General features: G+C 59.6%; 41 protein-coding genes and 1 tRNA gene. 25 read left to right on the forward strand and 17 right to left on the reverse strand.

The window, feature by feature from the left end; genetic code table 11:
- The coding region (locus tag FJ948_RS28550; RefSeq protein WP_210242294.1) for a VCBS domain-containing protein at positions 1 to 1,933 on the reverse strand (1,933 nt) is incomplete at its 3' end.
- Between the two features lie 323 nt (positions 1,934 to 2,256).
- Between FJ948_RS28550 and FJ948_RS28555 the strand changes: the two genes are divergently transcribed.
- Entirely contained in the window at positions 2,257 to 3,210 is a 954-nt protein-coding gene (locus tag FJ948_RS28555) for a transglutaminase-like cysteine peptidase (RefSeq protein ID WP_140710400.1), read from the forward strand.
- Between the two features lie 32 nt (positions 3,211 to 3,242).
- Here the strand turns inward: FJ948_RS28555 and FJ948_RS28560 are convergent, their stop codons facing one another.
- The 6 genes from FJ948_RS28560 to FJ948_RS28585 form a co-directional block, all read right to left on the reverse strand.
- Entirely contained in the window at positions 3,243 to 3,878 is a 636-nt protein-coding gene (locus tag FJ948_RS28560; protein WP_140710402.1) for a ribbon-helix-helix domain-containing protein, read from the reverse strand.
- The gene (locus tag FJ948_RS28565; protein WP_140710404.1) at positions 3,868 to 5,157 is read right to left on the reverse strand and encodes an HlyD family type I secretion periplasmic adaptor subunit; all 1,290 of its coding nucleotides are present in this window, start codon (positions 5,155 to 5,157) and stop codon (positions 3,868 to 3,870) included. Before FJ948_RS28565 ends, FJ948_RS28560 begins: the two co-directional genes overlap by 11 nt.
- 49 nt (positions 5,158 to 5,206) lie before the next feature.
- Entirely contained in the window at positions 5,207 to 7,339 is a 2,133-nt protein-coding gene (locus FJ948_RS28570; protein ID WP_140710406.1) for a type I secretion system permease/ATPase, read from the reverse strand.
- A 39-nt stretch (positions 7,340 to 7,378) separates the two neighbouring features.
- Entirely contained in the window at positions 7,379 to 8,827 is a 1,449-nt protein-coding gene (locus FJ948_RS28575; protein WP_140710408.1) for a TolC family protein, read from the reverse strand.
- 539 nt (positions 8,828 to 9,366) lie between these two features.
- A tRNA-Gln gene (locus FJ948_RS28580) sits at positions 9,367 to 9,441 on the reverse strand.
- Between the two features lie 117 nt (positions 9,442 to 9,558).
- Positions 9,559 to 9,903 (reverse strand): VOC family protein, encoded by a 345-nt coding sequence (locus FJ948_RS28585; protein ID WP_140710410.1) that lies wholly within the window; start codon positions 9,901 to 9,903, stop codon positions 9,559 to 9,561.
- 227 nt (positions 9,904 to 10,130) lie between these two features.
- Between FJ948_RS28585 and ppdK the strand changes: the two genes are divergently transcribed.
- From ppdK to FJ948_RS28600, 3 genes are all read left to right on the forward strand, one after another.
- Positions 10,131 to 12,809 carry a pyruvate, phosphate dikinase gene (gene ppdK, locus FJ948_RS28590; RefSeq protein ID WP_140710412.1) on the forward strand — a complete coding sequence of 893 codons (2,679 nt, stop codon included), beginning with the start codon at positions 10,131 to 10,133 and terminating at the stop codon, positions 12,807 to 12,809.
- A 222-nt stretch (positions 12,810 to 13,031) separates the two neighbouring features.
- Positions 13,032 to 14,135, forward strand: coding sequence for a glycosyltransferase family 9 protein (locus FJ948_RS28595; protein WP_140710414.1), 1,104 nt, complete (start codon positions 13,032 to 13,034; stop codon positions 14,133 to 14,135).
- A gap of 159 nt (positions 14,136 to 14,294) precedes the next feature.
- Positions 14,295 to 15,050 (forward strand): polysaccharide deacetylase family protein, encoded by a 756-nt coding sequence (locus FJ948_RS28600; protein WP_140710416.1) that lies wholly within the window; start codon positions 14,295 to 14,297, stop codon positions 15,048 to 15,050.
- Positions 15,051 to 15,074: 24 nt separating this feature from the next.
- On the opposite strand, the gene FJ948_RS28605 is transcribed toward FJ948_RS28600, so the two are convergent.
- From FJ948_RS28605 to FJ948_RS28615, 3 genes are all read right to left on the reverse strand, one after another.
- A complete protein-coding gene (locus FJ948_RS28605; RefSeq protein ID WP_140710418.1) occupies positions 15,075 to 15,464 on the reverse strand; it encodes a DUF427 domain-containing protein in 390 nt (129 codons plus the stop codon).
- A gap of 143 nt (positions 15,465 to 15,607) precedes the next feature.
- Entirely contained in the window at positions 15,608 to 15,961 is a 354-nt protein-coding gene (locus tag FJ948_RS28610; protein ID WP_140710420.1) for a hypothetical protein, read from the reverse strand.
- Between the two features lie 162 nt (positions 15,962 to 16,123).
- Positions 16,124 to 16,714, reverse strand: coding sequence for a biotin transporter BioY (locus tag FJ948_RS28615; protein WP_140710421.1), 591 nt, complete (start codon positions 16,712 to 16,714; stop codon positions 16,124 to 16,126).
- 115 nt (positions 16,715 to 16,829) lie between these two features.
- Between FJ948_RS28615 and FJ948_RS28620 the strand changes: the two genes are divergently transcribed.
- Positions 16,830 to 17,738 carry an MBL fold metallo-hydrolase gene (locus FJ948_RS28620; RefSeq protein ID WP_140710423.1) on the forward strand — a complete coding sequence of 303 codons (909 nt, stop codon included), beginning with the start codon at positions 16,830 to 16,832 and terminating at the stop codon, positions 17,736 to 17,738.
- 59 nt (positions 17,739 to 17,797) lie between these two features.
- Here FJ948_RS28620 and FJ948_RS28625 read toward each other — a convergent pair whose 3' ends face one another.
- Together FJ948_RS28625 and FJ948_RS28630 are read right to left on the reverse strand one after the other, a co-directional pair.
- Positions 17,798 to 18,583 (reverse strand): DUF1499 domain-containing protein, encoded by a 786-nt coding sequence (locus FJ948_RS28625; protein ID WP_140710425.1) that lies wholly within the window; start codon positions 18,581 to 18,583, stop codon positions 17,798 to 17,800.
- A gap of 78 nt (positions 18,584 to 18,661) precedes the next feature.
- The gene (locus tag FJ948_RS28630; protein WP_140710427.1) at positions 18,662 to 20,290 is read right to left on the reverse strand and encodes a fatty-acid--CoA ligase; all 1,629 of its coding nucleotides are present in this window, start codon (positions 20,288 to 20,290) and stop codon (positions 18,662 to 18,664) included.
- Between the two features lie 372 nt (positions 20,291 to 20,662).
- Here FJ948_RS28630 and FJ948_RS28635 point away from each other — a divergent pair, with 372 nt between their 5' ends.
- Together FJ948_RS28635 and FJ948_RS28640 are read left to right on the forward strand one after the other, a co-directional pair.
- Positions 20,663 to 21,688 (forward strand): NAD-dependent epimerase, encoded by a 1,026-nt coding sequence (locus FJ948_RS28635; RefSeq protein WP_140710429.1) that lies wholly within the window; start codon positions 20,663 to 20,665, stop codon positions 21,686 to 21,688.
- 105 nt (positions 21,689 to 21,793) lie between these two features.
- Positions 21,794 to 22,606: a class I SAM-dependent methyltransferase gene (locus FJ948_RS28640; RefSeq protein WP_140710431.1), complete on the forward strand. Its 813-nt coding sequence runs from the start codon at positions 21,794 to 21,796 to the stop codon at positions 22,604 to 22,606.
- Positions 22,607 to 22,628: 22 nt separating this feature from the next.
- On the opposite strand, the gene FJ948_RS28645 is transcribed toward FJ948_RS28640, so the two are convergent.
- Both FJ948_RS28645 and FJ948_RS28650 read right to left on the reverse strand, forming a co-directional pair.
- Positions 22,629 to 23,090 (reverse strand): hypothetical protein, encoded by a 462-nt coding sequence (locus FJ948_RS28645; protein ID WP_140710433.1) that lies wholly within the window; start codon positions 23,088 to 23,090, stop codon positions 22,629 to 22,631.
- Positions 23,091 to 23,300 carry a hypothetical protein gene (locus FJ948_RS28650; RefSeq protein ID WP_140710435.1) on the reverse strand — a complete coding sequence of 70 codons (210 nt, stop codon included), beginning with the start codon at positions 23,298 to 23,300 and terminating at the stop codon, positions 23,091 to 23,093.
- Between the two features lie 117 nt (positions 23,301 to 23,417).
- Between FJ948_RS28650 and FJ948_RS28655 the strand changes: the two genes are divergently transcribed.
- Positions 23,418 to 24,080: a hypothetical protein gene (locus tag FJ948_RS28655; protein ID WP_140710437.1), complete on the forward strand. Its 663-nt coding sequence runs from the start codon at positions 23,418 to 23,420 to the stop codon at positions 24,078 to 24,080.
- 61 nt (positions 24,081 to 24,141) lie between these two features.
- Positions 24,142 to 24,384 carry a hypothetical protein gene (locus tag FJ948_RS28660; RefSeq protein WP_140710439.1) on the forward strand — a complete coding sequence of 81 codons (243 nt, stop codon included), beginning with the start codon at positions 24,142 to 24,144 and terminating at the stop codon, positions 24,382 to 24,384.
- Here the strand turns inward: FJ948_RS28660 and FJ948_RS28665 are convergent, their stop codons facing one another.
- Positions 24,385 to 24,978, reverse strand: a complete 594-nt coding sequence (locus tag FJ948_RS28665) for an SOS response-associated peptidase (protein WP_140710441.1) — start codon at positions 24,976 to 24,978, stop codon at positions 24,385 to 24,387.
- A 140-nt stretch (positions 24,979 to 25,118) separates the two neighbouring features.
- On the opposite strand from FJ948_RS28665, the gene FJ948_RS28670 reads away from it, so the two are divergent.
- The 12 genes from FJ948_RS28670 (at position 25,119) to FJ948_RS28725 (ending at position 38,594) form a co-directional block, all read left to right on the forward strand.
- On the forward strand, positions 25,119 to 25,358 hold the full coding sequence (locus FJ948_RS28670) for an AbrB/MazE/SpoVT family DNA-binding domain-containing protein (protein WP_140710443.1): 240 nt from the start codon (positions 25,119 to 25,121) through the stop codon (positions 25,356 to 25,358).
- A 50-nt stretch (positions 25,359 to 25,408) separates the two neighbouring features.
- A complete protein-coding gene (locus tag FJ948_RS28675) occupies positions 25,409 to 25,834 on the forward strand; it encodes a hypothetical protein (RefSeq protein ID WP_246677647.1) in 426 nt (141 codons plus the stop codon).
- The gene (locus FJ948_RS28680) at positions 25,722 to 26,981 is read left to right on the forward strand and encodes a hypothetical protein (protein WP_246677648.1); all 1,260 of its coding nucleotides are present in this window, start codon (positions 25,722 to 25,724) and stop codon (positions 26,979 to 26,981) included. Before FJ948_RS28675 ends, FJ948_RS28680 begins: the two co-directional genes overlap by 113 nt.
- Positions 26,978 to 28,318, forward strand: a complete 1,341-nt coding sequence (locus FJ948_RS28685) for an O-antigen ligase family protein (RefSeq protein WP_140710445.1) — start codon at positions 26,978 to 26,980, stop codon at positions 28,316 to 28,318. Before FJ948_RS28680 ends, FJ948_RS28685 begins: the two co-directional genes overlap by 4 nt.
- Before the next feature lie 150 nt (positions 28,319 to 28,468).
- Entirely contained in the window at positions 28,469 to 29,350 is an 882-nt protein-coding gene (gene rfbA / locus FJ948_RS28690; RefSeq protein ID WP_140710447.1) for a glucose-1-phosphate thymidylyltransferase RfbA, read from the forward strand.
- Positions 29,351 to 29,905, forward strand: a complete 555-nt coding sequence (rfbC, locus tag FJ948_RS28695) for a dTDP-4-dehydrorhamnose 3,5-epimerase (RefSeq protein WP_140710449.1) — start codon at positions 29,351 to 29,353, stop codon at positions 29,903 to 29,905.
- Between the two features lie 29 nt (positions 29,906 to 29,934).
- Positions 29,935 to 31,005 carry a dTDP-glucose 4,6-dehydratase gene (gene rfbB, locus FJ948_RS28700; protein WP_140710473.1) on the forward strand — a complete coding sequence of 357 codons (1,071 nt, stop codon included), beginning with the start codon at positions 29,935 to 29,937 and terminating at the stop codon, positions 31,003 to 31,005.
- A complete protein-coding gene (gene rfbD, locus FJ948_RS28705; RefSeq protein ID WP_140710451.1) occupies positions 31,002 to 31,907 on the forward strand; it encodes a dTDP-4-dehydrorhamnose reductase in 906 nt (301 codons plus the stop codon). Before rfbB ends, rfbD begins: the two co-directional genes overlap by 4 nt.
- Positions 31,904 to 35,524 carry a rhamnan synthesis F family protein gene (locus FJ948_RS28710; protein WP_181173865.1) on the forward strand — a complete coding sequence of 1,207 codons (3,621 nt, stop codon included), beginning with the start codon at positions 31,904 to 31,906 and terminating at the stop codon, positions 35,522 to 35,524. Before rfbD ends, FJ948_RS28710 begins: the two co-directional genes overlap by 4 nt.
- 11 nt (positions 35,525 to 35,535) lie before the next feature.
- Positions 35,536 to 36,303 carry a class I SAM-dependent methyltransferase gene (locus FJ948_RS28715; protein ID WP_181173866.1) on the forward strand — a complete coding sequence of 256 codons (768 nt, stop codon included), beginning with the start codon at positions 35,536 to 35,538 and terminating at the stop codon, positions 36,301 to 36,303.
- 40 nt (positions 36,304 to 36,343) lie between these two features.
- Positions 36,344 to 37,138 (forward strand): ABC transporter permease, encoded by a 795-nt coding sequence (locus FJ948_RS28720; RefSeq protein WP_140710457.1) that lies wholly within the window; start codon positions 36,344 to 36,346, stop codon positions 37,136 to 37,138.
- Positions 37,128 to 38,594, forward strand: coding sequence for an ABC transporter ATP-binding protein (locus tag FJ948_RS28725; protein WP_140710459.1), 1,467 nt, complete (start codon positions 37,128 to 37,130; stop codon positions 38,592 to 38,594). The genes FJ948_RS28720 and FJ948_RS28725 overlap by 11 nt, the downstream gene beginning before the upstream one ends.
- Here FJ948_RS28725 and FJ948_RS28730 read toward each other — a convergent pair.
- Positions 38,574 to 39,251 carry a glycosyltransferase gene (locus FJ948_RS28730; protein WP_140710461.1) on the reverse strand — a complete coding sequence of 226 codons (678 nt, stop codon included), beginning with the start codon at positions 39,249 to 39,251 and terminating at the stop codon, positions 38,574 to 38,576. The two genes, FJ948_RS28725 and FJ948_RS28730, sit on opposite strands and share 21 nt — an antisense overlap.
- Here FJ948_RS28730 and FJ948_RS28735 point away from each other — a divergent pair.
- The 4 genes from FJ948_RS28735 (at position 39,222) to FJ948_RS28750 (ending at position 44,905) form a co-directional block, all read left to right on the forward strand.
- Complete coding sequence (locus tag FJ948_RS28735; protein WP_140710463.1) at positions 39,222 to 40,952, forward strand: polysaccharide pyruvyl transferase family protein; 1,731 nt, start codon at positions 39,222 to 39,224, stop codon at positions 40,950 to 40,952. The genes FJ948_RS28730 and FJ948_RS28735 overlap by 30 nt on opposite strands.
- Positions 40,953 to 41,138: 186 nt before the next feature.
- On the forward strand, positions 41,139 to 43,127 hold the full coding sequence (locus tag FJ948_RS28740; RefSeq protein WP_181173867.1) for a nucleoside-diphosphate sugar epimerase/dehydratase: 1,989 nt from the start codon (positions 41,139 to 41,141) through the stop codon (positions 43,125 to 43,127).
- A 187-nt stretch (positions 43,128 to 43,314) separates the two neighbouring features.
- A complete protein-coding gene (locus FJ948_RS28745; RefSeq protein WP_140710465.1) occupies positions 43,315 to 44,247 on the forward strand; it encodes a glycosyltransferase family 2 protein in 933 nt (310 codons plus the stop codon).
- Positions 44,248 to 44,365: 118 nt separating this feature from the next.
- Positions 44,366 to 44,905 carry a sugar transferase gene (locus FJ948_RS28750; protein WP_140710467.1) on the forward strand — a complete coding sequence of 180 codons (540 nt, stop codon included), beginning with the start codon at positions 44,366 to 44,368 and terminating at the stop codon, positions 44,903 to 44,905.
- A 31-nt stretch (positions 44,906 to 44,936) separates the two neighbouring features.
- Here FJ948_RS28750 and FJ948_RS28755 read toward each other — a convergent pair whose 3' ends face one another.
- Entirely contained in the window at positions 44,937 to 45,884 is a 948-nt protein-coding gene (locus FJ948_RS28755; RefSeq protein ID WP_140710469.1) for an NAD-dependent epimerase/dehydratase family protein, read from the reverse strand.
- Between the last annotated feature and the right edge of the window lie 183 nt (positions 45,885 to 46,067).

Here is a 46,067-nt window from a genome sequence, read left to right on the forward strand (position 1 = left end):
CCAGTGTCCCCGTCACCGCCGGGGCACCTTCCACAACCGCTTGCGAGGCTTCGTCATGGGCCGTCGGCACGTCGTCGACGATGTTGACGGTGAGCGTGCCGTTGGTGCTCTGCAGATCCTGGTCGGTCAGCGTGACGGTGAAGTTCTCGAACAGGCTGTTGGTGCCCTGGACAGGGGTATGTATCTCGTTGTCGTTGAGCGTGTAGGTGTAGCTCACCTCGCCGGTGCCGGCATTGTAGGCCGTCACCGTCAGCGTGTTGCCCAGCGCCGTCGTGAACGAGTTGGCGGTGAACACACCGTCGGTGATGAAAGCGTGGCCATCGATCGACAGATCGTGGATGCCGTCGGGCGAGGAGATGGTGAAGGCGCCGGCGCCGGTCTCGGCCGTGCTTGCCGGATCGGACCCGGGGCCACCCGGCGTGCCGACATTCAATGCCGCTTCGTTGACGATGACGTCGCCGCCATTGGCTTCCGGCGTCAGGTTGGAGACCTCAGGTGTCGAGTTGCCGATCGAGATCGTCAGCGTGGTGTGCGAGGTGTCGCCGTCGCCATCCTTGATCGTGTAGGTGAAGACGTCGTTGACGCCTCCGGGTGTGCCGGCATCGCGCACATAGGTATAGCTGCCGTCGCTATGTAGCGTCAGCTTGCCATATTCGCCCTGGATCGGGCTGTTGAGTGTGGTCGTATTGTCCAGATCGACATTCGTCGTCCCCTTGGCAACGCCCACCACCGTCGCGCCGTCGGCGCCCTGGGTGTCGGCAACGCCGTCCGTCGTGTTGGGGTCGCCCGCATCCGTGCCGCCAATCAGCACATTGCCCGTCGCGGGGCCGAACTGGCCGGCCGCGATGCTGTCCGTGTCGGCAATCGCCGTCGGCACGTCGTCGATGATGGCAATGGTGAAGGTCGTGCTCGCCGTATCGCCGTCGACATCCGTGACGGTGATGCTGAAATTATCCGGAACCGTATCGTTGGCGTCGTATCCGGTCGTGCTGATGGGATGCGTGACCGACTGGGTGACGGTGTAGTCATACTGGATGGCACCGGTGCCAGGATCGTACGACAGGATCGTGATGTAGCCGAACTGTCCTGAGATCTGCTGGCCGACGCCGGTCACGGTAGTGCCGTTGATGACGATCGAGCCGATGCCGTCGGGTGCGTCGATGGTGATCGCCCCGACGCCGGAGGTTTCGGAGTTGCTCGGTGCCTCGCTGCCCGGCGATTGTTGCGGGCCGCCATCGAGGCCGGTTTCACTGGCCGCCTGGCCAGGGTCGGTCAGCGACATGGCCACCACGGAGACGCCCCTGTCGACCAGGGAAGGGAACAGCTCGCGCCGCTCCAATTGTCCAAAATGCAGATCGGTGGGCGGCAGCAATGCCGAGAGGCCGAAGCCGTCGCCGATCCCGCCGGAGGGCTGCTCGAAATTTCCGCCGGCGCTGGAGGTCGACCCTCCTGGGCCCGCCGACATCGAACCGTCCGCGCCAAAGGCGACATCGACATGGCTCGCTTCCAGCGCCGCGATCAGCGCCACGCGGGGCACTTCGACTTCGCCGACGATGAAGGTCGGCACGTTCAGGGCGCCGTCCTTGATGACGATGACCGAGCCGTCCGCCTGTTCGAGCACGAGGTTGTGACCGTCGACCTTGATATTGTCGATCGAGACGTTGGCGGGGAGCCGGACGACGTTGCTGGCGTCCGCGACATATTCATGCGGGGCATTTGCCGCCGGCGGGGCAACCGCTGGCGCGCCGCCGCCGACATCGACCGGTACGGGTTCGGCCGCGGCCGGCGCGGCTTGAGCTGGCGCCGTCGCCTGCTCCGCCGGCGCGGCTTGCGCCACCATCTGGATCGGCGCTGTCAGGTCGTGATGATCGTTGGAAACGGAATGTTCGTCCCACGAGTTCGAAACGTTGTCCAATTCAATACTGGTCGCCATAGCTTAAACCCCTCCGGCATTTCCCGGAAAGAGACAGGCGACGCCTTGACTTTGCAACGGTCCGTCAACCCATTCTATATATTTGGATATGCCTGCGATGGCTTTTTTTACGCCTGGTAAACTGTGAATATATAATTGGTTATATGGTATCCGGAATGCACGAGTTTTTGCCGCGGGCGGCCGGGAAAACTTGGTAAATATAAGTATAAAACTATGTAAAATTTTACGCTAAGTAGCAAAGTTGCTTTGCAGGAAAGTTATCCACCTTCCTTTCCAGTAATTTGAGACAAGATTGGTAGCGTCCACGGTCAAAGGTGGGCGTCATGAAAAAACAAAAGAATGCTCGGGAAAAGAGCAAGCTCAAGCTGCTTCTGCTGGCGGTGGGAATCGCCGGCTTGGCGCAGCCAGCCCTTGCCGGGCCCATCATCAGGGATGTCCTGTCCGAAACAGCATTGCTTGGCACTGTCGAGGCACCGCCCAGTCTCGGCGGTATTTCGCTGCGCAGGTACCAGCCCTGGCAGCCGGCCGTCTCCTACCAAGCCAGCCTCGTCTCGAACGGCTACGGTCCCGTTTCCGCACAAGACGGTTCCAGCGCCTCGACGGCTGCGGAAAGCCAGGGTATCGACCCCATCCAGACGGCGGCGATCATCCCGGGCGTGTTCGGGTCGGTTGCACTGTCCATGCGCAATTTTCCCGTTTCAGCGCGCTGGGCGCCGGTCTATCAGGCCATAGCCAGTTGCACGGCGGGCAGTCCCTGCGACCACGAGAGCCAGCCCTTCGCGGCCATGGTCGCGGCTGCCCAAGCCAAGGGGTTCGTCGAAAAACTGGCGTTCATCAACAGCGGCATCAACCGCCTGATCGCCTACAGGAAAGACAGTGTCGTTTACGGCAAGCTCGACTACTGGGCGAAGCCGTCGGAAATCCTCGCCCATCGCGCTGGCGACTGCGAGGACTTCGCCATTCTCAAGATGACGGCGTTGCTGAGGGCAGGCATCCCTGCACGCAGCATGTCGCTCGTCGTGCTCCAGGACCGCAAGCGCGGGTTCTTCCACGCCGTGCTTTCGGTGAGCACCGCAAGCGGCGCTTACATTCTCGACAGTCTCAACAATACGGTCCTCAAGGACAGCGCGCTTCCGGACTATCAGCCGCTCTATTCGTTCAGCACCGACCGGGCATGGATCCACGGGTCCAGAACGGGGGGCGCGCGGGTGGCCGACGTCAAGGGTGGTTTCGAAAGCGTGGCGCCCGGCGAAGGTGTGCAGATGGACGTCGAGTAAGCGGGGCGGGCGGCGTTGTCCCTGCTGAATGGCTAGCTATTGAAGACAAAAGCCATCAGCAATTCCAGCTCCAGGACCGGCGCCCGCACCGCGTTCAATTGGCCCCGATAACGGCGCTCGCCGGCGCCAATCACAAATCCGCTCGCAACGGCAACATCGCCATTGGTCTCGAGGCGGGCGAATATATCCGCCACGTTGAGATCCAGCGCCAGCTTCAGGTCCTGCCGCGCGTCTTCGGCGAACGCCGTCGGCAACTGCCGTTTGACAAGTTGCTGGAACGGAGCATTGAACGTCACGATCTTCTTGCTCGAGGCCAGGGCGAAAGCCGGCGACGGACAGGCAAGCAGAATGGCGTTTACCGTCCTGATCGACGCAAGCCTGCGCAAGTTCAGGTTCGCGTGCCCCAACTCGCGTATGCAGGCCACCCGGATTGCCGAGGTCAGATTTCCTTTCTCAGCGTGACTGTCAGCGATTTCGTCGACCAGCATGCCGATCGTGCATTTCCGGCTCTCCGCCATCTGCTTCAGCGAAAGCCAGAAAGCCCGTTCCAGGCGGATGCCGCGCCTTACGCCGCCGCGCGCCACGACGCGGAACTCGAGCTCGAAATCTTCTGTCGGGAGTGGCAGAAGCAGGCTCGGGGTCGAGGGAGAGATGGCGCTACCGCTCACTCATTGCCTCCTGGCGTGCCTTGTTGATCGGCTTCAGCAGGTAGCTCAGGATCGTCTTGCGCCCGGTCTTGATATCCACCGAACAGATCATGCCGGGGATGATCGAATATGCCTTTCCGTCCCGCTCCAGTGTCGATTTCTCGGTTGCGACACGCACCTGATAATAGGGCTCGCCCGTCTTCTGGTCGACCAGGCTGTCCGCGGTTATGTTGGAAACCTTGCCTTCGATGCCGCCAAAGATCGAGAAATCGTAGGCCGTGACTTTTATCAAGGCATCCTGGTCGGGGCGAATGAAGGCGACGTCGCGGGGCGAAACACGCGCTTCGACCAGCAGCGTCTCGGAAGTGGGTACGATACCTGCAACGACCGAACCCGGCTGGACGAAGGCGCCGACGGTGTTCAATTCCATCGTGTTGACGATACCGTCTACTGGAGAGCGGATATCCGTCCGCGCGACCTTGTCGGTCGCGCCGCGAATGGTTTCGTCCACGACCGAAAGATCGGCCAAGGCTTGCGTCAGGTCGTCGAGCGCTTCCTGCTTCAGCTGCAGCCCGAGTTCCTCGACCTGCAGCTGCGCCTCGGTGATCGCCGACTTGGCCTTCTTTATCGTCTCGCCGGCCAGGTTCAATTGGCCGTTGAGTTCGGTTTGCTCCTGCTCGACCTTGAGCTGCTCGGTCCTTGCCATCAGACCTTTCTTGACCATCGAATCGACGAGTTTCGCCTGCTGGTCGCTCACGGCCAGGTTTTTTGTCAGGCGGTCGAAATTGGCGTTCGCCTCGTCGAGTTCCTTTTCGCGCTGGTCGAGGCGCGACTTGAGCACCGACAGCTTGTTGTCGAAGTTTTCGCGCCGGGCAACGAGGAGATTCTGCTCGTTGTCGCAGATTTCCGGCGCCACGGACTGAATGTTTTCCGGACACGGAAATGATCCCGTGATGTTACCGCTCTGTTCGTATTTGAGCCTGGCGATACGTGCTTGCAGCGCCCGAGCCTTGGCCTGCTGTTCGCCCAGGCTGGAGGTGTTCAATGTGTTGTCGAGACGAATGATGAGGTCGTTCTTCCGGACGACCTGTCCCACCTTCACCGCGATTTCCTGAACGACGCCCGGTTCGCTGGCCTGAATGACCTGGGTCTTGGAGGCTGGTATGACCTTGCCGTCGCCGCGCGCGATCTCGTCGACTTCGGCGAACGATGCCCAAGCGACAAAGGCGACGAAGAGCGCCGCTATGATAAATATCGACGCCGTCGCAAAGAACGGCGGTCGGTCTTCCCTGGCAAGCATTTCCCACGCCCCATCATTATACCGGCCTCGGCCGGTATAATTTCTTCATTCAGGAATTCGTTTTCTGCAGTGCCTGAATGACTTGTTCTTTTGGCCCGTCAGCAACTATTCTTCCTTGTTCGACAACAATAAGGCGATCGGCCAATTCGAGCATGCTGAAGCGATGCGTCGAGACGATCAGCGTCGTGTTGCGATCAAAAGCTGTCTTGAGTTGCCTGATCAGCTGCCTTTCCGAAGCCAGGTCCATCGAGCCGGACGGTTCATCCAGAAAGACGATCTTCGGCTTGGTCAAAAGCAGCCGGGCGATCGCCACCGTCTGTCTCTGCCCGCCGGAAAGATTGGTCCCGCGCTCGCCGACATTCATGTCGTAGCCGCGTGGATGGCGGGAGACGAATTCATCCACGCCGGCGGCCTTCGCGGCTTCGATGATCTGCTCGTCGGTCGCCTCCGGGGACGCCATGAGCAGGTTCTCCTTCACGGTGCCCGAAAACAGGTCGCCGGCTTGCGCCACGATGCCGACAGCGGCGCGCACCTCCGACGGGTGATACTGGCGAATGTCGATGCCATCCAGCAGCAGCTCTCCGGAACTTGGCAGGAAAAGCCTGCCGATCAGGCGTCCCATCGTCGTCTTGCCTGACCCGATGCGGCCAATGATGCCGATCCGCTCCCCCGGCTTCACCGAAAAATTCAGGCCGGACAGGACCTCGTTTTCCGATCCGGGATAGACGAAGCCGACATTCTTGAACGTCATCGCGCCATTGCGGATAGGACGATTGACAAAGCCCACCGTGTCCGGCCGGTCTTCCGGTTGGCTCATGATGGAGTTCACCATCCTCAGCGAGAGCATGGCCTGGCGAAATCTCGACAAGGTGATCGCGATCTGACCGAGCGGAGCCACGGCCCGGCTCGCCAGCATCACCGTGCCGATAATGGCTCCCGTCGAAACATGGCCTTCCGAAAAGGCGTAGGCTCCAGCCACGACCAGGGCGACCGTCACAAGCTGCTGGATGGCCTGGGTGATGTTGCCGGCCGCCGCCGAGAGCTGCTTGATCTTCTCGGAGGTGTTGGCCGCGTTCTTCGAATGCTCGCTCCATTTCCTCAGCAAATAGGCTTCTGCGCGTAGCGACTTGATTGTTTCCAGCGTGGAGATGGACTCGACCAGCAACGCCTGGCGCTGGGATGCTTCGTTCATCGATGCGGCCACGCGTTTGCCGATGCGGCGCTGCGTGACCAGGCCGACGATTACAGACGCCACGAATGCCAAGGCCGGTATGATCACCAACCAGCCGCCGATCGCGTAGATGACGAGCAGGAAGATGAAGACGAAAGCCGTATCGATGAAGACGCTGATGGTGTTGGAGGTGAAAAACTCCCTGACGAACTCATATTGCGTGACGCGGTTGGCATATTCGCCGGTCGAGCCCGGGCGCGCGGACAGGGAGGAATTCAGCACCTTCTCGAACAGCAGGTACGATATCCGCAGGTCCGCCTTGCGCCCGGCATAGTCGATGAGCGAGGCCCGGGCCGTCTTCAGAAGCAGGTCGAAGAGAATGACGGCGCCGATCCCCAGCGCCAGCACCCAGAGCGTCGATATCGCCTTGTTCGGCAATATGCGATCATAGACGTTCATGGTGAAGATCGGTGAGGCGATGGCCAGAAGGTTGATGAAAATCGCCGACAGCACGACCTTCGAATAGGTGCGCCAGAAAGCGCCCATCGTTCCCGTCAGCCAATGACGCCGCTCGATCTGCTGCGCCGATCCGACCCTCATGCCCTCGGTGGCGTTGGCATAGGTGATCGAGAAGGACACGCCGCCGCTGATGTAACTCGCGGCCAGTTCGGATTTACCGACAGTCGTGCGTCCGTCTTCCTGCGGGGCCGTGAGATATGCTTCGTCGTCGGTTTCCGCCAGCAGGGCGATCGGCAACTGACTGACACGGAAGAGAATTGCCGGCAGATCGACACGCCCGCGCAGGAAGTCGCGATGGCTGAATTCGCGCGTCTCCAGACCGATGCGTTCGGCAAGATGCCTGATCTCGGTGACGTCGATGCGCGTGTCCGAGATCGGCACGCCGGCAAACAGCACGGTCTCCGCGCTCGGCCTGCCGAGATAGGCGGCAACCGCTGAAAAACAGGCCTTGAAGGCCTCCTTCGGCGACAGGATATTTGGCTGCTGATTCACGACCCGCCCGCCAGGACCTTCAACACCCGTTACACCGGCTCACTTTTTCCTGACCGGGGCAAGGATGTCGAAGGGCAGGTCGTTCTTCTGTTCCGACGGGGTCCGCGCATAGGTTTCGGTATCAGGCGTCGGCGGAACCGCGAACTCGCCCTCGGCATAGGCCACGGCCTGCTTGGCGGGCTGAAGGTCCATGGTCCTCAGCAATTGTCCCGTCGCAGCCAGCAGGCGGTATTCCGCAAAGAGCGATGCGTAGGACGCGGTGTCGGCCAGGGTCGCCGTGTTGAAGCGCGTGTTCTGCGCATCAAGGACGTCGAGCAGGGATCGCTGCCCGACTTTGAACTGCTCGCGATAGGACGCCACCAGTTTTTCATTCGCGGCAGCCTGCAGCTTCAGCGTCTTTGCCAGGTCGGCCTGCCGGAAACGACGGTCCCACGAGGTGCGCACGGCCTCCTCGATCTCACGCAGGACCTGATGCATCGCAAGCCGCTGCTCGCTGTTGCGGCGGATCTGCTCCTGCTCGTTGGCCTTGTCGATGCCGCCTCGATATAGGTTCCAGCGCAACACCAGCCGCGCCTGCAGGTCGGACGTATCGCCGTCGTCGCCGTCGATGTCGGATCCGCCCCTGGCGCGACCCTCGGCGATGATTTCGGGGCCATATTTGGCGCGGGCTGCGTCCACCTGGGCGGCGGAGGCGTTCAGATCGCTGTTGGCCATGTGCACGCGAGGATTGTTCGCACGTGCCAGGCCAATCGCTTCGTCAAGCGATCTCGGCAGTGCGCTGGCCACCGAACCCGGACGCGACGCGTTGGTCAGCGGCTTTCCCACGGTCTTGAAGAACCGTATCTTCGACGCTTCCAGCTCTTCGGAAGCTTCCTGCATGCGCGCCTTGGCGGCAAAGAGGCGCTCCTCGGCCTGTTGGCGATCGGCTTCGTTCAAACCGCCGCCTTCGATTCCGGCCCGGATGTCGCTCAGGATGGCTTGATGGAACCCGAGGTTCTTTTTTGCCTCCGCCACGATCGATGTCTGCAGCATATATTCGAGGTAATCCTGGACAACCGAAAGCCCGATGAACTCGGACCGCTCGAGGACGCGGAACGATGCGCCGTCGACGCGCGAGGCCTGGCGGCTCATCTCGGCGCGACGTGCGCCACTGTCCCAGAGTTTCTGGGTGACCACGAGATCGGCCTCGGCCGGGTAAAGAGAATCATCCTGGATGGAAAGCGCCCGTCGTGACGGGTTGTCGAGGCGGCGAACACCGGCTGATGCCTCGACATCGACACTTGGCAGATAAAGTCCTTTTGCCTGCCGCAGTTCGAACTCGATGGCCTCACGGTTTTCGATGGCTTGGCCGATTTCCGGGTTGGATTCCACCGCAACCGCCATGGCCTCCTTGAGCGTCAGTGCATGCGCGCTCCAGCCACTCAGCATGGTAGCCGTCATCAAGAGACCAACGCCCATGACCTTGGTCGACAGACCTGTCGTCTTCATTTTCCCACCCGCGTTTCCCCGCGCTCTTTAAGAGCGCCCCGGCCGGGCTTGCCGCCTGGCCTTGTCCTCCATCTTACAAGTTAACGTAAGCGTTTCATTATTAAGCTGTGACTAAATCACAGATTCTAGGCAGAAGGCCAAAAAATGTGGCAAAAATAGCACTCCTTTGAGTGGCGCCAGGTCGGGTCAAGTGCTGGCAAGAAAACCCTGAGAAACGCGCAAGTATATGCGGAGGGAAAACGGCATGTTCGTCCCGATAGTGCGCCGAGGAACAAGCATGGCCGCGAACGAGGTTGCTCCCATGAATGCAATGGGAGTTGCCCCTGACAGACCTCAGGGCTCCGGAGGGCTGGCGCGGTCCACCGCGGGGCCAGAACGTTCTGGTCACGCTACTTGTTCAGGCCTACGCTATAGTTCGTTTGGTGGCCTGGATCTTCCGGTTGACCGGTCGCATCCCTGGCATCGTCAGAGAACACGCTCACGCTTGGCGCGGCAGGGTTGGTTCGGCGCGTGCTTCGGACTAGAGCGAAATTTGTGCTTGGCTGGGGCGCCAGGATTCGAACCTGGGAATGTCGGTACCAAAAACCGATGCCTTACCACTTGGCGACGCCCCAATAGCCGTCAGAGTCGCTCGTGCGGCGCGTTATTAGCAGAGCAGCCGAAAAGCACAATCCTTATGAGCGAGGCCAAACTGTCAGCCAACTCCGCACTGCTGGATCACGCCGGAACGACTATTCGCTCCAGACCGCCAGCTCATTGCCGGCCGGATCGACGAAGTGGAAGCGCCTGCCGCCTGGAAACGCGAAGATCGGCTTGACGACCACGCCGCCCGCGCTTTCCACGGCTCCGAGAGTTTCCTCGAGATTTCCGCTGTAGAGCACGGGCAGGGGTTTGGCCGGCGCTTCCGCGGCCTCGGCCTGAAAACCTCCGTCCAGGCCCTCGCTGAAGGCCGAATAGGTCGGTCCATAGTCGGTGAACGACCAGCCAAAGGCAGCGCTGTAGAAGCCTTTCAGCCGGTCCAGCGTGCCGCCGGTCGCCGGCATTTCCAGATAGTCCAGTTTTCCGGGCTGTTTCATGGGGCACCTCGCTGCGTTCCCTTTATGTTCTAAGCGTCGAACGGTGGGGTGGCAAGTCTTTTTGACGCATCCGGGAGCATGGCTTTTTCTTAATCGATTGTAGCGGCCCAGCAGCTTTGCCGGCGCTTGCCTTTCGCACTGCAGCATCATATCGCTCCACAGTCGGACACGGGCGGAGCTTTCCGTTTCGCCAATCTTTCCAATCTCCTGCAACCGGAGAGCAAAGCATGACCAAATGGGTTTTCACCTTTGGCGATGGCGCGGCGGAAGGCCGTGCCGGGGACAAGAATCTGCTGGGCGGCAAGGGCGCCAATCTGGCCGAGATGTGCAGCCTTGGCCTGCCGGTGCCGCCGGGCTTTACGATCACCACAGAGGTCTGCAATGCCTACTATGCCAATGGCCGTGCCTACCCGGCAGGATTGGAAGCCGACGTCGCTATCGCGCTCGACCATATCGGCCGGCTGACCGGCCGGCGGTTCGGCGACCCTTTGAAGCTGCTCCTGGTTTCGGTGCGTTCCGGCGCCCGGGCGTCGATGCCCGGCATGATGGACACCGTGCTCAATCTCGGCCTGAACGACGAGACGGTCGAGGCGCTGGCCTCCGATTCCGGCGATGCGCGCTTTGCTTATGACAGCTACCGCCGTTTCATCCAGATGTATTCCGATGTCGTCATGGGCCTCGATCACGAGGTGTTCGAGGAAATCCTGGAAGACCAGAAGGCCAGCCTCGGCCATGAACTCGACACCGAGTTGACGGCCATCGAATGGCAAGGCGTCATCGCGCTCTACAAGGCCAAGGTCGAGGAAGAGCTGGGCAAACCGTTTCCGCAAGATCCGCACGAGCAGCTCTGGGGCGCGATCGGAGCGGTGTTTTCGAGCTGGATGAACAACCGCGCCATCACCTACCGGCGCCTGCACGACATCCCTGAAAGCTGGGGCACGGCGGTCAATGTCCAGGCGATGGTGTTCGGCAATATGGGCGAGACTTCGGCCACTGGCGTTGCCTTCACCCGCAACCCGTCGACCGGCGAAAAGCAGCTCTATGGCGAGTTCCTGGTCAACGCGCAGGGCGAGGACGTGGTCGCCGGCATCCGCACGCCGCAGAACATAACCGAGGCCGCCCGCATCGCCGCCGGTTCCGACAAGCCTTCCCTGCAGAAGCTGATGCCGGATGCCTTCCAGTCCTTCGTCGCCATCTCCGACAGCTTGGAAAAGCACTACCGCGACATGCAGGACCTGGAATTCACCATCGAGCGCGGCAAGTTGTGGATGCTGCAGACAAGGTCCGGCAAGCGCACCGCCAAGGCGGCGCTCAGGATCGCCGTCGAGATGGCCAGGGACAAGTTGATAACCAAGGAAGAGGCCGTCGCGCGCATCGATCCGGCTTCGCTCGACCAGTTGCTGCACCCGACCATCGACCCGAAAGCCGCGCGCGATGTCATCGGCGTCGGCCTGCCGGCGTCTCCCGGGGCCGCCACCGGCGAGATGGTCTTTTCCTCGGGCGATGCCGAAGACTTGAAGACGCAAGGGCGCAAGGCAATCCTGGTGCGCATAGAGACCAGTCCGGAAGATATCCACGGCATGCATGCGGCCGAAGGCATCCTGACCACGCGCGGCGGCATGACCAGCCACGCGGCGGTGGTGGCGCGCGGCATGGGCAAGCCCTGTGTGTCCGGCGCCGGCTCGCTGCGCGTCGACTACAAGGCCGGCACGCTGCTTTCGATGGGCCAGACCTTCCGCAAGGGCGACATCATCACCATCGATGGCGGCAATGGCCAGGTGCTCAAGGGCGCCGTGGCGATGTTGCAGCCGGAATTGTCGGGCGATTTCGCCGCCATCATGGAGTGGGCGGACGCGGTGCGCCGCATGAAGGTGCGCACTAACGCCGAAACGCCGCTCGATGCCCGCATGGCGCGCTCCTTCGGCGCCGAAGGCATAGGGCTTTGCCGCACCGAACACATGTTCTTCGACGGCGCCCGCATCGTCGCCATGCGCGAAATGATCCTGGCCGACACCGAGAAGGACCGTCGCGCGGCGCTGGCCAAGCTTCTGCCCATGCAGCGTTCCGATTTCCTGGAACTGTTCGAGATCATGGCCGGGCTTCCGGTGACGATCCGCCTGCTCGATCCGCCGCTGCACGAATTCCTGCCTAAGACCGAGGCCGAAATCGCCGAGGTCGCGGCCGCCATGAATGTGTCGCCGGACAAGCTCAGGCAGCGTACCGAGGCGTTGCACGAATTCAACCCGATGCTCGGCCATCGCGGCTGCCGTCTTGCCGTCTCCTATCCCGAGATTGCCGAGATGCAGGCGCGTGCCATTTTCGAGGCCGCCGTCGAGGCGGGCAAGAAAGCCGGCGCGCTGGTGGTTCCCGAGATCATGGTGCCGCTGGTCGGTCTGGTGAAGGAACTCGATTATGTGAAGGCGCGCATCGATGCCGTCGCCAAAAGCGTCATGGACGAGAGCGGCGTCAAGATAGATTACCTGACTGGAACCATGATTGAGCTCCCCCGCGCGGCGATCCGCGCCCATGTCATCGCCGAGTCGGCCGAGTTCTTCTCCTTCGGCACCAACGATCTTACCCAGACCACCTTCGGCATCTCGCGCGATGATGCGGCCTCGTTCCTGGAGACCTATCGCCAGAAGGGCATCATCGAGCAGGATCCATTCGTCTCGCTCGACATTGAGGGCGTCGGCGAACTCGTGCGCATGGCCGCGCAAAAGGGCAGGGAGACCCGGCCCGACATCAAGCTTGGCATCTGCGGCGAGCATGGCGGCGATCCCTCGTCGATTCGCTTCTGCGAGGAGGTCGGGCTCGACTACGTCTCCTGCTCGCCCTACCGCGTGCCGATTGCCAGGCTGGCGGCGGCGCAGGCCGCGGTCCAAGTGGCGAAGACGGGGCGCGGATAGGCAATTCCAGGAAAACCGCGCAGCGCTTTTTCGTCAGCGATTGGCAAGACAAATCGTTGGATCGGTTCGGTGATCCAACGACCGCTGAACCGGTCGGGATGTCCTGGAACGAAGCTTACATTTTTGTATGAAAACTCACGCGAACGTGCTGGCGCCATCGCGTAATCCCGACATTGTTTCCGACCAGTTTGCGGACGGCCCGCCAATTGTCTCCGGAAACAGATGTTACAGATATCACCCGCTCCGTTCAGCTCGATCCTGATCATTCAAACGAAGTTCATAGGCGATATCGTTCTCGCCTCGACACTCGCCAGGAACCTGCGGCTCGAATTTCCCGGCGCCAGGATCGTGTTTCTCTGCGAAGCGCAGTTCGAGAGCTTCGTGGTTGCGCATGGCATCGCTTCCGAGGTGGTTCCGTTCAGGCGCACTCGCATGCGTGGCACCCCGCTGGAGCGTGGAAAGGAGCTCTATGCCATGGTGCGGGCGCTGCGCCGCCACCGCTTCGACCTGACGATCGATCTGACCGATTCCAAGACCTCTCGAATTGTCAGCGGGCTCGTCAACGCCAGGACGCGTGTCGGCTACAATCCTCCCGAGAGGTCGCTGAGGCTGTTGGAGAGGCAGCCCGCCAATCTGTTCGCCAAACCATACGGGTTCGGCGGCCAGCATTTTGTCTATCGTTATCTCTCTCCCCTTGAAGCGCTCGGCATCGAGCTGCGCGTGACGGTGCCGAGCATCCAGCCGCCGCCATTCGAGGCCGCGAAAGCCCTGGCGCTTCTGGGCAGGCACCGTATCCGTCCGAAAGCATTCGTCGCCGTCCATGCAGGCGCGAGTTTCGAGGGCCGGCAATGGCAGCCAGCACGCTTTGCCGAGGCGATCGACCAGATTGCGGCTGAAACCGGATTGGGCGTCGTTCTGGTGGGAGGGCCAGGCGAACGCGAAACCGCCGCCCAAATCCTGGCCGGGACGGCGACGCCGGTGGTCGACCTCGTCGGAGCGCTGTCGCTCGAGAGCCTGCTGGCGGTCTTGGCGCAGGCTCGGCTGTTTCTCGGCAACGAAAGCGGCCCGATGCACATGGCCGCTGCCGCGGGTACCCCTGTTGTCGGCCTTTTTGGCCTGACGCATCCGTCGCGCTGGGGACCTGTCGGCGTGCCCAGCATCGCGCTTCGGCCGTCAATGCCGTGCGAGTGCGTGGCCAAGGACCTGTGTCGCCGGACCGACCCCAGCAAGGCATGCTGTGTCTGGCGCCTGGAAGTGAACCCTGTCGTCGACGCGGCGCGCGAGATCCTGGCACGCACCGAGCTGAAAAAGGAACGCGCTGTCTGAGCGGGATGGGTCGGCGAGACTGTCGCAAGATGGCGCGTCACCCAAGCGGGGAGGTCAAATTGCCGCGCCAGACGTTTTTCTGCTATCCATCGTCCGATTTCCGCCTTCATACGGGTTTTGGGATAGCGGCTTGAAATCGCCGGTCGGGAAATTGGTTTGATGCGTCTGCTGCCAAAACAACTCTGCATGATCGCCGTGTCGGTAGCGCTGATATCTAGCGCCCAGCTATCCTCCGCCCAGGCCGCGCCGCTGGTCGAACCCACGCTGCACATCAAGCCGGCTGCAAGCGGAGCCGGCCGCGTCGCGCTCACGCTCGATGCCTGTGGCGGCAAAACCGACACGCGGATTCTCTCGGCGCTGGTGGACAACAAGATACCGGCCACCATTTTCGTCACCGGCATCTGGCTGAAGCGTAACGCCGAGGCCGTCGCGATCATGCGGGCGCATCCCGAGCTGTTCGAACTGGAAAATCATGGCGGTCGCCATATCCCGGCGGTCGATACGCCACAGAAGATCTACGGCATACGCAGCGCCGGTAGCCCGGAAGCGGTCCTCGCCGAGGTCGAATCGGGTGCCGCCGCGCTCGCCAAGACAGGCGAGCCGGCACCGAAATGGTTCCGCGGCGCAACCGCCGAATACAGTCCCTCGGCCATCGCGATGATCCGCAAGCTCGGCTTCAAGATTGCAGGCTTCTCGATCAATGGCGATGGCGGCTCGCTGCTCGGCGCCAAGGAAACCGCCAGGCGTATCGCCGCTGCCAAGGATGGCGACGTCATCATCTCTCACATCAACCAGCCGACCCATGCCGCCGGCGAAGGCGTGGTGCAGGGCCTGCTGGCGCTCAAGGACAAGGGCATGACCTTCGTGCGGCTCGACGACGCCGACGGGACGGGCAATCACGGCACCACCGACTGACCGGCGATGCTGGACCGGTCTTGCTCAGTCCGGCTTGGCTTCGATGCTGACCTTGCTGGCGTAGAATGCGCCGTGGTCTCGGATGTCGGTCATCTCATCGAAAGGCTGGCGATAGGCCCACATCGCGTCCTTGCCCGCTTCGCCCGCCGGCAGCACGCTCCAATAGCTCGCGTCACCCTTGTAGGGGCAGTGGGTCGCGTGCTCTGTCCGGCTGAGCTTGTCGAAATCGATGTCGTCGAACGGTATGTAGAAGGCGGCGGGGTAGGGGGCCTCCGTCAGCACCTTCGCCTTCGCGGACGAAGCGATGACAGTATCGCCGGCACGCACCGTGACGGTACCGGAATAGGGTTCTATCGTGATTATCTTGTCGGGATTGCGCTGGAAGCCCGGTGCGGGGTTGGCGATCTTGTCCATGCTGGTTCCTTCTTGCCCCGACCTTAAATATGCCCAACCTTAAGTGTGGTGGACGGTCGGGTTGCGCAAGGCCGGCAGTCACAAGCAAAACAAAAACCGTGCGCCCGGATGGCGCGGCATTGGCTTGGCGGCGCCGCGGAAATTCAGGCGGCGGTTTTGAAGGCGTCCATCAGCCCGGCATAGGCGGCCGCGATGCCAGCCACCGGGTTGTTGCTTCTCGAAACGGTCTCGACTTTCAGTGCCCCGCCGCCGGTCGGCAAGGTGAGCAGCAGAAACTGTCGATTGCCGCCATCGCCGACGGATGCCGCCGCGACGTGCTGGCCTTCCCCTTCGTTCTGGACGCACATCTTGAACAGCAAGGTACCGCCGACCGCTTCGAGCGCGCCGCCGACAACTTCGACGAACTCGTCTTCGGAAACGGTCTTCTCGTCCGGCACCAGATCGGCCAGGCTTTCGGCAAGCGTACTCTCGAGAACCTTATCGTCGAGCGCGTCCATGCGAACCTCTTTCAGTCGCCAATCGCACCCCTTTGCCCGTTAACGAAACTTAACGCCGACGATGGCCGGATTGTGGCGCTTTCCGCGGTCGATCCGATCACGAGAGTTTAAGCAATGTATTTGAAGCCCCTGCCATTAGAATGGCGGCAGAGGCCTCAGATCTCAGGCGCGCTTCAGCATCGACCAGACGGCCGGCACGAGGCTGGCCGCGAGCGCAACCTTGATCAGGTCGCCGACGATGAAGGGCACGACGCCGAACTGCCATGACTTTTCCGGGCCAATCAGCAGCGCCAGCCAGGCAAAACCCATCGCCATCATGATGACTTCGGCAACCAGCATGGCGTTGAAAAGCTTGATCGGATGACGGTCCCAGCCGCGGTCGGCGGCCCAGCCGACAATCGCGGCCATGACCACGAAGCCGGCGAGATAGCCGCCGGTCGAGCCGAGCATGTAGGCAATGCCGATGCCCTTTTCGGGCGTGCCCTGGAAGACCGGGAAGCCCATCGCGCCTTCCGCCATGTAGAGCAGCAAGGTGGCGACGCCGAGCCGCATGCCGAAGGCGGCGGCGATCAGGAAGACGGCTAGCGTTTGCATCGAGATATCGACGGGCCCCAGCACGACCCTGGTCTTGGCCGCAAGGGTCAAGAGCAGCGTCCCGGCGATCGCCAGGAGGAACTGCGTTGCTAGCCGCGCCGCGCCGTCTTGCGGCATGGCCAGAAAAACAAGCGGGCGCGTCGTCGTTGCGGTAGTCATGGTCTTCCCCAATCCAATCTGGCCGCGATCCAACAAACGCGGTCTTGCGTTTTCCTATATTGGCTTGCGTGCTATGCGGCAATCGGTTTTGCCGTTCCGGGGACAATGTGCCGACATGGCTCTCAGATTCGATACCAGTTTCGACCCCGCCTATGGCCAAGGGGTAGACGTGGCCCCCGGCGTGCAACGCGTAACGGCCCGCAACCCCAGCCCCTTCACCTTTCATGGCACCAACAGCTATGTCGTGGGACGCGACACGCTGGCGGTGATCGATCCCGGCCCCGATGACGAGGCGCATCTCGAGACCTTGCTTGACGTGATCGCGGGCCGGCCGGTCAGCCACATTTTCGTCAGCCACACGCATCGCGACCATTCCCCGCTGGCGGCCCGGCTGAAGGAGCGCACCGGCGCTAAGGTGCTGGCGGAGGGACCGCACCGGCCGGCAAGACCCTTGCATCTACGGGAAACCAATGCCCTCGACGCCAGCGCCGACACCGCTTTCGTTCCCGACATCGCATTGCCGGACGGCGAACTGGTCAGCGGTGACGGCTGGGCGATCCGGACGGTGCTGACGCCCGGCCACACCGCCAATCACGCAGCCTTCGCGCTGGAAGGCACCGGCATCCTGTTTTCAGCCGATCATGTAATGGGCTGGGCTACTTCCATCGTCGCGCCGCCAGACGGGGCAATGGCGGACTACATGGCATCCCTCGACAAACTGATCGAGCGCGGCGATCGCCTGCTGCTGCCTGGCCATGGCGGACCAGTGACGGCGCCGCGCGCTTTCATGCGCGGACTAAAGACCCATCGCAAGATGCGCGAACGAGCCATACTGGAACGGATCAGAGCCGGCGACAGGACGATCCCCGACATGGTCAAGGCTATCTACAGGGATACCGATCCCCGCCTGCACGGCGCCGCTGGACTGTCGGTACTTGCCCATCTGGAGGATCTGGTGGCGCGCGGCGTGGTGGCGACGGAGGCATCTCCCGCCATGGACGGCATTTTCACGCCGGGCCGATAGGCGAGTGTGCCACGACGCGTCAGCCTTACCTTCGTGGCGCGCAATTTGCTGAAAAATGGCTACTGGGCCGGGGCCGCGCCGACCTGACCGGCGACTTCCTGATCCAGTTCCGCCAGGAAATCGGTGATGCGCGCGGCGTTGTCGCCAAGGTCGTGGCGCCCGTAACGCGAGGCGGACCTCATGTCGACAATGACAGTGTCGCCGTCATCCGTAACGCGAATGGCGACGTCGGCGGGAAGGCCCAGAACGAAGCTCGAGGCGATGGCGGTGATGGTCACCTCCGTCTGTCCGGTGAGGTCGGGATAAGGCTCCGAAAGGTCCCAGCCGCGCCGGTCGAGCACCGTTTCGACGGCGTTGACGATGGTCTCGAACGGCAGGTCATAGCTTCGGGCGGTGACCAATGGATAGCTGTCGGTCTGCAACGTCTGCTCACCCGGCGTCGACGGGGACAGCACGTTCATGTCCTGGGTCCGGTCACCGACATCGAGCGCGGGCGGTTCATCGAAATCGGTCGAGATGTCCCGCAGCGGCGGATAGATCGTCGCCCAGCAGGCGGCGACGCCGTAAGGGGCGAGCACCAGCAGCGCCAGCAAGGCGCCGACGGTGAGATCGCGGCCGCCACGGTCGCCAAAATTCCACAGCCTCGCAAAGGCCAGGCCGGCGAACAGCAGCGCCAGCGCCGCCAGCAGGGCGACAATGCCCAGCACCCACAGGAACACCGGCGTTTCAACGAGGCCGAAGCGATGGCCGACAAAGTTTGTCAGCAAAAGCACCGCGGAAAAGGCGGCCGTGCGCCGCGACCAGCCGGCGGCCTTCGACGTTTGCCGTTCGGGAATGCTAACCATTATTCTCTGCTGCCCCAACCCGGACGGAGGTTTAGTGCCTTTTTGCGGCCGCTTGAAGCCGAAACACGCAACATCCCCTCAATCCGTCGGCAAGCGATAGTCCCTGAACTGCTGACGCAAGGTGATCTTCTGGATCTTGCCGGTGGCGGTGTGCGGTATCTCGCTGACGAAGGCGACGTCGTCCGGCATCCACCATTTGGCCACCTTGCCATCCATGAAACCCAGAATCTCGGCCTTGGTCGGTTCCTTGCCCGGCTTGGCAACGACGACCAGCAAGGGCCGCTCGCCCCATTTCGAATGCTGGACGCCGATGGCCGCCGCTTCCGCTACATCGGGGTGGCCGACGGCCAGATTCTCCAGGTCGATGGTCGAAATCCATTCGCCGCCTGACTTGATGACGTCCTTGGCGCGGTCGGTGATCTGCATGTAGCCGCCGGCATCGATATGAGCGACGTCTCCGGTATCGAACCAGCCGTCTTCGTCGAACTGCTCCGCGCCCGCGCCGCCATAATAGGCGCGGGCGACCGCCGGGCCGCGCACCTTGAGCCGGCCGAATGTCTTGCCGTCCCATGGGTGCGGATTGTTCTCATCATCGGTCACCTTCATTTCGACGCCGAAGGGCGGGTAACCCTGCTTGCTCTGGACGTCGAGCCGAGCCTCGCCGTCCAGGCCGGCATAGTCCGGCTTCAAGGTGCACAGCGTGCCGAGCGGCGACATTTCGGTCATGCCCCAGGCGTGGATGACCTGGACACCGTAATTGTCCTGGAATTTCGTCATGATCGCGCGCGGGCAGGACGAGCCGCCGATCACGACCTTGCCCAGATGGGGAAGCGCCTTGCCGGTCTCCTCAAGATATTGCAGCAGCATCATCCATACGGTCGGCACGGCGGCGCTGAAGGTCACCTTCTCCTGGTCGAGCAACTCATAGATCGAGGCGCCGTCCATCTTGCAGCCGGGCATGACCAGCTTGGCGCCGATCATCGGGCCGCTCTGGCCAAGACCCCAGGCGTTGGCGTGGAACATCGGCACCACCGGCAGGATCGTGTCGCGCGACGACAGGCCCATGGCGTCGGGCATGGCCGCGATCATGGCGTGCAGCACGTTCGAGCGATGGCTGTAGACGACGCCCTTGGGATCGCCCGTCGTGCCCGACGTGTAGCACATGCCGGCGGCGGTGCCTTCATCGAAGCTCTTCCAGGCGAAATCGCCATCAACCTCTTCAAGCCACTCCTCATAGGCAACGGCGCTGGGCAGGGTCGTTTGCGGCATGTGCGCCTTGTCGGTGAGCACGATCACCTTTTTCAGCGATTTGACGGCACCAGCGATCTTCTCGAGCAACGGGATGAAGGTGAGGTCGACAAAGACCGCCTTGTCCTCGGCGTGGTTCATGATCCAGACGATTTGTTCGGGAAACAGGCGCGGATTGAGGGTGTGGTAGATAGCGCCGATCCCCATGATGCCGTACCAGGCCTCGATGTGGCGGGCGGTGTTCCAGGCCAGCGTCGCGATGCGGTCGCCCAGGGCAAAACCGTCGCGCTCCAGGCGCTGGGCGACCTTGAGGGAACGACGATGGATGTCGGCGTAGGTGGTGCGCACGATCGGCCCCTCGATCGAGCGCGACACGATCTCGCGCGCACCATGCTGCCGCTCGGCGTTGTCGATCAGCTTGTGGCACAGCAGCGGCCATTCCTGCATCAGTCCCAGCATGCCGATCCTCCCTCACGCTGTTCGCCCGAGCTTTTCGCTTCACGCTTTTGGTCGCATTGTGAAGCGAACCGGCGAATTGTCCAGCCACCCGCGACCGTGCATCGGGTCCGGACTACTCCGGGCTCGGACAGACTGTAGTCGGCAGCTGGATTGTTCATGGGCGCCGCCTTCAAGAAAAACTGTCCGGATCTGAGGAATTCCAAAGTGGCCGATATCGTCGCGCAGCAGGAAATGCCCGCGCAACGCGATGATGGCGTCATCGTCGCTGTCGGACACCAGCAGTTTCGGCCTGAAAACGCTTTGCAAGAACCCCAGCATAATCTACGACATCAAGGGTCTGTTCCCGAGGGACGTCACGGACGGGCGCTTCTGATGAAGATTCTGGTCACCGGCATCGCCGGCTTCATAGGCTATCACGTCGCCAGGCGGCTCCTGGAGCGCGGCGACGAGGTTGTCGGCATCGACAGCATCAACGATTACTACGATCCCGGTATCAAGCAGGCGCGGCTGCGGCTGCTGTCCGAGGCGAGCCGTGGCACCAATGCCGGCTATCATTTCATCCACGGCAATCTCGCCGACAGGGGCGTGGTCGACGGGTGCTTCGCCGACCATGCCTTCGACCGGGTCATCCATCTCGCCGCCCAGGCCGGCGTTCGCTACAGCCTGGAAAACCCGCGCGCCTATGTCGAAAGCAACATTGTCGCCTACACCAACATGCTCGAAGCCTGTCGCGGCAGCGGTGTCGGGCACCTGACCTATGCCAGCACTTCCAGCGTCTACGGCGCCAACACCGACATGCCGTTTTCCGAGCATCGCCCGGCCGACCATCCCCTGCAGTTCTATGCCGCCACCAAGCGTGCCAACGAACTGATGGCGCACAGCTACAGCCATCTGTTCGGCCTGCCCACCACAGGCTTGCGTTTCTTCACCGTCTACGGCCCGTGGGGGCGCCCGGATATGGCGCTGTTCCTGTTCACCAGAAGCATTCTGGCCGGCGAGCCGATCAAGCTCTTCAACAACGGCAACCATACGCGCGACTTCACCTATGTCGAAGACATCGCCGAGGGCGTGATCCGCGCCAGCGACAGCCCCGCCACGGCCAACCCGGCCTGGGATTCCAGCCATCCGGACCCGGCGACCAGCAGTGCGCCCTGGCGCATCTTCAACATCGGCAACAGCAATCCGGTGAAGCTGACGGCCTATGTCGAGGCGCTGGAAGCTGCCCTTGGCCGCAAGGCCGTGATCGAGCTTCTGCCGCTGCAGGCCGGCGACGTGCCCGACACTTTCGCCGACACCTCGGCGCTGCAAGCGGCGGTCGGCTACCAGCCCCGCACCTCGGTCACGGACGGGGTCGGGCGGTTCGTCGAGTGGTACCAGGACTATTTTGGACGGCTTTAAGCAGGTGAACGCCCTCTTGGGTGCGTCGAGACTGGGTCTCGGTCGAAAAGGCCAGGACCAAAAATATGTGCTAACCTCCCAAATCATCAGACGGTGGGGATTGCCATGTTGGAAACTGACAAGCTGTTCGCGGGCTCGGTCCCGGAAAACTACGACCGTTACATGGTGCCTTTGATATTCGAACCGTTCGCCGCGGATATCGCGCAACGTGCCGTGGCCTTGTCTCCCGGCGCTGTTCTGGAAATCGCCGCGGGCACCGGCGTCGTCACCCGCGCATTGACGCCAGGATTGCCCCCGGATGCAAGCTATGTCGTGACCGACCTTAACCAGTCGATGCTCGACTACGCCGCTTCGCGACAGACACTCGACAGCCGCATCAAATGGCGCCAGGCGGATGCGATGGCTCTGCCGTTTGAAGATGCGACCTTCGATCTCGTCTGTTGTCAGTTCGGTGCCATGTTCTTTCCGAATCGCAGTTCTGCCTACCGCGAAGCCAGGCGGGTCCTGAAGCCGGGAGGCCGGTTTTTGTTCAACGTGTGGGATCGTATCGAAGAGAATGTATTCGCCGATGATGTCACGAATGCCCTCGCGCGGATTTTTCCCGACGATCCGCCGCGCTTCCTGGCGCGCACGCCGCACGGCTACCACGATAAGGCGTTGATCCGTCGCGACGTGGAGGCGGCGGGTTTCTCCCAAATTGTCATCGAGACGAGAGCAGAACAAAGCCGTGCATCTTCACCGCGCGTTCCTGCCGTCGCCTACTGTCAGGGCACTCCGCTTCGCAACGAAATCGAGGCCAGGGACCCTGGAAAACTGGACGCTGCTACCGATCACGCCGCATCCGCCATCGCCGACAGACATGGCAATGGCGAAGTTTCCGCCAAAATTCAGGCACATGTAATCGTGGCTGTGGCCTAGACATCCCGCAAGGCCGTCTTTGTCAGTTCCTTGGTAGTCTATGGATCTCAATTTGAACTGGGCCACCTCTGTCACAACCTGTGCAGAAAAGCGCCCTCTCAACGGAGCGTAATAGAGCGCCGCTGCCATATCGTCGGATCAGCCCGGACGGCTTAACTTGGGCTTGATGTGAGCAGCTTTTGCAGCGTGCGCGCAGCTCGTGCCATTCGCGAAGGTCGCCAAGCGCGACATCCAAGCCGACATGAATGCCGCCTTCGATGATCATCTGCGGGGGGAACTTCACTCCGCCTGGCGTGAGAATCTTTTCCATGACGTGGCGGCTGTTGTAGTGGATCAGCAGCATGCCAGGACGGCGCCGGATAGCCGCCTGCCAAGCGGCCTGGCTGACCATCGCGTCCGGGGATCGAGATATTGTTTCGAGATGAGTCTTTTCCTCTCGGTCCCAAACCTCGATCCTGAAATTGTCTTCGGCCGTGTCTGTCATCTAGGGCCGTGCCTTGTGCCAGCCGCGGGAAAAACCATTCGAAACTGCAACGCGTGACAGAGCAAGTTCACGTTCCAGTTCCAGGTTCCGGGCCATGAGGTTGAGCAACGCGATCACTGGGTCGCCGCCAGCGGCGGCAATAGCCTGCTGTGCCGCTGTTTCCAAATCCGACATGGCTTCGCCGATCGGCGCGATCTGGCGCTGTCTCATGGTCATTTCCTGCTCCGGTGCGTACAGGAATAAGGAACATATTCCTGTTTCGTCAAGGCGCTCTTGACATTTGTTCCCGCTTTGTTCACAATGACGGGCTAACTAGTGGAGGCAAGAATGGACCTGCTTTTGCTGATGAAGGGCGCGACGCCGGAGGAAATTTCGCGGGGAATAGCGGCCGCACAGGCTGTGTTGGATCGTGCAGGCATTACGTCGTTACAAGCAGCGGAGGGCATGTTCGCCCTCGAAGGATGGGATATCAACGGTTTCCCGGAAGATAACGAACCTTCTGAAATGGAGCATGCGGCGGCCAACCTCTGGATGGAGGCGTCTAATGCTGCGCTTGATGCATGTTGCGCCGATTGGCCCGAAGAGAGGCGGCCGTTTACTGCTGATCTGCGATTGCTGGACGATCCTGCGACGCAGCTCGCAGATCGACCGACCGCGCTCTCCATGCTCCGCGCCCTGACTGCGGCGCAGGATGGCAAGGGCGAATATTTGAATTTTTCGGAAATCGGGACGCTGGCTGAAAGATTGACGCTCGATGTCGATGATGACCCAAGAGATCTGATCGCGGCGGTAACGATTGCCTATACTACCCTGGAGCTTGCGAGATTTCATCCCGACGAGCCGATCGAGCCCAAGCGACAAGCCGTGTACGATGCGATCAACGCTCTTGAGGCGGCAACCGAAAAGCCGACAAATGCCGAAGCGCAGCCGCTCCATTCCAGCACCGTCGGTCATCGATCGCGATTGGCCGTACCAGGTCGCATTGCCTGATGATCTATGCGTTGATCGAAACCTTACGCAAATTACGGAATTTTGTCAGGAGCTTGGCGTCATGCCACATACCCGGCAAGTGCAGGCGATTTGGTCGAATGGCAAATATGAGCAGTGGCGACTGCACTGTTTCGCTGATCAGGCGTTTGCAAAGGCTTTCCGCGATCGCTTTCGCGGTACCTTATTCGATCCTGCGAAGGACCGGGAGAATGGCCGAACCAAGGGTGTCTGGCGTCGGACCGGCGAATACGAACGCATTCTGGAACTCGGCCCCCTGAGAGTACCCGATATTCTGCGTAACTGATCACGATCGTTCGGGGCGCACTGTCTCGACGGTCAGCGATCCGGCCGGAAGCGGCTGCAATAGCTTGGCTTCCGGCTTTGTCAGATTGATCCAGGCCAACCAATTTTCAGGCTGAAGTACAACGACCTGGCGATTGTGATACGGTGCGACATCGGGTCCGGGCTCGGTCGTCAGCATGGTGAAGGTAGGTGGCTTGTTGCCGACCGCATCGCGCCAGAGCCCTGCAACAGCCATGAACGGCGAGCCGTTCAGCGTAAAGCGATGTTTCGCTTTAGGATACTTCGTGCCCGTGAATTCGAAGAAGGCTGACGCCGGAATGAGGCACCGTTTGCTGTTGCTGAACTGCCGACCTTCCGAGCGGAAGTTGAACACAGGGCCGCCCTTTGGGCCGGACGGAGGAAACCCGAACGTCATCGAAGCAAGCTCGATGGCCTCGCCAGTGCTGCGCATTATGGGAGCCGGATCATTGATGCGAACGTCGTCGGCCTGTGGCAAATCGAGTTCGGTCTGGTGTGTGGGAATTTTGAGCGCGAGCGAAGCCATCATTCGGCAATATTCAGCCCACGCGACATGCTGCTCGTAGTCATTGCACATGTAAGGCTCCGTCACGGGCAATCTTGACATGATAGGGCAACTCGCGGCTCCATGAAAAGCGCACTGTAAGCAGGACTCGTTCATTCCGCCTAGGCGCTGCCCTCGGACACCTTCTCACCTCGAAAGCACTGGAAATCAGGATGAGCGTCGTCGTCACTACGAAGGGAAAAGTTACCATCCCGAAGCCGATCCGCGATCTCCTGGGTATCGTCCCCGGGAGCCGGGTCGATTTCCGCCGCGCTGCTGATGGAACTATTGTGCTTACTCGCGTGGACAAAAGACCGGATGCAACCCGCTTCGCCAGGTTGCGCGGTCACGCCGGCGCGGGGCTTACAACCGACGCGATCATGGCGCTGATGCGTGGCGCGACACTGTCCTGACATCGGGGACCATACCGCCGAACCCGGCGGACCTGCTCTCTTCGCCGAAAATGGCGCTGATCATCACCAATCTCGGCAAGCGATTCGATCTGGTCATCATCGATGCGCCGCCGGTCGTCGGCCTTTCGGATGCGCCGATCCTCAGCCGACTTGCCGAAGGCACGTTGATGGTCATTTCCACCAACCAGGTAACCCGCAAATCAGCCAAAACGGCCCTGAAACGGCTGCGGGCGGCCGGGGCGAATGTCATCGGGGCCGCGATGTCGAAATTCCAGGTGAACAAGTTCGATTACAACTACGCCTACAAATATATGAACTACCAATATTACCAATACGGTACCCCGAAAATTGAGGGCAAAGTCGATGGTGGAGCAGACCAGCCCGCGCATGCAAATGCTCCTGCGTTCAGGCGTTTGGTTCGCCGCCTCCGTTCTGGTGTTGATGGCTTCGTCGATCGGGCTAAGTCGTCTTCTTGAAACCGCGGCGCCCAGCGTCTCTCTCGCGCTGGATCCGTTGAACGCGGATGCCTTGATAGGCGAAATCACGGGCCAACTGAATCAAACGAACGACCATGCCGACCTCCAAGGGTTGGGCGCAAAGGCTCGAAATGCGCTTCGGTTCGATGTCGCGGATGCGCGCCTCTATAGCCTGATCGGTGAGATCAAGTACCGCCAGGGCGAAACGGATCAGGCGTTCGAGTTCTTTGATCGGGCGCGAATGCTGTCCAAGACCGAAATACACGCGTTGCGGAGATCCATCGACCGGTCCGTCGAGGCGGGCGACCTGGTAAGGGCCGTGGTCGAGATCGATATCTTGCTGCGCCGGTGGCCTGATCAGTTTTCGGCCTTGGCTGCCGGCTGGCCGGCCATTCTCTCCAATTCCCGGGGATACGGGGCCGTGCTCGCCGCCATCCGGGCGGAAGCTCCGTGGCTAGGCAAGCTTTTCTCGACCCTTGGCCAGAACCCCAAAGGCTTGGCGGCCGCGAACCAGTTGCTGCTGGATCTCGCGGGGTCGTCGGCTCCTCCAACCTCCAACGAATTGTCGGCCGTGATCGATGGCTATATCAAGCAGAAGCAATATGGCTCGGCCTATCGGCTCTTTCTCTTCAGCCTGTCGGATGAGGAGCGGAAACTGGGTGGGTATATTTTCAATGGCGGCTTCGAACCGGTCCACAGCGGCAAGCCATTCGACTGGGTGGTACATGACCGCTCGGGTCTGGAGATCACTTTCTCCGGATTGCAGGACGCGGGTGAAAGCGACCGCGGAGCGACGCTTCGATTTCTGAACACGCCCGTCAAGAACGCGGCGCTTCAGCAATTCATCGAACTGCCTCCGGGCTCCTACAGGATTTCCCTGAACGCTTCGGCCACGAACCTCAAACTGCCAAAGGATTTGTTCTGGTCGCTCAGATGCGTCGACCCATCACGCGAAATGGCGCGCTTCAACATCCCGGAAGGCACCTTCAGCAGGCGAAGCCTGAGCCTCGACTTCACGATTGAACCGGCTGCGTGCCCGATGCAGTTGCTGAGATTGGAAACGGCGGCGATCGCCGAGAGTTGGCGGTTTCGATATGTCGGGACGTTGGTCATGCACAAATTGAGCATCGAGAGAATATCGTCGTGAGAGAACGGTCGCGACGACCCGCGGAGTGGGACAAATATCTGCTTGGATCTGTCCTCTTTCTGTCCCTGCTGATCGGCGGCGGCACCGCGAGCGGCCTCTACACCGAGACGCTGATCGAGATCGCGGCGATCGTCGCCGCGGCGGTCATTCTCTCGCGACCGGCTCAACAGGCCATTCCTCGCGCTATCTTGTGGTTGCTTGCTCTTGTGGTGGCGGTGTTTTGTTTTCAACTGATGCCGCTGCCAGCGACCCTGCTCGAGGGTTTGCGGCCCGGCGTGCTGCTTGCGGATCCATGGCTGGATGGCGCGACACGGTGGCGCTTCGTCAGTGTCGGGGTAGGGCGCACCATCGAGTGCATGCTCTATTTCATTGCCGCCGCCGCGTTCTTCCTCGGCGTCCTGCGCCTGCGTGCCGAGCAGGTCCATGGTCTGCTGCCGTTCTTTTTCATGGGAGTGATCTGCAATGGCCTGGCGGCGGCGATCCAGTACTCGCTCTCCGATACCGTTGCCATCGAGGGACTGCTGCCGTTTACGATCAATGCGGGTCTCTTTGCCAATCAGAACCATTTCTCGGCCCTGCTTTTCGTCTCCATCCCCTTCGTCGTTTATTACGGCCTGTTCCGCGGTCACCTCCTGTCAGGAGCGCTCGGATTGGTGACACTCCTGCTGCTTCTTCTGGCCGCCGGCTCGCGGGCCGGCATTCTGATCGGGCTGGCGATCACCGCCATATCCGTGGTCTTCCTGTCGGCCCGCACCAGAGCTGGTGGCTATGGCATCCTGGCTGTTTTCATCGGTCTTTCGATCTACACGATCGGCGCCTGGGCAAAGATCGATGTGAAAGTGGTCGACCCGGCATTCGGAAGGGCCGAATTCGCTCGGACCACGATTGAGGGAATTGAACAGAACTGGGCCACCGGCGTCGGATTTGGGTCCTTCCAGAAGGTTTATCAGATCTATGAAAAAAGCAGCATGATCTTCAAATCCTATGTAAATCATGCGCACAACGACTATCTGGAACTGGTGCTGGAGGGCGGCGCGCCAGTTGCCTTGCTGATGGTTGCCTATACGGTGCTTCTATCGGCATCGTCCTTCAGAATTCGCGGAGAACCGTTGCAGAAGGCCGCTTTTCTGTCGATATCATTTCTGCTCGTTCACTCTCTCGTCGACTACCCCTTGCGTACCGCCGCCCTGGCAATGACGTTCGCCTATTTGAATGCTATTGTGTTTCACAGCGGTTTTGCCAATCGGCTCAACCAGAGGAACGAAATGGCCAGGGCCTCCCGCCATGACGATGACAATCTGCTTGTCCCGGTCAGGGCCTCGGCCTCGCCGAGGTAGGATAAGGCGGATTGGGACGGAAGGGCCGGTCGATGGCCGCTATCCGACATGGCCAACGCGTTTGTCCCGTGCCGCATTGACAAGCCAATGCATGAAACCTAAGCACGGGCATTCAGGGCCGGGGGGCTTTGGCATGTCGAGGAGAGCTTCTTGAAAGGAATTATCCTTGCTGGAGGCAGTGGAACGCGTCTTTATCCGCTAACATTAGCAGTCTCTAAGCAAATTCTCCCCATCTACGACAAGCCGATGATCTATTATCCGCTGAGCGTGCTGATGCTCGCGGGCATCCGAGAGATTCTGATCATTTCGACGCCGCGTGACCTGCCGGCTTTCCAGGGGTTGCTGGGCGACGGGTCGGATTTCGGACTGGCGCTGTCCTACGCCGAGCAGCCGCGGCCCAATGGTCTCGCGGAAGCCTTCATCATCGGCCGCGATTTCATCGGCAAGGACAGCGTGTCGATGATCCTGGGCGACAACATTTATTTCGGCGACGGGCTGTCGCAGCTTTGCCGCGCCGCGGCAGCGCGCCAGACAGGCGCTTCGGTGTTCGCCTACCATGTCGAGGATCCCGAACGCTATGGCGTGGTGTCCTTCGACAAGGTGACCGGAACCGCGCTGACGATCGAGGAGAAGCCGCAAAAGCCGAAGTCCAACTGGGCCGTCACCGGGCTCTATTTCTACGACAATGCCGTCGTCGACATCGCCCCGACCATCCGCCCTTCGGCGCGTGGCGAGATCGAGATCACGGCGGTCAACAACGTCTATCTCGAACGCGGCCAGCTCCATGTCCACCGTTTGGGTCGCGGCTATGCCTGGCTCGATACCGGTACACATGACAGCCTGCATGAGGCGTCTTCCTTCGTGCGCACCATCGAACACCGCCAGGGCATCAAGGTCGCCTGCCCGGAAGAGATCGCCTTCGAACAGGGCTGGCTGACGGCGGACATGGTGCTGGAGCGCGCGACCCGCCTGGGCAAGAACGAATACGCTGCCTATCTGCGCCGGCGCGTTGCCGATCTATCGGAGGGCTAGATGCTGGAGATAAGGTCCCTCGGTATCGACGGGGTGCTGGAAATCGTTCCCAAACGCCACGGCGACGCCCGCGGTTTCTTCATGGAAACCTACAATGTCGAGCGCTTTTCGCAGGCCGGCATCGACCTGGTTTTCGTGCAGGACAATCATTCCTATTCCGCCGCCGCGGGCGTTTTGCGGGGGCTTCACTACCAGCTCGCGCCGCGCGCCCAGGACAAGTTGCTGCGGGTCGTCAGAGGCAGCGTTCTCGATGTCGCGGTCGATATCCGCCGCGCCTCGCAAACCTTTGGAAAATGGGTCGCCCTCGAAGTGTCGGCCGACAAGGGCAACCAGATCCTGGTGCCGAAGGGCTTCGCGCACGGCTTCGTCACGCTCGTGCCCGACACCGAGGTGCTGTACAAGGTGACCGACACCTATTCGCCCGAGCATGACCGGTCGATCCGTTTCGACGATCCCGCCATCGGCATCGAATGGCCGTCGCTGGCCGGCGGGTTCCAGCTTTCCGACAAGGACCTCAAGGCGCCGGCGCTGGCCGCGGCCGAGGTGTTCGCCTGATGGAGCGTGTGGTGCATAAGGACGGCGGCTTGAATTTTCTGGTGACGGGCGGTGCCGGCTTCATCGGTTCGGCGGTATGCCGGCATCTGTGCGCCAATCCGGCCTACCGGGTGACCAATCTGGACAAGCTGACCTATGCGGGCAACCTGGCCTCGCTGCGGCCGATCGAGAATGCCCATAATTACAGCTTCGCCCAGGCCGATATCTGCGACGACAGGGCGGTGCTCGATATCCTGCGCCGCCACGACATCGACCTCGTCATGAACCTTGCCGCCGAGAGCCATGTCGACCGTTCGATCGATGGACCGGGCGCCTTCATCGAGACCAACATCGTCGGCACCTACAAGATGCTCAATGCCGCGCTGGAATACTGGCGCGGCCTGTCCGATGACAGGAAGAGCCGCTTCCGCTTCCATCACGTCTCCACCGACGAGGTGTTCGGCGACCTGCCTTTCGACGGCGGCATGTTCGTCGAGGAGACACCCTACGCGCCGTCCTCGCCCTATTCCGCCTCGAAGGCGGCCTCGGACCATCTGGTGCGCGCCTGGCACGAAACCTACGGCCTGCCGGTCGTGCTCTCCAACTGTTCGAACAATTACGGCCCCTATCATTTCCCCGAAAAGCTGATCCCGCTCGTCATCCTCAACGCGCTCGACGAAAAGCCGCTGCCGGTCTATGGCGCCGGCGCCAATGTGCGCGACTGGCTGTTCGTCGAGGATCACGCGCGCGCCCTGGAACTGGTCGCCACCAAGGGGCATCCGGGTGAGAGCTACAATGTCGGCGGCAATTCGGAACGTACCAACCTTGCCGTCGTCGAGACGATCTGCGACCTGCTCGACACCAGGCGTCCGCGCGCTGGCGGCAGGCGCTATCGCGAGCTGATCTCCTTCGTCTCCGATCGTCCCGGCCACGACCGCCGCTACGCCATCGATGCTTCCAAGATAGGCCGCGAACTCGGCTGGACGCCCCGGGAGGATTTCGACAGCGGCCTTGCCAGGACCGTCGACTGGTTCCTCGACAACAAATGGTGGTGGGGGCCGATCCGCGAACAGCGCTATGCCGGCGAAAGACTGGGCGAAGCTCGCAAGGTGGGCGCATGAGGCTCCTCGTCACCGGGCGGGACGGCCAGGTCGCGGCGAGCCTGCTGGAGGCCGGCCAGGCGCGCGCCGGCGTGGAGGTCGTCGCCATCGGCCGTCCGCAACTCGACCTCGCGAAACCCGCGACGGTCATCGACGCCATCGCCGCCGTCAAGCCCGACATCGTCGTGTCGGCCGCCGCCTATACGGCAGTCGACCAGGCCGAGGACGAGCCCGATCTGGCCTTTGCGGTCAACGCGGCCGGCGCCGGCAAGGTGGCCGAGGCAGCGGCGCGACTGGGCGTGCCGGTCATTCATCTGTCGACCGACTATGTCTTCGACGGAACCAAGGCCGACGCCTATGTCGAGATCGACCCGACGGCGCCGCTCGGTGTCTACGGCGCCTCCAAGCTTGCCGGCGAACAGGCTGTGGCCGCCGCCAATGCAAGCCACCTGATCCTGCGCACCGCCTGGGTCTACAGCCCGTTTGGCAAGAATTTCGTGAAGACAATGCTCAGGCTCGCGGCCGACCGCGACGAGATTTCGGTAGTGGCCGATCAACGGGGAAATCCCACATCCGGCCTTGATATCGCCGACGCGATCCTGCATGCGGCGAGCATGCTGCACCGCAACAACGACGCCGCCGCCTTCGGCACCTATCATCTGGCCGGCACCGGCGAGACCAACTGGAGCGGCTTTGCCCGTCATATCCTGGACACAAGCTTGAAGTTTGGTGGTCCTTGGGCGCGGGTACGGGATATCACGACGATGGACTACCCAACCAAGGCGCGCCGCCCCGCCAATTCCCGGCTTTCAAGCGCGAAATTCGCTGACGTGTTCGCATGGACGGCGCCCGGCTGGCGGGAGTCGACGGGGGAGGTGGTGCGGCTGGTGGTAGGCGAGACCAAACAGGCGCTGACCGTATGAACAAGCACCCTTCGGCGGAAAATCTGCAGGACGCGACACCCGGCGATCAGGTGGCGCCGAAAACACGCAAAGCAGGGCCACAGGCTGCCAAGCGCACCTGCATCATGGTGCTCGGCATGCATCGCTCGGGCACCAGCGCGCTGACGAGGGCAATCAGCCTGCTCGGCGCCGAACTTCCGAAGAATTTGCTGGGCGCCAATCCCTCGAACCCGGCAGGGCATTGGGAGCCGGAGCGCCTTATCGAACTGCACGACCAGATGTTGGCCGAGGCAGGAAGTAGCTGGGATGATTGGCGCGCCTTTGATCCAAGCGACTTGGGCGCGGCGCGCTTACGTTTTTACAAAGCCGAAATTGCCCGACTGATTGACAAGGAATATGGCAGTGCGCCGCTGTTCGTCCTCAAGGAGCCCCGTATCTCGCGCTTCGTACCGCTTTACGCGGACATACTGGAACGAATGCGCATCGACGTGCGGTACGTGCTCATCGAGCGTAATCCGCTGGCTGTAGTTGCTTCCTTGGCTAACAGGGACGGATTCACGACAGGTTTCAGTTCTCTTCTTTGGTTGCGCCATGAACTGGAGGCCGAGCGCGCCACCAGGAACTATCCCCGCATCTTTGTTTCTTATGAGGCCATGCTTGGCGATTGGCGCGCGGGAATCGACGAGATCACCAACGTTCTTAAAATCGACTGGCCAACATCAGCCGTCGAATGGCATGCATTGTTGTCCACGCACTTCTCGGCGGACCATCAGCACTTCACGGCCAGCCCGGACCTTCTTGATGCCGATCCGCGCGTTGCTGACTGGGTCAAAGAGGCGTACGGCGCGCTGACGGATCTTGGTAAGAGCGCCAATGACGAAGTGGCGATGGCGCGGCTTGATGCCGTACGAGTCGCATTTGATCGTGCAAGCTCAATCTTTGGCGATGCATCCTTCCCTGAAATGAATGTGCGCATCAAGGCGATGTCAATGGTGCAAGCGGAAGCGCAAGCGCTAGCGGATCAACTCTCTATAGAAAATGAAAAGATGGGGGCCGAGGTCGAAAGGATGCGTGCGAAGGGCGTCGCACTGGAGGCCAAATTCTCAAGGGACCTGGGGAAGGCACTGCAAGAGTCTCAGAGGACGATGGATCGAGAAAATGCGGAAGCTGAAACCCGGCAAGCGGTAGTTGACAAGCTGCGCGCTGATATCGACGCAAGAGATCATGAAATTGAGCAGAAAAACCTGATTATCTCGGATGAGAAAAACAAATTGCTGCATGCAATTGAAACAATTTCGGAGATGAAGAAAAGTAGATCGTGGAAGCTGATGGCCCCGTTTCGTGTGGCAAAAACAGTGGGGCTTTCGGCCGAGCGGTTTGTCGTAGGGACTGGCCTGCGTAAGATGAAAAGTGCTCGCTATTTGCTAAATCGTGTAATCGTTGTTTCGAGGGACGACGGGATCGTTTCTGTTTTGGAGAGAACAAGAAAGTTTGTCGCGAGAAGGCGGGATGCCAAGCAGTACCAAAAGACGGATATATCTGGAACTGTGTCTTCCTTTCATTTAACCAATGAAATTGGTGCAACAAACGCTAGACGACCTTTGCCCGAACGGGATATCGCGATTCGGATACCCCTGGCCTGGGCATCAAAGGTCGTGCTGCCGAAGAATATTGCCGTTGTAGTTCACGCATTTTATGTGGAATTGTTCCCGGAAATTCTTGCATCGCTGGAAAACATTGAGGCAGACTTCAAGCTGTATGTCTCAACGACAGATGAGGAAAAAAAGCAGATAATAAGCTCCATGTGCTCAAGTCATGGATTGAGCAACGTAGAAATTAGAATTTTCGAGAACAAAGGAAGAGATGTCGCCCCAAAGATCGTTGGTTTTCGCGATATCTACGTTAAGCATGATTTTTTCCTCCACTTACATACAAAAAAATCACCGCATTTGTCTGATCTGGAGAATTGGCGATCTTATCTAATAGGCAACCTTATCGGCTCCAAGGACGTTGTTCGCTCTATTTTTTCACTTTTCTTGTCTGACAAAAATGTCGGGATAATCTATCCTCAGCATTTTGGCCCTGTTCGCGCTATGCTTAATTGGGGGTTCGACTTCGAAGCGGCAAAAACCCTTTTGCGGCGCGCCAAATGGGATCTTAGCAAGGACAGTGTCTTGGAGTTTCCTTCTGGCTCCATGTTTTGGGGGCGGTCGGCTGCCATCAGGCCTCTTCTAGATCTAGGGCTGACGTTCGACGAGTTTCCCGAAGAGGACGGCCAAGTCGACGGTACTTTGGCGCATGCGATCGAGCGCAGCTATCTACATTTTGCGGAATGCGCCGGATTTCATTGGCTAAAGATTCAGAGTGGTATTGACTCTCCATCGGAGACACTTCTGACGCTGAAGAAGCCAACCGACGTCAAGCTGCTGGAGAAAATTTATGTACCACTTTTTGATGAGCCAGGGCGGTCCGAGTTCTCCCTGAGTAGAAGCTACGGCGAGCTTCGTCCTTTGAGAATGACGAAGTCGAGTAACGCGAAGCCCCGAATTAACTTGCTTCTGCCCACTATAGACCCGGTGTGGGTATTTGGTGGAATATCCACTGCTTTAAAGATATTTGAGGAAATTTGGTCTAGATTACCTGATTTTGACAAGAGGATCGTAGTTCTGGATTCTCCAGTAGAAAAAAATCATTTGGCGAGTTTTCCAAAATATACGTTGGATCCTTTAGGGAGCCGCGCTGTAATTTTTGATGCTTTTGATCGAGCTCTTGGCTTGGATGTTCGTAGGGATGACATATTTATATCGACGGCTTGGTGGTCGGAATATCTTCGGACTTCAATAGCAAGTTTTCAGAAAATGGCATTTGGGCACAGCTCGGGCGCGGTGTATTTCATACAAGATTACGAGTCGAATTTTGTCCAATGGTCCTCGCGGTGGGCGATTGCAGAGTCTACGTATAATTTGGCTGAGAATGTTGTTGCTCTGGTGAATTCTGAGGAGCTGTCCTCGTTTATGAATCGCAGATTTGGGCGGACAGATCAGGTCGTCGTTCCTTTCCGTATCAATGAGACGATCGAGCACAAAATTAGGCCTGTCCCCAAGGAGCGGATCATCCTGTGCTATGGGAGGCCCAGTGCGGCTAGAAATTGCTTTGAAATAATCGTTGACGGCCTGTCGCTATGGCAACAGCGAAATCCTACCAACGCCAGCAAGTGGCAGGTAGTCTTCCTTGGGGAAGCTTTTGAGATGGCAAAAGTGTGGCCGGTGCAAAATAGTGCCGTTCCTGGCAAGGTCAGCCTTGAAGAATATGCTGCATATCTAAGTCGAGCGAGTGTCGGGATATCTCTGATGATATCCCCGCATCCCAGCTACCCCCCGCTGGAAATGGCTCATGCCGGACTTATCACCATCTCCAACAATTATGATACAAAGAACATCTCCGCGAGAAGTCCGAACCTAATAGGGCTTGATCACGTAACGCCCGATACGGTCGCGGCCGCACTTGAGAAGTGCGCCCTGGCAGCTGAAGAGAATATTGGACGCGTGGTGAAGCGAGAAGAGATACGGGAAATCCCCCTTGTCGGAAGTAGATACGACCCTGCCGAGCTCGCAGGCAGATTGCGGTCATCGCTATGAATGGAGTCAAAGTGGATACATTTAATTTTCGGGGGTACGAGATTCCCATTCATCTTATGATGTTGACGGGCGGTGGCCCTGAGACATTCGAAGAAATATCCGATAAGCATTTTTTGTCTTTAAAGAAGCATGTAGCTATCGAGCCGGATCAGAAGCTTCTTGAAATAGGTTGCGGTATTGGGCGCGATGCAATCCCACTCAGTTCATTTTTGACTTCGGGGGCTTATATGGGGGTCGATATAATTCGACCGTCTATAGAGTGGTGTACTGACCATGTTTCCAAGCGGTCCCCAAATTGCAAATTTGTTCATTTTGATGTTAAGGATCAACTCCACAATCCTCATGGGACTATCACGACAAAAGACATTTATCTTCCAGTATCGAACGAATCTGTGGATAGAATATTTCTATTCTCCGTTTTTACGCATATGTTTGAGGATGATATAATACACTATCTTAGAGAATTCAGGAGGTCGATTAAGAAGGATGGACTTGTCTATGCCACAACTTTCCTATTCGATGATTTGATTTTGGATAAAGCGCGAGAAACTAATTTGACGATATTTGATCTTCGTTTCGAGCACCAAATTTCGGACGGTTGCAGAATTAATAATCTGACTTTTCCACTTGGTGCGGTCGCTTACACATTGGATAAATGGTTGGAAATGATTAACATTGCCGGTTTCAGGCTGCGAGCGTCTGTGATCCGCGGTGGTTGGTCCGGGGCTTTCGAAAATCGGCTTGATGGACAGGACGTCCTTGTGCTTGAGCCCTCGTGAAGCCGAGCCTGTGGCTTTTAACTACGGTCGTTGACGCAAGATGTTCCCAAATTTACGCGGGTTGATATTCCCCCTCGTTCGCCGGGAAGTTACCGGCCGTTATCGTGGCTCCGCGTTCGGGTTGGCTTGGTCGCTGCTCAATCCGCTGTTCATGTTGGCTGTCTATACATTTGTCTTTGGTGTGGTGATGAAGTCGCGCTGGACTATTCCTGGTCAGCAAGGCGCCACAGATTCGACAGGAGAGTATGCGGTTGTCCTTTTCTGCGGATTGATCGTTTTCCAGTTCTTTGCGGAAGTGGTCTCGCTGGCACCCGGGTTGATCGTTGCCAACGCCAACTACGTCAAAAAGATCGTGTTTCCGATTCACATCCTACCCTTGGTTTCTGCGGGCGCGGCGCTGTTTCACGCAGCCGTCAGCTTGCTGGTGTTGCTGGTCTTTGCATATGCCGTCTTTGGTCATATTCCGCTGACGGTGATTTTGGCGCCACTGGCATTTGCCCCGCTGGTTGTCCTGGTGCTCGGCATCGCCTGGATACTGGCATCGATTGGCGTCTATTTCCGCGACATGAGCCAGATAGTGTCGCCACTGGTGACGGCGACAATGTTCTTGTCGCCGGTGTTCTTTCAGAGGGCGTCCCTTCCAATCTGGTTGCAGCCATGGCTTTCGCTGAACCCGTTAGCGATCCCTGTCGAGAATTTTCGCAACGTGGTTCTTTTCGGCGTGCAGCCGAACTGGCCAGCGCTGGGTTATTATTCAGTTGCAGCGATGGCGATCGCTTTTCTAGGGTATCAATTTTTTCAGAAGACCCGTAGGGGCTTTGCCGATGTCCTCTAACAAATCGGGGGCACAAGCCTCGGATATCGCCATCCGCGTATGCGATGTATCCAAACACTACGTCATGTTCGAACGGCCCGAAGACCGCTTCAAGCAGATGGTGGTCCCACGGCTGGAGCGCCTGATCGGACGTCCGCCACGTCGTTATTTTCGTGACTTTGCCGCCTTGTCCGATATTTCCTTTGAGGTTGGTCGTGGCGAAACTGTCGGTATCATCGGCCGCAACGGCTCCGGCAAGTCGACGCTGCTGCAAATTATCTGCGGTACGCTGCAGCCAACCAGCGGCTCGGTCGAAGTCAACGGCCGTATCGCTGCGCTGCTCGAGCTTGGTGCCGGATTCAACCCCGAGTTTACAGGCCGTGAAAACGTCTTCCTCAATGCATCGATCCTTGGTGTGCCCCGCAAGGAAATGGAGTGGCGTTTCGATGACATAGCCCGGTTCGCGGATATCGGTCCGTTCATAGACCAGCCGGTGAAGACCTATTCGTCGGGCATGTATGTGCGGTTGGCCTTTGCTACCGCTATCAATGTCGATCCTGATATTCTGATAGTGGACGAAGCGCTGTCGGTGGGGGACGAAGCTTTTCAGCGCAAGTGTTTTGCCCGCATAGAGGATATCAAGGATAAAGGCGGAACCATCCTTTTTGTCAGTCATGGTGCGCAAACCATCGTGCAGCTATGCACGCGGGCAATCCTTCTTGATGGTGGCGAAAAGATTCTCGAGGGGAAGCCGAAGGCTGTGACCGGCCAATATCAGCGGTTGGTAAATGCAAGTGCTGATGGTGCCGCGGAGATCCGATCGAATATCCTCTCCATCAGGGATTCATCTCCAGATGAGCCTTCGGTGGCGAAGGCCCAGGTACGCCAGCCGGCAGTTAGTAGTCCAAGTGACAGCTCCCTCTGGGCGGAACATTTGGAAGAGTCCCCCGGGGCATTCACGGATATCGGCGATTATCTCGATGACGGCATGCAATCTCAATCGATTGAGTCTCACGAAGTTCGTGGGGCACGCATTCATAGCATGCGCGTATCGACGCTCAGCGGTAAACCTGTGAACGTTCTCCGTCTTGGGCGTCGCTATGTCTTTGAATACCAAGTCGATTTTATCGCCAGCGCCCAGAATGTTGGGTTTGGAATTTGGATTCGAACCACGGAGGGTTACGGGCTCGGTGGGGCTCAAACCATTCGCTCTCCAGATCAAAGAACGAAGTCTGTGTCCTCTGGGCAATCGATCTCTGTTCGTTGGGAGTTTTCTTGCTCAATGCTTCCAGGCGTCTATTTCCTCAGCAGCGGCGTTAGCGGAACACGAGATTCCGAGCGCATCGTGATGCACAGGATTGTGGATGCGCTGATGGTAAGGGTGGCCCCTGAAGTCGGATCGCTTGCGGTAGGGCGTGTCGACTTCGGAGCACAGCCCTACCTATCAACGGTTACCTCAAGGGTTGAGGATCGGTGAACTTGTGGATGGCAGTCTGGTCGATGCGTTCGAGTCATGAATTGTGAACCAGCAGTAGCCTGGTTCCACTTTAACCGAATTGGCGAAGAACTTTGGCAATTTCAAATGAGACTGCTCGTAGGAGAATATATAACCGGCCCCCTCATTCTGCACGATTGCGAAGAATGGGGAGCCGGCTTCTGGACCATAATCGGCTTTCAGGTCGTATTGCGTCAGGTTTTCGAGATTAAATATCATCGGCTGGAAGCAGATATGAAGAGAGTTTGATCGGCTTTTTGATATCTCGCGATGTATTCTATCCAGGTAATCTCGTCTAATTAGATCGTCGCTGTCAAGTCCAATCTGTATTCGATATGGAGGTAGACCAACAACATCGCGCCAGTAAGTAAAATCGATATGGTATTCGGCCGCTCGCTCAGCATCTTCTGGCCGAATGAAGCCGTCAGCTTCGGGGCGTACGCCGAAAACTCTGATTTTATCAGAAAGGGCGAGAAACATGTCTTGGTGCCAGGGGTTGCACCAGATGGCGATCTCGAATTCTTTGACGGTCTGTGAGAGTATGCGTGGAAGCACTATAGAGCGAAAATACGCAAATCGCCAGTCAAACCGTTGATCACTTGGACCGTAATGAAACCGAATTATAAAAGCCGTATCCATCGTTTCCTGCTTAAGACCGTGAGAGGAGGATCAGGGGGCGTCAAGCCAACGCAATCCGATGTCGCAATTCGAGAGTGGCATTTTTCAAGGATCGGGAACATCGGTGACGTGGTGAGCCCTGACGTGATTGAGCATGCCTCGCGTCAGCGTACAATATTTTCCACTGACTCCAATCAGGCGAGGCTTTTTGCAATCGGCAGTATCGCAGGTAGCGCCAACTCTAGGACGATCTTGTGGGGGACCGGCCTCATGGACCCGGATCAGCAAGTGTCGCAAATCCTCGCCTCCAATGTGTATGCATTACGAGGCAAACTGACCCATCAGAGGTTTAAATCGGCGGGCGTCGATGTCCCTGACATTCCACTTGGCGATCCGGGTTTTCTCGTACCCGATTTCCTTCCCCGGATAAGCTCTGAGCAAAAGTTCCGTATGGGGCTTATTCCCCACTACGTGGATCGTCAGCATCCTCTTTTTCAGCGTCTTCTTCGCGAAGAGGGGGTGGTCGACGTTAATGTTCACGACTCACCCACCGAGTTTTTTCGTACCCTGCAGTCATGCGACGCCATAGTAAGCTCGAGCTTGCACGGGTTAATTTTCGCCGAGGCATTTGGCATCCCCAATCTTTGGATCAAGCTTTCGGATCGCGTCGTCAGGAGCGGATTCAAATTTCGGGACTGGTTCTCTCTAGCTAACCAGCCCCAGAACCAACCGTATGAACCAGCAATTGATATAGACGCTAATGAATTGGTGGCTCGTGCCACTTTGCATGACGTGCAGATCGATCGGGCGGCTATGATTTCGAATTTTCCTAACAGTCGAATAGGCGAGCTTTCGCATGACCTTGGCAAGCGCTCCTATCAGACTTTGTCATCATGCAGGAAAATGCCTTTGCCGATTTTTGTAATCTCTTACAATCGCGGGAAATTCTTGAGAGCCGCGATTGATTCATATAGGAAAATGAAAAGAAGTGTCGAAGTAATCGTGCATGACAACGGATCCGATGACCCTGAAACACTTCACGTTCTGGATGACCTAGAATCCGAGGGATGCATAATATACAAGAGAGGAAAAATTTTTAACCAAGATGAGCTCAATAACGTTGATGAAACGATTAAAGATTATTTCTCATCATGGGCCCAGCCAACGAGATATGTTGTAACAGACTGCGATATCGATCTTTCTGCCGCGAACGCCGACGCGCTCGACGTTTATGACGAGCTCCTTGATCGCTATACCTCGGTGCAATGCGTTGGGCCGATGATTCGCATCCGCGATGTTCCACACGATTACCCACTGTTTCAGGAAGTGATGAACCGCCACATTGAGCAATTTTGGCATCGCAAGCCTGAATGGGTGGAGACTTCGCATGGTCGAGTTGCCAGCATTGACGTGCTAATTGATACTACTTTTGCGCTGCACAGAGCTGGCGAGCCGTTTAGCAGAATGAAGACGGCAAGGCGTGTCTACTATCCTTTTGAAGCCGCGCACCTCGACTGGTATTTAAAGGCAGACGATTATTCGTCCTCCGCTTATTTCGAAACCTCTTCTGCGGCTATCTCCCACTGGAACAACATGGCAGCGGACAAGCTTGCGACAGATGGGCCAACGGAGTTCGGCCATTTCATCTATGTCGACACCGATGCAAATGGAGTTTTGGTTGAACGCACACAGTTCGTAGATCAGGGAGCACCTACTCCTTGATCGAGGTCTAGCCCCCGACCGCGTGCAGCAAAAAAACATCTGGCTATGCCTCGCACCTCGCAGTATGCGATACAGCACGGTGGGGGCCGGTAATGCTACTTGGAATTGTGCCGGCCACGGATGATGTTCGTGGTCGCGTGCTTTCCTGGGTGGTCGTGCCGAAAGCCCGGAGTCTAGTCCCGCCCAATGAATTCCTATCTGGAAGCTGTCTTCGGATTGAGGCCGCAGGTGCGGCGCGCCTTCATCATGGTCCAGGACGTGGTCATGGTCCTGGTGGCGGTGGCGCTCAGCCTTCTCCTGTCGCGGTCTGATCTGTCGTTCGAGGCGCTCTCCAGACAGGGGCTCGTCACCTGGGCCAGCATCGTGGTCATCAGCCATCTGCTGTTCCGCTATTGCGGCCTCTACACAACGGTCTGGCGCTTCGCCTCGACGCCCGATTTCTTCAACATCCTGAAGAGCTGCACGATCCTGACGTTCGTGCTCTACGCCGTTTCGTTGCTCGTGCGCTTCTTCCAGCCTGTCGCGGGCCTCAACGAGCGCCAGTTCATCGTCTTCTTCCTTGTCTCCTTCACCATCATCTCGGCGCCCCGGCTGTTCTACCGCTTCCTGCGTGACGGCGCGAGCTGGGGTGTCCTGAACGGCAGGGACGAAAGGGCACGGGCCAAGCAGGCACTGTTCATCGGGCGGCTCGGCGAGGCCGACCTGATCATTCGTTTCACGCGTACGGCGGACCCTGCCGACCATACCATCGCCGGCATCATGGCGACCGAGCGCGGCGCGCCGCTGGGCACGCGCATTCAAGGGGTTCCGGTGGTGGCGACCCGGCCGCGCCTGGTGGAGGTCCTGGAGGATTATGCGAGCGGCACCAAGAGCCTCGACCTGCTGATCTTCGGCAGCGGCGCCGAGCACGAGATCGAGGAATATTCCGAACTGGTCCGCGTCGCGCGTCAAGGCGACATAGCGGTCGTGCAATTCTCGGGGCTTTCGCAGCTCGGCCAGGAGGGAAAGCTCGTTCTCGATGCCGTCGAGATGGAAACGATCCTGCGCCGCCCCACGGTGCCGTCGGACATCGAGCGCATCGGCGCCTTCGTCGGCGGCAAGCGCGTCCTTGTCACCGGAGGCGCCGGGTCCATCGGGCGGACGCTGGTCAAGCGATCGCTGGAGTTGGGAGCCGAGGCGGTGCTGGTCGCCGACAATTCCGAATTCGGCATCTTCCAGTTGAGCCAATATGTCGACGAGAAGCACCATGACCGCCTCAAGGTCCGCATCGTCGACGTCGCGGACCGGCGCCAGATGACGCGGGTCGTCACCGAGTTCAAACCAGACATCGTCTTCCATGCCGCCGCGTTGAAGCACGTGCCGCTGCTGGAGGAGAACTGGGAATCGGCCATTCAGACCAATGTCTTCGGCACGTTGGTCTGCGCCGAGGTTGCCGCCAAATGCGGCGTGGCGCAATTTGTCATGGTCTCGAGCGACAAGGCCGTCGATCCGACCTCCGTGCTTGGCATGACCAAGCGGGCCGCCGAACAGATCGTCAGCGCCTTGCATGGCACGCCAGCCGGCGAACCGGGTGGGCGCTGCCCCGCCACCAAGTTCATCGCTGTCCGCTTCGGCAATGTGTTTGGCAGCAACGGCTCGGTGGCGACCATATTCCAGGCGCAGATCGAGGCAGGTGGTCCGGTCACCATAACCGACCGGCGCATGACGCGCTATTTCATGACTGTCGCCGAAGCCGTCGATCTCGTCATCATGTCTGCGGCCGATGCCGCGTCGCGGCCGGCCGACCAGGACTACGCCGTCTACATGCTCGACATGGGCAAGCCCGTGCCGATCCTCGAAGTGGCCGAAACCATGATCCGCATGGCGGGAAAAAGCCCCTATACCGACATTCCAATCCGCTTCACGGGCATCCGTCCGGGTGAAAAGCTGCACGAGACCCTGCACGGCGAAGACGAGGAACTGGTCGAGCTCAGCATTGCCAAGATTTTTGGCCTGAGCACCGATGTCGCGCAATGGTCGGACGTCCAGGCGGCACTTGCCGCGCTGCAGCAATCCATGAAGAGCCAGGACAAGGCGGCTTCGCTCACCATCCTGGCCGATCTCGACCGCGCGACGAAGACAAGGGCGAACGCGCGCCATGACGCGGTCCCGAAGACGGCCGGGCAGGCGAGCTAAAGCGATTCCAGGAAAAGTGCGCAGCGGTTTTCCGTCCGGAATTGCGTGAAGGCAAGAGATGAGCAATTCCAGGAAAAGTGCGCAGCGGTTTTCCGTCCGGAATTGCGTGAAGGCAAGATGAGCAATTCCAGGAAAAGTGCGTGTTTCGTGGCTCGGAAAACCTCGCGCGGCAAGGCGTTTGACATCAGTGGGTAAGACAGATCCGCGCATTGCGGTGCTGATGGGCACGATGGACGGTGCCGCCTTCATCGACGAGCAGATCCAATCGCTGCACGCGCAGTCGCATCCGCTGATCGATCTCTGGATATCCGACGACGGCTCCGCCGATGGCACGATTGCCATCATCGAAGCCTGGAAGCCCCGCTGGACAAAGGGCCGGATCACATTGGTCGATGGGCCACGAAAAGGCTTTGCCGCCAACTTCCGGTCGATGATCATCGATCCTCGCATTGACGCTGATTGCTACGCCTTCAGCGATCAGGATGATGTCTGGGAGCCTGACAGGCTTGAAAGCGCCCTTGGCTGGATGCAGGCATTCGACACTGACATTGCGCTGATGAGCTGCTCGCGAACCGCGACCATGACCGAAACCGGCAGGCTGGTTGGCCATTCGCCGCTGTTTAGCCGTCCGCCGTCGTTCCGCAACGCGCTGGTGCAGAGCATCGCCGGCGGCAACACCATGCTGCTCAACCGCGCGGCGCGCGACCTGTTGGCCAGGGCCTCCGCGCACACCGGCTTCGTCAGCCACGATTGGTGGGCTTACCTGATCGTTACCGGTGCGGGCGGCGTCGTCCGCTACGATCCGCGGCCCTTGGTACGCTACCGCCAGCATGCGGCAAATCTGGTGGGCGCCAATGCATCGTGGCAGGCGCGGATTTCGCGGCTCAGTCGCCTGTTCAAGGGCCAGTTCGCGGACTGGACCGATGTCAATCTTGCCGGGCTTGCCGTCAATCGCGATCTCCTGACCCAGGATGCGCTGGCGTGCCTCGACCTGTTCGCAAACGGCAGGCGCGGCGGCCTTTTCCAACGCCTGGGCGCTCTGCGCGAAAGCGGCGTCTATCGACAGACTTTTGCTGGGACCCTTGGGCTTTATCTCGCCTTTGCCCTGGGGCGTATCTGAATTTCGGGGAGCGCGTGGCGTGCTTGGTCAGGACGCGACCTCATGCTACGCCGCCCGGATGGATGGGCTGTGTTCGCGGTTGCCGCGTAAGCCCTGGCAGGGAGCCCATCGGCCACTCATGAAGACAGCCAAGAAAATCTTCGATCTCGCCGGTGCGGCCGTGCTGCTGGTGGCAACCTCTCCCATTCTATTGCTCGCCATTCTTGCCGTCCGGATATCGTCGCCTGGCCCGGTGATTTTTTCGCAAACGCGGGTTGGCCGGGAAGGGGCGCTCTTTCGCTGCCACAAACTAAGGACGATGTACCAGGGAACGCCATCCTTGCCCTCGCATGAAACACCCGTGAGCGCCGTGACATCGGTTGGAAAGGGCTTGCGGAAATTCAAGCTCGACGAGTTGCCGCAACTCTGGAATGTCCTGCGCGGCGAAATGAGCCTGGTCGGGCCGCGACCCTGCCTGCCGACCCAGACGGAATTGATCGAATGCCGCGGGCGGTTGGGTGTTTTGCAGGCTCTGCCGGGGATGACAGGCTTGGCCCAGATCAGGGGCATCGACATGTCGAACCCGCAACTTCTGGCCGAAACCGATGCCGCCTATCTCAGGACCGCGTCCTTCTGGCTCGACCTTCGGATTCTGTTTGGAACGCTCTATCGTGGCTGAGCAGTCGCGAACCAAGCGGTCTTGGATCACGTCAAACAGGAAGTCCTGGCTTCCGGAGCCGCGCTATCTCGGTCAGCCGCTCCAGCGTCTCGGTTTCTGGCGCCCAGCCTTCCGAGGCAAGCAGGGAAGGGTCGCAAATCTGTGTCGCGGTCAGGCTGTCCCAGAACCTTCGCTTGCCAAGCAGAATGGCGGCTGCCCGCATCGGTCCGGCCGGCATTGTCACCAGGCGCGCCGGCCTCCCGAACCCAAGGCGAAAGGCACCGATGATGGTGGCGACGGAAACCGGCGGCACGTCGCTGGCGGTGTAGACCGGGCGAAGCGGCTGAGGATGGCAAAGCAGATGCCACACGGCCTGCGCCGCCGATTGCGATGACAGCAGTGAGCGGTTTGCCGTCAGCGCACCTGTCGGCATCGGCAGGGCCGTGTCGGCGAGCCGCATCAGCGTCGCCAGGTTTCCTTTCATGCCGATGCCGTAAACCGGAGGCAGGCGCAATATGACGGCATCGGACCGGCCATGCGAAGCATAGGCGCCCAGCACGGCAATTTCCGCTTCGCGTTTGGAGCGTCCGTAGGCGTCTTGCGGCTCGGGGACCGTTTCTTCGTCGATCATCGCGCTGGCACCCGCGCCGATCACGGCCCGGATCGAGGATATATGGATAAACCGTCCGCTTGCCTGAGCGGCGGCGGCATGCGCCAGCCGTGCGCTCAATTGCGCATTGGCTGCTCGAAAGTCGGGTTCGGTGGCATTGCCCCGGTCATTGTTCAGACCCGCGCAATGGATGACATCAGTAACATCCCTGGTCAGCGCCAGGAAGGCGGCGGCCGACGCATCGAAGCCGGGCATCGGTATTGCGTCGGAACCCGGATCAAGTCGCTCCGGTTGGCGCGAAGCGACGCGAAGCTCGACACCGGCCTCACGAAGTCGATGGACCACCTGGCGGCCGATGAAGCCCGTCGCGCCCGTAACCAGGACTTTCATTGTCTTGCCCACACCGTCTATCGGGCGGCTGGCGGAGGTGCCAGGCCTTCCACCCCTGATGGAGCGGTTTGGCCTTTCGCGGGTGGTACCGCGTCGGCCTCCACCCTGTTTGGACCGGAGACATCGCGAACAGGTGTGCGAGGACATCGCGAACAGTTTTGCATCCTATCGAACAAGGGCATT

Origin of the sequence: Mesorhizobium sp. B2-3-12 (assembly GCF_006442205.1) — a bacterium.
GTDB lineage: Bacteria > Pseudomonadota > Alphaproteobacteria > Rhizobiales > Rhizobiaceae > Mesorhizobium.

Excerpts from the sequence above, each read along its gene's own strand:
- FJ948_RS28555 (WP_140710400.1), top strand. The coding sequence starts at position 2,257 with ATGAAAAAACAAAAGAATGCTCGGGAAAAGAGCAAGCTCAAGCTGCTT.
- FJ948_RS28565 (WP_140710404.1), bottom strand. The coding sequence starts at position 5,157 with ATGCTTGCCAGGGAAGACCGACCGCCGTTCTTTGCGACGGCGTCGATA.
- FJ948_RS28575 (WP_140710408.1), bottom strand. The coding sequence starts at position 8,827 with ATGAAGACGACAGGTCTGTCGACCAAGGTCATGGGCGTTGGTCTCTTG.
- FJ948_RS28585 (WP_140710410.1), bottom strand. The coding sequence starts at position 9,903 with ATGAAACAGCCCGGAAAACTGGACTATCTGGAAATGCCGGCGACCGGC.
- ppdK (WP_140710412.1), top strand. The coding sequence starts at position 10,131 with ATGACCAAATGGGTTTTCACCTTTGGCGATGGCGCGGCGGAAGGCCGT.
- FJ948_RS28595 (WP_140710414.1), top strand. The coding sequence starts at position 13,032 with ATGTTACAGATATCACCCGCTCCGTTCAGCTCGATCCTGATCATTCAA.
- FJ948_RS28600 (WP_140710416.1), top strand. The coding sequence starts at position 14,295 with ATGCGTCTGCTGCCAAAACAACTCTGCATGATCGCCGTGTCGGTAGCG.
- FJ948_RS28605 (WP_140710418.1), bottom strand. The coding sequence starts at position 15,464 with ATGGACAAGATCGCCAACCCCGCACCGGGCTTCCAGCGCAATCCCGAC.
- FJ948_RS28610 (WP_140710420.1), bottom strand. The coding sequence starts at position 15,961 with ATGGACGCGCTCGACGATAAGGTTCTCGAGAGTACGCTTGCCGAAAGC.
- FJ948_RS28615 (WP_140710421.1), bottom strand. The coding sequence starts at position 16,714 with ATGACTACCGCAACGACGACGCGCCCGCTTGTTTTTCTGGCCATGCCG.
- FJ948_RS28620 (WP_140710423.1), top strand. The coding sequence starts at position 16,830 with ATGGCTCTCAGATTCGATACCAGTTTCGACCCCGCCTATGGCCAAGGG.
- FJ948_RS28625 (WP_140710425.1), bottom strand. The coding sequence starts at position 18,583 with ATGGTTAGCATTCCCGAACGGCAAACGTCGAAGGCCGCCGGCTGGTCG.
- FJ948_RS28630 (WP_140710427.1), bottom strand. The coding sequence starts at position 20,290 with ATGCTGGGACTGATGCAGGAATGGCCGCTGCTGTGCCACAAGCTGATC.
- FJ948_RS28635 (WP_140710429.1), top strand. The coding sequence starts at position 20,663 with ATGAAGATTCTGGTCACCGGCATCGCCGGCTTCATAGGCTATCACGTC.
- FJ948_RS28640 (WP_140710431.1), top strand. The coding sequence starts at position 21,794 with ATGTTGGAAACTGACAAGCTGTTCGCGGGCTCGGTCCCGGAAAACTAC.
- FJ948_RS28645 (WP_140710433.1), bottom strand. The coding sequence starts at position 23,090 with ATGACAGACACGGCCGAAGACAATTTCAGGATCGAGGTTTGGGACCGA.
- FJ948_RS28650 (WP_140710435.1), bottom strand. The coding sequence starts at position 23,300 with ATGAGACAGCGCCAGATCGCGCCGATCGGCGAAGCCATGTCGGATTTG.
- FJ948_RS28655 (WP_140710437.1), top strand. The coding sequence starts at position 23,418 with ATGGACCTGCTTTTGCTGATGAAGGGCGCGACGCCGGAGGAAATTTCG.
- FJ948_RS28660 (WP_140710439.1), top strand. The coding sequence starts at position 24,142 with ATGCCACATACCCGGCAAGTGCAGGCGATTTGGTCGAATGGCAAATAT.
- FJ948_RS28665 (WP_140710441.1), bottom strand. The coding sequence starts at position 24,978 with ATGTGCAATGACTACGAGCAGCATGTCGCGTGGGCTGAATATTGCCGA.
- FJ948_RS28670 (WP_140710443.1), top strand. The coding sequence starts at position 25,119 with ATGAGCGTCGTCGTCACTACGAAGGGAAAAGTTACCATCCCGAAGCCG.
- FJ948_RS28675 (WP_246677647.1), top strand. The coding sequence starts at position 25,409 with ATGGCGCTGATCATCACCAATCTCGGCAAGCGATTCGATCTGGTCATC.
- FJ948_RS28680 (WP_246677648.1), top strand. The coding sequence starts at position 25,722 with ATGGTGGAGCAGACCAGCCCGCGCATGCAAATGCTCCTGCGTTCAGGC.
- rfbC (WP_140710449.1), top strand. The coding sequence starts at position 29,351 with ATGCTGGAGATAAGGTCCCTCGGTATCGACGGGGTGCTGGAAATCGTT.
- rfbD (WP_140710451.1), top strand. The coding sequence starts at position 31,002 with ATGAGGCTCCTCGTCACCGGGCGGGACGGCCAGGTCGCGGCGAGCCTG.
- FJ948_RS28710 (WP_181173865.1), top strand. The coding sequence starts at position 31,904 with ATGAACAAGCACCCTTCGGCGGAAAATCTGCAGGACGCGACACCCGGC.
- FJ948_RS28720 (WP_140710457.1), top strand. The coding sequence starts at position 36,344 with ATGTTCCCAAATTTACGCGGGTTGATATTCCCCCTCGTTCGCCGGGAA.
- FJ948_RS28725 (WP_140710459.1), top strand. The coding sequence starts at position 37,128 with ATGTCCTCTAACAAATCGGGGGCACAAGCCTCGGATATCGCCATCCGC.
- FJ948_RS28735 (WP_140710463.1), top strand. The coding sequence starts at position 39,222 with ATGAAACCGAATTATAAAAGCCGTATCCATCGTTTCCTGCTTAAGACC.
- FJ948_RS28730 (WP_140710461.1), bottom strand. The coding sequence starts at position 39,251 with ATGGATACGGCTTTTATAATTCGGTTTCATTACGGTCCAAGTGATCAA.
- FJ948_RS28740 (WP_181173867.1), top strand. The coding sequence starts at position 41,139 with ATGAATTCCTATCTGGAAGCTGTCTTCGGATTGAGGCCGCAGGTGCGG.
- FJ948_RS28750 (WP_140710467.1), top strand. The coding sequence starts at position 44,366 with ATGAAGACAGCCAAGAAAATCTTCGATCTCGCCGGTGCGGCCGTGCTG.
- FJ948_RS28755 (WP_140710469.1), bottom strand. The coding sequence starts at position 45,884 with ATGAAAGTCCTGGTTACGGGCGCGACGGGCTTCATCGGCCGCCAGGTG.